Annotated in this window: 46 protein-coding genes and 3 tRNA genes; 27 read left to right on the top strand and 22 right to left on the bottom strand. The window is 66.1% G+C overall.

Annotation, left to right across the window (positions count from 1 at the left end):
• The 6 genes from Mlute_RS02575 to Mlute_RS02550 all read right to left on the bottom strand — a co-directional run.
• The coding region (locus Mlute_RS02575) for a sensor histidine kinase (protein ID WP_147371022.1) at positions 1-1030 on the bottom strand (1030 nt) is incomplete at its 3' end.
• Between the two features lie 9 nt (positions 1031-1039).
• Positions 1040-2077: a porphobilinogen synthase gene (gene hemB, locus Mlute_RS02570; RefSeq protein WP_119359188.1), complete on the bottom strand. Its 1038-nt coding sequence runs from the start codon at positions 2075-2077 to the stop codon at positions 1040-1042.
• Entirely contained in the window at positions 2065-2745 is a 681-nt protein-coding gene (locus Mlute_RS02565) for a uroporphyrinogen-III synthase (RefSeq protein WP_119359187.1), read from the bottom strand. The genes hemB and Mlute_RS02565 overlap by 13 nt, the downstream gene beginning before the upstream one ends.
• On the bottom strand, positions 2730-3632 hold the full coding sequence (gene hemC / locus Mlute_RS02560; protein ID WP_119359186.1) for a hydroxymethylbilane synthase: 903 nt from the start codon (positions 3630-3632) through the stop codon (positions 2730-2732). The genes Mlute_RS02565 and hemC overlap by 16 nt, the downstream gene beginning before the upstream one ends.
• Complete coding sequence (locus Mlute_RS02555) at positions 3625-4794, bottom strand: glutamyl-tRNA reductase (protein WP_119359185.1); 1170 nt, start codon at positions 4792-4794, stop codon at positions 3625-3627. The genes hemC and Mlute_RS02555 overlap by 8 nt, the downstream gene beginning before the upstream one ends.
• Positions 4795-4974: 180 nt before the next feature.
• Positions 4975-5050, bottom strand: a tRNA-Gly gene (locus Mlute_RS02550).
• Between the two features lie 82 nt (positions 5051-5132).
• On the opposite strand from Mlute_RS02550, the gene Mlute_RS02545 reads away from it, so the two are divergent.
• Positions 5133-6071 (top strand): tyrosine-type recombinase/integrase, encoded by a 939-nt coding sequence (locus tag Mlute_RS02545; RefSeq protein WP_119359184.1) that lies wholly within the window; start codon positions 5133-5135, stop codon positions 6069-6071.
• Between the two features lie 500 nt (positions 6072-6571).
• Here Mlute_RS02545 and Mlute_RS02540 read toward each other — a convergent pair whose 3' ends face one another.
• The gene (locus Mlute_RS02540; protein WP_119359183.1) at positions 6572-7135 is read right to left on the bottom strand and encodes a hypothetical protein; all 564 of its coding nucleotides are present in this window, start codon (positions 7133-7135) and stop codon (positions 6572-6574) included.
• Between the two features lie 215 nt (positions 7136-7350).
• Here Mlute_RS02540 and Mlute_RS02535 point away from each other — a divergent pair, with 215 nt between their 5' ends.
• The 5 genes from Mlute_RS02535 (at position 7351) to Mlute_RS15825 (ending at position 11384) form a co-directional block, all read left to right on the top strand.
• On the top strand, positions 7351-7983 hold the full coding sequence (locus Mlute_RS02535; RefSeq protein WP_119359182.1) for an AAA family ATPase: 633 nt from the start codon (positions 7351-7353) through the stop codon (positions 7981-7983).
• Positions 7984-8042: 59 nt separating this feature from the next.
• Positions 8043-8249, top strand: coding sequence for a hypothetical protein (locus Mlute_RS02530; protein WP_119359194.1), 207 nt, complete (start codon positions 8043-8045; stop codon positions 8247-8249).
• A gap of 260 nt (positions 8250-8509) precedes the next feature.
• The gene (locus tag Mlute_RS02525; RefSeq protein ID WP_245958820.1) at positions 8510-9262 is read left to right on the top strand and encodes a toprim domain-containing protein; all 753 of its coding nucleotides are present in this window, start codon (positions 8510-8512) and stop codon (positions 9260-9262) included.
• Between the two features lie 21 nt (positions 9263-9283).
• Positions 9284-10819, top strand: a complete 1536-nt coding sequence (locus tag Mlute_RS02520; protein WP_119359181.1) for a YfjI family protein — start codon at positions 9284-9286, stop codon at positions 10817-10819.
• 346 nt (positions 10820-11165) lie between these two features.
• Entirely contained in the window at positions 11166-11384 is a 219-nt protein-coding gene (locus Mlute_RS15825) for a hypothetical protein (RefSeq protein WP_147371021.1), read from the top strand.
• Positions 11385-11917: 533 nt separating this feature from the next.
• Here the strand turns inward: Mlute_RS15825 and Mlute_RS02505 are convergent.
• Positions 11918-11993 (bottom strand) — tRNA-Gly (locus Mlute_RS02505).
• Between the two features lie 12 nt (positions 11994-12005).
• A tRNA-Pro gene (locus Mlute_RS02500) sits at positions 12006-12082 on the bottom strand.
• Between the two features lie 204 nt (positions 12083-12286).
• Between Mlute_RS02500 and cysC the strand changes: the two genes are divergently transcribed.
• From cysC to Mlute_RS02400, 20 genes are all read left to right on the top strand, one after another.
• Positions 12287-12934, top strand: a complete 648-nt coding sequence (gene cysC / locus Mlute_RS02495; RefSeq protein WP_281270827.1) for an adenylyl-sulfate kinase — start codon at positions 12287-12289, stop codon at positions 12932-12934.
• Positions 12931-13593: a phosphoadenylyl-sulfate reductase gene (locus Mlute_RS02490; RefSeq protein WP_119359177.1), complete on the top strand. Its 663-nt coding sequence runs from the start codon at positions 12931-12933 to the stop codon at positions 13591-13593. Before cysC ends, Mlute_RS02490 begins: the two co-directional genes overlap by 4 nt.
• 42 nt (positions 13594-13635) lie before the next feature.
• Complete coding sequence (gene sat / locus Mlute_RS02485) at positions 13636-14814, top strand: sulfate adenylyltransferase (RefSeq protein WP_119359192.1); 1179 nt, start codon at positions 13636-13638, stop codon at positions 14812-14814.
• Complete coding sequence (locus Mlute_RS02480) at positions 14802-15539, top strand: sulfite exporter TauE/SafE family protein (RefSeq protein ID WP_119359176.1); 738 nt, start codon at positions 14802-14804, stop codon at positions 15537-15539. Before sat ends, Mlute_RS02480 begins: the two co-directional genes overlap by 13 nt.
• The gene (locus Mlute_RS02475; protein ID WP_245958818.1) at positions 15540-16223 is read left to right on the top strand and encodes a precorrin-2 dehydrogenase/sirohydrochlorin ferrochelatase family protein; all 684 of its coding nucleotides are present in this window, start codon (positions 15540-15542) and stop codon (positions 16221-16223) included.
• Complete coding sequence (cobA, locus tag Mlute_RS02470; protein WP_119359175.1) at positions 16220-17017, top strand: uroporphyrinogen-III C-methyltransferase; 798 nt, start codon at positions 16220-16222, stop codon at positions 17015-17017. The genes Mlute_RS02475 and cobA overlap by 4 nt, the downstream gene beginning before the upstream one ends.
• The gene (locus Mlute_RS02465; protein ID WP_119359174.1) at positions 16983-18659 is read left to right on the top strand and encodes an NADPH-dependent assimilatory sulfite reductase hemoprotein subunit; all 1677 of its coding nucleotides are present in this window, start codon (positions 16983-16985) and stop codon (positions 18657-18659) included. Before cobA ends, Mlute_RS02465 begins: the two co-directional genes overlap by 35 nt.
• Entirely contained in the window at positions 18643-18984 is a 342-nt protein-coding gene (locus Mlute_RS02460) for a hypothetical protein (protein ID WP_119359173.1), read from the top strand. The genes Mlute_RS02465 and Mlute_RS02460 overlap by 17 nt, the downstream gene beginning before the upstream one ends.
• 9 nt (positions 18985-18993) lie before the next feature.
• The gene (gene hemL, locus Mlute_RS02455; RefSeq protein ID WP_119359172.1) at positions 18994-20304 is read left to right on the top strand and encodes a glutamate-1-semialdehyde 2,1-aminomutase; all 1311 of its coding nucleotides are present in this window, start codon (positions 18994-18996) and stop codon (positions 20302-20304) included.
• A 293-nt stretch (positions 20305-20597) separates the two neighbouring features.
• A complete protein-coding gene (locus Mlute_RS02450) occupies positions 20598-21632 on the top strand; it encodes an ABC transporter substrate-binding protein (RefSeq protein WP_119359171.1) in 1035 nt (344 codons plus the stop codon).
• Between the two features lie 45 nt (positions 21633-21677).
• Positions 21678-22481 (top strand): ABC transporter ATP-binding protein, encoded by an 804-nt coding sequence (locus tag Mlute_RS02445; RefSeq protein WP_119359170.1) that lies wholly within the window; start codon positions 21678-21680, stop codon positions 22479-22481.
• A complete protein-coding gene (locus tag Mlute_RS02440; protein ID WP_119359169.1) occupies positions 22478-23242 on the top strand; it encodes an ABC transporter permease in 765 nt (254 codons plus the stop codon). The genes Mlute_RS02445 and Mlute_RS02440 overlap by 4 nt, the downstream gene beginning before the upstream one ends.
• A 2-nt stretch (positions 23243-23244) precedes the next feature.
• Complete coding sequence (uraD, locus tag Mlute_RS02435; protein WP_119359168.1) at positions 23245-23742, top strand: 2-oxo-4-hydroxy-4-carboxy-5-ureidoimidazoline decarboxylase; 498 nt, start codon at positions 23245-23247, stop codon at positions 23740-23742.
• Positions 23743-23757: 15 nt separating this feature from the next.
• A complete protein-coding gene (locus Mlute_RS02430; protein WP_119359167.1) occupies positions 23758-25071 on the top strand; it encodes a urate hydroxylase PuuD in 1314 nt (437 codons plus the stop codon).
• A gap of 9 nt (positions 25072-25080) precedes the next feature.
• Positions 25081-25437 carry a hydroxyisourate hydrolase gene (gene uraH, locus Mlute_RS02425; RefSeq protein WP_119359166.1) on the top strand — a complete coding sequence of 119 codons (357 nt, stop codon included), beginning with the start codon at positions 25081-25083 and terminating at the stop codon, positions 25435-25437.
• 5 nt (positions 25438-25442) lie between these two features.
• The gene (locus Mlute_RS02420) at positions 25443-26681 is read left to right on the top strand and encodes an allantoate amidohydrolase (protein ID WP_119359165.1); all 1239 of its coding nucleotides are present in this window, start codon (positions 25443-25445) and stop codon (positions 26679-26681) included.
• A complete protein-coding gene (locus Mlute_RS02415; protein WP_119359164.1) occupies positions 26674-28017 on the top strand; it encodes an allantoinase in 1344 nt (447 codons plus the stop codon). Before Mlute_RS02420 ends, Mlute_RS02415 begins: the two co-directional genes overlap by 8 nt.
• Positions 28014-28760, top strand: coding sequence for a (S)-ureidoglycine aminohydrolase (allE, locus tag Mlute_RS02410; protein WP_119359163.1), 747 nt, complete (start codon positions 28014-28016; stop codon positions 28758-28760). The genes Mlute_RS02415 and allE overlap by 4 nt, the downstream gene beginning before the upstream one ends.
• 2 nt (positions 28761-28762) lie before the next feature.
• Positions 28763-30070 (top strand): M20 family metallo-hydrolase, encoded by a 1308-nt coding sequence (locus Mlute_RS02405; protein ID WP_245958817.1) that lies wholly within the window; start codon positions 28763-28765, stop codon positions 30068-30070.
• Between the two features lie 25 nt (positions 30071-30095).
• Entirely contained in the window at positions 30096-31199 is a 1104-nt protein-coding gene (locus Mlute_RS02400; RefSeq protein WP_119359161.1) for a DUF815 domain-containing protein, read from the top strand.
• Here the strand turns inward: Mlute_RS02400 and fdhD are convergent.
• The 5 genes from fdhD to Mlute_RS02375 form a co-directional block, all read right to left on the bottom strand.
• A complete protein-coding gene (gene fdhD / locus Mlute_RS02395; RefSeq protein ID WP_119359160.1) occupies positions 31162-32007 on the bottom strand; it encodes a formate dehydrogenase accessory sulfurtransferase FdhD in 846 nt (281 codons plus the stop codon). The two genes, Mlute_RS02400 and fdhD, sit on opposite strands and share 38 nt — an antisense overlap.
• Positions 31919-34207: an FdhF/YdeP family oxidoreductase gene (locus tag Mlute_RS02390; protein ID WP_119359159.1), complete on the bottom strand. Its 2289-nt coding sequence runs from the start codon at positions 34205-34207 to the stop codon at positions 31919-31921. The genes fdhD and Mlute_RS02390 overlap by 89 nt, the downstream gene beginning before the upstream one ends.
• 7 nt (positions 34208-34214) lie before the next feature.
• Positions 34215-34808, bottom strand: coding sequence for a GNAT family N-acetyltransferase (locus Mlute_RS02385; protein ID WP_119359190.1), 594 nt, complete (start codon positions 34806-34808; stop codon positions 34215-34217).
• A gap of 100 nt (positions 34809-34908) precedes the next feature.
• Complete coding sequence (locus tag Mlute_RS02380) at positions 34909-35937, bottom strand: alpha/beta hydrolase (RefSeq protein ID WP_245958816.1); 1029 nt, start codon at positions 35935-35937, stop codon at positions 34909-34911.
• Positions 35938-36031: 94 nt separating this feature from the next.
• Positions 36032-36694: a fibronectin type III domain-containing protein gene (locus tag Mlute_RS02375; RefSeq protein ID WP_245958822.1), complete on the bottom strand. Its 663-nt coding sequence runs from the start codon at positions 36692-36694 to the stop codon at positions 36032-36034.
• 60 nt (positions 36695-36754) lie between these two features.
• Between Mlute_RS02375 and Mlute_RS02370 the strand changes: the two genes are divergently transcribed.
• A complete protein-coding gene (locus tag Mlute_RS02370) occupies positions 36755-37081 on the top strand; it encodes a DUF503 domain-containing protein (RefSeq protein WP_119359157.1) in 327 nt (108 codons plus the stop codon).
• Here Mlute_RS02370 and Mlute_RS02365 read toward each other — a convergent pair.
• The 8 genes from Mlute_RS02365 to Mlute_RS02330 form a co-directional block, all read right to left on the bottom strand.
• Positions 37078-38271 carry a thiolase family protein gene (locus tag Mlute_RS02365; RefSeq protein ID WP_119359156.1) on the bottom strand — a complete coding sequence of 398 codons (1194 nt, stop codon included), beginning with the start codon at positions 38269-38271 and terminating at the stop codon, positions 37078-37080. The two genes, Mlute_RS02370 and Mlute_RS02365, sit on opposite strands and share 4 nt — an antisense overlap.
• A gap of 34 nt (positions 38272-38305) precedes the next feature.
• Positions 38306-39649, bottom strand: a complete 1344-nt coding sequence (locus tag Mlute_RS16400; protein ID WP_119359155.1) for a 3-oxoacid CoA-transferase — start codon at positions 39647-39649, stop codon at positions 38306-38308.
• Positions 39646-40995: a 3-carboxy-cis,cis-muconate cycloisomerase gene (pcaB, locus tag Mlute_RS02355; protein ID WP_119359154.1), complete on the bottom strand. Its 1350-nt coding sequence runs from the start codon at positions 40993-40995 to the stop codon at positions 39646-39648. The genes Mlute_RS16400 and pcaB overlap by 4 nt, the downstream gene beginning before the upstream one ends.
• A 1-nt stretch (position 40996) precedes the next feature.
• On the bottom strand, positions 40997-41548 hold the full coding sequence (gene pcaG, locus Mlute_RS02350; protein ID WP_119359153.1) for a protocatechuate 3,4-dioxygenase subunit alpha: 552 nt from the start codon (positions 41546-41548) through the stop codon (positions 40997-40999).
• Positions 41548-42267 (bottom strand): protocatechuate 3,4-dioxygenase subunit beta, encoded by a 720-nt coding sequence (gene pcaH, locus Mlute_RS02345; RefSeq protein WP_119359152.1) that lies wholly within the window; start codon positions 42265-42267, stop codon positions 41548-41550. Before pcaH ends, pcaG begins: the two co-directional genes overlap by 1 nt.
• Positions 42264-42635, bottom strand: coding sequence for a 4-carboxymuconolactone decarboxylase (pcaC, locus tag Mlute_RS02340; RefSeq protein ID WP_119359151.1), 372 nt, complete (start codon positions 42633-42635; stop codon positions 42264-42266). The genes pcaH and pcaC overlap by 4 nt, the downstream gene beginning before the upstream one ends.
• A complete protein-coding gene (pcaD, locus tag Mlute_RS02335) occupies positions 42625-43413 on the bottom strand; it encodes a 3-oxoadipate enol-lactonase (protein WP_119359150.1) in 789 nt (262 codons plus the stop codon). Before pcaD ends, pcaC begins: the two co-directional genes overlap by 11 nt.
• Before the next feature lie 8 nt (positions 43414-43421).
• Positions 43422-43700: IclR family transcriptional regulator domain-containing protein (locus tag Mlute_RS02330; RefSeq protein WP_281270825.1), on the bottom strand; the 279-nt coding region annotated here is incomplete at its 5' end.

The following is a 43700-nucleotide window of genomic DNA, read 5'->3' as shown; positions in this document are numbered from 1 at the left end:
GCCCCCGGGTGCGGCGGGTCTCTTCGTCCCCCACCCGGTAGAAGGGCTCAAAAATGCTTTCCAGCTCGGCCTGGGGCAGGCCCACCCCGCGGTCTTCGACCTCGAGCAAAGCCCGCCCTCCTTCGGCCCGGAGCCGCACCCAGACCGGTTTTTCCTCGCCTGGGCTATACTTGACGGCGTTGTCCAGGAGGTTAGAGAGCACCAGGCCAAACGCCTCAGGGTCAATCTCCACGGGCAGCGGGCTGGGGAAGGGTTGGAAGTGGAGGCTGGCCCCCCGGGCCTTCAGGCTGGCCTGATGCCGGGCCAGACAGCGCCCGGCGGCCTGGTTCAGGTCCTGGGGTTCAGGCCTGACCTGCCCCAGCCCCTGGGCCAGCCTCGAGGTGGCCAGAAGGCGCTCGGTGAGGTCCTCCAGGCGGGCCACCTCCTGGGCCATATGTCCCAGGTAGGCGAGCTGCTTCTCCCGGGGCAGCTCGCGCAGCTCGAGGGTCTGGACCAAAAGGCGCAGGGTGCTCAAGGGGGTGCGGAATTCGTGGGTAGCGGCCATCAAAAAGTTCTGCTGGCGCCGCTTGAGTTCCTGTTCGCTCCTGAGGCTCCGGGCGATGATGTAAAGCCCCAGGAGCATCACCAGCAAGAAGACCGGCCCCTCGTAAGCGAACATCCGTAGGTAGCGCATCTGCTCGGCCCGGTAGGCCGCCAACCGCTCGGGGTTCACATAGACCCGCTCACCTTCCACCTCGAGGTGAGGAAAGGCCGCTCTTAGCTCAGCCCGCAAAGCGGCGCGTTTCTCGGGGGCGGTGGCGGCCCAGAGCTGCTGTACCAAGGCGGCCTCCTGTAGCCAGGCGGTCTCGGCGTACTCAATGTTCTGCTGGATGTAGTTGCGCTGAAAAACCAGCCACCAGCCCACCTGGGCGAGGAGAAAACCCACCACCAGGCCAAAGGCCAGCCAGACCCAGCGCCCCCGCTGGGGCCAAGGCCCCCAGCCACCCCGGTTCCGAAAGGAAGCCAGCCCGCTCAGAATTCGCCCAGGCATACCCCCCACCTAAAGCCATCCCTGCTCGAGGGCCTCCAAAGCGTGGTAGCTCACGATTAGGTCGGCCCCTGCTCGCTTGATGGCCCAAAGCGTCTCCCGCACCGCCCTGGCCTCGTCCAGCACCCCGGCTTGGGCAGCGGCCTTGAGCATGGCATACTCCCCGCTCACGTTGTAGGCCACCAGGGGCAGCGGGGTGCTGGGACGCAGGCGGGCCAAGATATCCAAGTAGGCCAAAGCCGGCTTGACCATGAGCATATCGGCTCCCTCGGCCTCGTCCAGAGCAGCCTCCCGCAAAGCCTCCCGGGCGTTGCGCACATCCATCTGGTAGCTGGCCCGGTCGCCAAAGCTAGGGGCGCTCTTGGCCGCCTCGCGGAAAGGGCCGTAGAAAGCGCTGGCGTACTTGACGGCGTAGGAGAGGACCCCCACCTCGATAAAGCCCGCCTCGTCCAAGACCCGGCGGATGTAGCCCACCCGGCCGTCCATCATGTCCGAAGGGGCCACAAAGTCGGCCCCAGCCTCGGCGTGGACAAGGGCCATCGCCGCAAGTTGGCGCAACGAGCGGTCGTTGTCTATACGCAGCCCACGGGGGGTCTCCTTCAGCACCCCGCAGTGGCCGTGGGAGGTGTGGGCGCAAAGGCAGACATCGGTGTAGATGACTGCTTCCTCGCCAAAAGCCCTGCGGGCCGCACGGACGGCCTGGGGCACCGGCCCCTCAGGGTCGGCGCTGCTTTGGCCCAGGGGGTCCTTGGCCTCCTCGGGCATCACCCCGAAGAGGAGCCAGGAGCGCACCCCTAGCCTCAAGGCCCGCTCTGCTTCCCGCAAAAACCCCTCCACGCTGTGGCGGTAAACCCCAGGCAGGGCCGGGATAGCCTCAGAAGGACCCCGTCCGGGCAGCACAAAGAAGGGCGCAATGAAATCGGTAGGCCGAAGGTGGGTTTCCGCAACGCTCTCCCGCAGAGCCGCCGTGGCCCGCAGCCGCCGGGGCCGCTGGGTCAGCCGAAAGGGGGCATCCAGCGGCAGGGTCTTGGGTTCTTTCAAGTCAAGCACAGTTCACCTCGGATATCCCGAATGGCCTGCAAAACGGCCTCCACACTGGGACTGGCCAGAAGGGTGTAGGACCAGCCCCGCTCCCCCAAAGCCGCCGCGGTGCTCGGGCCCAAGGCCAGGCTGTGAGCCCTTCCTCCCACCGCTTCGGGCAGGGCCTCCACCGCAGAGGGGCTGGCCAGCAAGAGCAGCTCGGGGGCCTCCAGACCCTGCGGCCAGGGGCGAACCAGGGTTTCGTAAACCGTCACCGCCTCCACGGTGTAGCCCGCCTCCCGCAAACACCGGGCCAGGTGGGGCTGAGCCCGGTTGCCCTGGGGCAGGCCCACAAAGCCGAAGGGGCGCCGGGCCAGAAAAGCCTTGGCCAGGCTCAGCGCGTTCCCCTCCGGGGCCACCAGCTCCACAACCCCCCCCGCCTCCTCCAAAGCCCGCTGGGTCGCAGGGCCCACCGCACCCAGCCTCCGCCCCTCGAGGCTGGCCCCCAAAGCCTGCACCGCCCGCACCGCCGCGACGCTGGTAAAAAGCCACCAACGACAGTCCTGGATGGGGGTCAGGTCAGCAGGCAGAAAGCGGGTCTGCACCAGGGGAACCCGCCAAACCTCGAGGCCCATAGCCTCCAAGGCCTCCTGCAAACCCGCCAAGCGGCCCTCAGACTGGGTCAGGGCGATTCGCATACCACCTCCGGGTACTCGCTGCAAATCTCCTTGAAAACCGCCTCCGCCACCGCCTCTGGGTCCGACCCTCGGGCCTGGTAGCTTCGGCCCCGGTACCAGGCCAGGAGCTGGAGTCCCTCCGGCGTCTCCTGGGCCAGCGCCCCCAAGGCAAGCTGGCAACCCCCGGCCAAGCGGGCCATAAGACCGCGCTCCGCCGCCACCGCACGCCGCGCCGAGGGGTCGTCCAAAGGCTCCAGCAAGGCCCTCAGACGCTTGTCGTCCTGGCGGCACTCCAGGGCCAACGCCCCTTGGGCCGGGGCTGGCACCAAAAGCGTAGGCGGAAGCACCTGCCAGTGGAAGGGACTTAAGTCCAGCCCTAGCCGTCGCACCCCCGCGTAGGCTAAAAGAACCGCGTCGTACTCGCCCTGCCGAAGCTTTTCCACCCGGGTGAGCACGTTGCCCCGCAGCTCCAAAAGGGAAAGGTCGGGGCGCAGGTGGGCGAGCTGGGCCTGCCGCCGGGCAGCGCTGCTCCCCACCCGGGCCCCAGCCCGCAGGGGCAGGCCAGGGGCTACCTGGTCCACCGCTTGCAGCCGTACCAAGAGGAGCTCACGGGGGTCCTCTCGAGGCGGCACCGCGGCAATCTCCAAACCCGCCGGACGGGCGCTCGGGAGGTCTTTGTAGGAGTGCACCGCAAAGTCGGCGCGTCCCTCCAGCACCGCTTCCTGAACTGCTTTGGTGAAAAAGCCCTGGCCCTGCATCTGCGCAAAGGGGCGCTTTTCGCGGTCGCCCTGGGTCTCCACCACCACCAGCTCCACCTCGGCCCCCTGCTGAACGAGCTGCTTGGCCACCCACTCGGCCTGCCACAAGGCCAGGCGGCTTCCACGGGTGGCCAGGCGCACCCTAGCCACGCCCCGCCTCCCACAACCCAGCCTCCTTCAGGAAGGTCTGGGCTACCTCGGCCCCATGCCACCGGGCCAGCCCCCTCAGGCCCTTAACCGGAAAGTGGGCGAAGCGGTGGGCCAGCCGCTCCACCATCTCCGGCCCCACCAGCTCACCCACCAGCTCATCCAAGGTGCGGCGGTAGACCTCGCGCATCCGGGCGATGGCCGGGGCCATTGAGCGCTCCGCCCACTCCATCACCACCTGCTCCACCTCCTCCAGCACAATCCGCTCGGCCCGGGCCAGATCAGCCTGCAAGCGCGCGCGGCGCTCCTCCCCAAGGCGCTGTAGGCGCTCCAGGTCAAAGAGCACCGCCCCACGCACCGCCTCGGGTACCACGTTCTTGGGCATCCCCAGGTCCACCACCGCCACCAGCCGGGGCTGTTTCTGGAAGAAAGCCGGCCCCAGAAGGCCCGCCACCGGCGTAGCCGCCACCACCGCGTCCAAGGCCGGGGGATTAGCCAAAAACTCCTCTAGTCCCAAAGCCTTAGCCCCCAGCCTCTCGGCCAGGGCACGGGCTCTATCCAGGCTGCGGTTGACCACCCACAGGTCCAAACCCTCCACAGCGGCCAGGCTACGGGCGGCCAGGCTTCCCATCTCCCCTGCGCCCACCACCGCCACCCGCGCAGGGCGGGGCAGCATGGCCTCCAAAGCCGGCCGCGCCAGGCTGAAAAGCGAGGTCTGGGCGGGGGCCAGCAGCACCTCCCGACGCACCCGCTTAGCGATGCGCAGGGCGTTTTGAAAGGCGAAGCTGGTGGTGGGGCCCACCGTGCCGGCAGCCGAAGCCGCCTCAAAGGCCGCCCTGACCTGTTGCATAATCTGGTCCTCTCCAGGGTTGACCGAGTCCAAGGAGGCCGCCACCCGGGCCAAATGCTCCAAGGCAGCCTCTCCGGCAAAGGCGTAGCCGCGGGGCAGGTGGGAAGGGATTAGGTGCTGGCGGAGCTGCTCGAGCTCCACCCCCTCCCCCAGGGCCAGCACCAGCTCGCTGCGGTTGCAGGTCAGAAGGGGCACCCACTCCTGCAGCAGCCCCGGCGGCGGCTCGAGCCGGACCTGCAACCACTCGTTCCAAGCCTGCAGGGCCGCGCTGCCCCCTCGCCGCTGGGAAACCCCAATGAGCGCCAGCCGCTCCATACAAAACTGATTATCAGTAGCAAAAGCCCCAAAAAAGTGTCACAAAACTGTCACACTCCAGAAAAACATAGCCAGCAGGGTATAAACATCAGGCCCAGAGCTCCGAGCGAGGGCCGAGGGCCAGCGTAAAAGGGGTTTCGCGGTGAGCAGAGGGGCGGTTTTTGCCTTCAGATTACTTTCTGGAGCGGGAGACGGGATTCGAACCCGCGACATTCAGCTTGGAAGGCTGACGCTCTGCCAACTGAGCTACTCCCGCATGTCCTGGACGCAAAAACCCGCATTGACCCCCCTCAAAACTGAGCGTTAGCGCGTGTGAGTTTTTGCCCAGGAGGTAGCCTATGCCAAAGCCCCTCAAACTGTCCAGACCCACCCCCAACCTTGACGCCCTGCTCGGGCAATATCTGCGGGAGCGGGAGGCTCACGGCAAAAGCCCCGCTACGGTGCACTGGCAGGAGACCGCCGCGCGGCTGTTGATGGAGGAGACGGGGGCGCGCGACTTGGCCGAGCTGACCCCGGCCATTTTGCTGGATTGGTTTGCCGCTAAGCGCTCGCAAGGCGGGCGGGGTCGGCGCATTTCCGTCTCCATCAGCACCCTCTCGCAGTACGAGCGGGCGTTGCGGCCCTTCCTCAAATGGCTCTATCAGCGCGGCTACACCCAGACCGACCTGTCGCTGGAGCTGCCCCACTACCGCCCCCCCAAACAGGTTGTCCAACCGTTCACCCCGGACGAGCTACGGGCTTTTTTCGCGGCGGCCTCAGAGCCCCCCAACGCCCGGCGCAAACTGGCCTTGTATCGGCTTCTGCTCGACACCGGCATCCGCCGGGGTGAGGCAGTCTCGCTCCAGCTTGATGCGATTTACTGGCGGGAGCGCACCATGCGGGTGGAGGGGAAGACCGGCGGGCGCATCGTCTATTTCTCCGAGCGCTCGCTCAGGGCCATCAACGAGTACCTCAACAACGAGCGCCGTCCCCGTAGGCCGGGTGAGGCCACGCTTTTCCTCGACCGCCACGGCGACCCTTTGCGGGCCGGGGAGATTACCCAGGAAACCATTCGCATCGCCCGTCGTGCAGGGATTATGCGCGACCACGTGGGGCCGCACACCTTCCGCCACACGTTTGCGGTGGAGTACCTGAAAGCTGGGGGCGACCTGCGGAGCCTACAGGTGTTGCTTGGACACTCCAAGCTGGAGACCACCTCTATCTATTTGCACATGGATTCGGCCACTTTGCGCGATGCCCATCGGCGTTTTAGCCCGCTGGAGCGGTTGCGGCTCTGACCAAAATAAACCGCCCGCGCCAGTAGGTAGGACAATCTGAGGGGTCGTCACGGGTAGGGGTAGTGGAGTTTTGAGTTTTCGCGGAAGGGTCTGCTAAAGTTGCTAAACTTGCTAAACCGGTTGGGTTATCCTCGTTCAGGACGCAAGTTTCAGCTTTAGCAGGTTCTGCTAAAGCGCTGCTAAAGTCTGCTAAAGTTGCTAAACCCCCAGGGGCCGGGTTCTCATCTTTAGCAGGTTTAGCAGGGTTTAGCAACGGATTAGCGGGGTCTGCTAAAGGGGTGGAATCCTGTCCTGGAGGGCAAAAGTCTTTGCCGTTTAGCAGATTAGCAACTTTAGCAAGGGGTAAGCCGGAAAACTCAAACTTGGGAAAGGGCATGGGGGGACACCTCCCAAACTTCGGAGCGTTTGACCCCTGCAAGCCCCTGCCTTTCCGTAGCGATACCATGACTAGGTTTTCTCCCGGCCTCTCACCTGGACAAAGTACAAGTGCTTGCGCACGGCTACCTCCACCAGCGCATGGCCGGGTTGTCCAGCTCAATCTCTCCACGGGCCAGGGCCATTAGGCGCTCCAGGGGCCAGCCCTGCTCGGCGTTGGCTTCGAGCACGCCGTCCAGGCTCTTCTGAGGGGGCATCTGGAAGCCGGGGATGCCCTTCACCGGGCGGATGGTGGCGATGAGCTTCTTCAGCTTGCCCTTCATCTCCTTCAGGTTGCCGGGCGCGCCTTCATCCTCGCTGTGCTCGCTATAGCCCCATTCGCCCGCACCGTTCACCCAAAGCACCCGCAAGGGGCCGAAGCCGATGTTGGCATAAGGGCCACGGGCAAAGGGGGAGGGCACCACCTGGGAGCTATAGACCGCCACCCAGTTGCCCGCCTTGAAGGGCACCCGGTAAGCGGGGTCTTCGTAGATGCCGTCCGTCTCATCCGCCCCATGAACCATTTGGTAAGCCGCTTCAAAATCCATCGCCGCAAAAATGGCTTCTTGGGCGATGGATACGTTGGTGAGGCCAATGCCGCAAACAAGGGTGAGGGGTTTGAGCATTTCCAGGTCGGGTTTATTCTCCATACTCCCCATTGTAGTCGCAAAGCTCCGGGGCAGCCTTGAAGGTTGTCTTGGACGAGTTTTGTAGCCAGCTCTTGGTCACCTCGGACAACTAAGCAAAGACTGGCCCCACCCTTCAGTAGACAGGCATGTGGCTATAGCCAATACCGCACTTATCAAACCGCTGTAAACTGCTACTATCCGCACGTGCGCGGAAATCCCCACAAGGAGCGTGAGATATGGAGAAGGACACCAGGAGTGCCCTGCAAGAGCTTGTTGTTCTGGAAACCACCCCACTACCGCCTCAACCCGACGAGTACGACGAGTACAAGGCCCTCAAAGGGAGGCTGAAGCCCCTTTTGGAGCGCAAGGCCGAACTCGAAGGGCGTCTGGCGGTTGCACAAAAGCGTTTGGACGCCGCCCACAGCGCCGAGGAGCAAGTAGCCGCGAACGTGGAGGTGGTTGCCGTTGAGCGACTACTTGCCCGCCTGGCTGAGGAGGCCAAGCCCATTGAGGCTCGGATTGCTGAAATCGAGGCCGCCCGCCAAAGGGAAAAGCTGGAGGCAGAGTACAGAATGCTTCTGGCGACCCACGACCAGCTTTTGGAGCAGGCCGCCTCATTGGTAGCCGGGCTTGAGGACTACTTTCGCAAGTTGGCGCAAGATTGGTGGGCGCTCAGCAAGCGCATAGCCGATTCGGAGGGGCAACGCGAAAAGGTCGCCCGCGAACTAGGGCTATTGGGCCCCTTCAAGCACGTGGGGCTCAAAACAGCGGGCCTCGACCACGCGGAGACGTTCGCGTTCGGCCAGAAGCTGCGCCTCATCCACGGCGGGCATGTGCTGCAAGAGATTCTCAGCAAATATCGCGAATAAACCAACCCTCAGCAGGCGACCCCCGAGCCACACTCGGGGGTTTTGTTTTGGAGGAAAACATGGAAAACGAGAAGCTACCCCCCCTACTGAACCTGTCCCAACTCCGCGAAGTGCTGGGCCCCCAACTGGTGGGCCGCGACGCGGCCTACAGGCTGATGCGCAAGTACGGCATCAGGCTGGGCCGTGGCTATGTGCTCCCCCGCACCGTGTTAGAGGCCCTGCTGAGTGGCGGCCTGGGCAACCGGCAAGAAAGCGATGCTTCCTGAGGGGAGCCGTCGCGTGCTGTCAAGGAGTTGTTAGAACGAAAAAAACCCTGGCCGGTGAACCGACCAGGAGCCTTTTGCAGGGGCTCCCTTTAGGTTACACCGGCCACGGGCGGAGGTAAACCGTGGCCGATACTTTTTCAAACCTCGACGACAGTCAACCGCACAACCGCCTGCTGGAGCGCCTCGCTCACGTCAAGCCCGCCGGGCCGGACAGGTGGACAGCTACCTGCCCTGCCCACGGGAGCGGGCGCAACAGAGCGTTGAGCATTCGCCTCGAAGGCGAGCGGGTGCTTCTGCATTGCTTTGCGGGCTGCCCTGCCGAGGCCGTGCTCCATGCGGTGGGCCTAAGCTGGCGGGAGCTTTACAGGGGTTCTGACCGGCCCTGGCTGGCCCCACGCCGCCGAGCGGAAGCCCCCACCCCCGAGGCCGGGGTGCGTGAACCCTGGGAGCGCTGGTGGAAATCGGCCAAGCCCGACCATCCCCTGCTCAGGGCCTACCTACGGGCCCGAGGGCTCAATATCGAGCCTCCCCCCTCGCTGAGGTTGGCCTTGTGGGGCGACCGGCCCGTGGTGCTGGCCCGCGTCGAGGATGTGCGCGGTGAGCTTCGAGGCCTGCACCTGACCTTCCTTGAGCCCGATGGTTCGGGCCGGAAGGAGAAGAAGCTGGCCGCCGGAAGCAAACCCCTGGGCGCTGCGATTCGTCTTTACCCTCTCGAAGCAGACAAACCCTTAGCCCTTACCGAAGGCATCGAGACCGCCCTGGCCGTCCGTGGGGTTACCGGCTGGCCGGTGTGGGCCTGTGTGAGCGCCGGAGGCCTGGAGCGGGTGGTGCTGCCCCCTGAGGCTCGCGAGGTGGTCATTGCCGCCGACCACGATAGGGCCGGGCTAGAGGCCGCCCGCAAGCTCGCAGGGCGGCTGCTCGCCGAGGGCCGCCGGGTGCGGCTGGCCGTGCCGCGTACCCCTGGCGCTGATTGGTTGGACGTGTTGGTTGCAAACAAAACCCCCGCCTGGTAGGGCGGGGCAAGGAGCGAATCTATGCTGGATTATAACCCCTTCACAGACCTGTTAGAAGCCCCTGAAGCCACAATCGAGGCCCTCTGGCCGGAGCCACTACCCCTATACCGCGACCCCGAGGCTCCCGAGCTCTTCCCCTTGGGGGCCCTCGGCCCCCTCGAAGCCGTCGCCCGTGAGACCCTGCGCGTGGTGCAAGCCCCTAATGCGCTGGTGGGAGCTTCCTTCCTGGCCGCCGCGTCCATGGCGACCCAAGGGCTGGCTAACGTTGTCCTTGATGGGCGCACCTATCCGCTGAACCTCTACCTGCTCACCATCGCCGAATCAGGCGAACGCAAAAGCGCGGTGGACGAGGTCGCTACTGCTCCCATTCGCGAACGCCAGAAAGCCCTGCACCTGGCCCAGCAAGAGGAGTACACCCGCTGGCAGGGCCAGATGGCCGTGTGGGAAGCCGAGCGCAAACGCCTTCTCGCAGACAAGCGCAAGGGCAGGGCTGAAAAAGACGCCGCCCTTGAGGAGCTCGGCCCCCCGCCGCCCGAGCCCTGGAGCGGCATCATGCTCACGGGTGAGCCCACACTCGAAGGGCTCGTCAAGCTGCTGGCTGTGGGTTGGCCTGCTGTGGGCCTCTTCTCCTCCGAGGGGGGCTCGTTCCTGGGCGGTTATGCGATGGCCCGAGACCACCGCCTCCGCACGATTGCAGGGTTGTCGGAACTCTGGGATGGCCGCCCCATTGACCGCGTAAGGGCGGGGGATGGGGCCACCCTCCTCTTCAACCGCAGGCTCGCTCTGCACCTAATGGCCCAGCCTGAGGTGGCCCGCACCCTTCTAAGTGACCCGCTGGCCCAGGGGCAGGGCATCCTGGCCCGGATGCTCACCGCCGCCCCTTTGAGCACCGCTGGGGGCCGGTATTACGTTGCCGAGGACATCGCCGAGACCCCGGCCTATCAGGCGTATGCCGCCCGGTTGGCCAACATCCTGGAGGCCCTCAAGCGCCGGGTGCTGGATGACCCGGAGAGCAAGAAGCGGGGCCTAGAGCTCCGACCGCTGCCCCTGCACTCCGAGGCGAAGCGTCTCTGGACAGCTTTTCATGACCATGTCGAGAGGAACATCCCCGGAGACCTGGCCCCCATCCGCGCCTTGGCTTCAAAGCTCCCTGAGCACGCCCTGCGGCTGGCCGGGGTGCTGGCCCTCTTCAGCAACCCCGAGGCTCCTCAGCTAAACCGAGAGGCCGTCGAGCGGGGTATCGTCCTGGCCCAGTTCTACGGGGCCGAGGCTTTGCGGTTGGTAGGCGGATACCGCATCCCCCGAGAGCTCCTTCTCGCCGGCGAGGTGCTGGCCTGGGTGGTGGAGCATTGCAAAGCCAAGGGCCGCCGGGTATTCCATTTGGCGGAGGTGTACCAGTTTGGCCCCGCTGGGGTGCGTAGCGCGGCCAAGGCCAGGGAGGTTCTACGGATTCTTGAGGCCCACCACTACATCGCCCCCCGAACAGGGTTCGAGGTCGAGGGCGCCAAACGCTCTGAAGTTTGGGAGGTGTCCCCCCATGCCCTTCCCCAAGTTTGAGTTTTCCGAGTTACCCCCTGCTAAAGTTGCTAATCTGCTAAACGGCAAAGACTTTTGCCCTCCAGGACAGGATTCCACCCCTTTAGCAGACCCCGCTAATCCGTTGCTAAACCCTGCTAAACCTGCTAAAGATGAGAACCCGGCCCCTGGGGGTTTAGCAACTTTAGCAGACTTTAGCAGCGCTTTAGCAGAACCTGCTAAAGCTGAAACTTGCGTCCTGAACGAGGATAACCCAACCGGTTTAGCAAGTTTAGCAACTTTAGCAGACCCTTCCGCGAAAACTCAAAACTCCACTACCCCTACCCGTGACCCCGACCCTTCGGGGTGCCCCACCCACTGGCACTCTGTGCCCGAGCTCCCACCGAAGGGCTCACGGGTGCGGGTGATAGACCCCAAGGGCTGTGGCTGCCTATACCGCTTCAAGATTGCTGGTAGGTGGTACTTGCTGAAGTTTCTACCGCCCTTCGAGGGCACCGTAAGCCTGAAGGAGTACAACGGCCCTACCCGCGTATTCGCCTCCCTCGAAGAGGCCGCCCGCTTCCTGAAAGGGGCGACCCCCGAATAAAGGAAATACCGCGTGACGCACTCAATCAGCGTGCGTCACGTGGTGCGGCAAGGCGGGGCCACTCGGCCTGCGCAAACGCTCGGGCGGGTGCGGCGCTTTCCGCACACGTTCTTTTCCTTCTGCCGCACCCCCTTACGCAGCAGGCCGATTACCGCTTATTCGCGCTAACAAAAGGAGCAACAGGTCAGTCCAACTGTGCTTCTGGAAAGCCTGAAGCTGGTAGGCCCAGCCCATGGCGGCATCTACAACGACCACGCCTACCAGGTTCCCTTCAAGGCAGCCGGTTGCGCCTTGGCGGTCTTGGCCCTGGCCAACTGTCCGCTAGAGGCCGACATCAGGCTCGTGGAAACCGTAGCCGAGAGACGGTGCGGCGGGCCACCGAGAGCCTCGGCCAATAAGGGGCCGCCGGTCGGGTTGCAAACGGCGGTCAGGGCGGGGTAGACTGCCTCTGCCGTTGACGCTTAGTAGGGGATAATAAAAATGCAAGTTTTGTACCAAGTCAAAAGTGCGGGTTATTGCGTGCTGGACGCGGTTGGAGCGGGAGACGGGATTCGAACCCGCGACATTCAGCTTGGAAGGCTGACGCTCTGCCAACTGAGCTACTCCCGCACGGGTGCGGTTTGGTCGGGGAGACTGGATTCGAACCAGCGACCCTCTGCTCCCAAAGCAGATGCGCTACCAGACTGCGCTACTCCCCGACGCCGCGCAGCGCAGGTTCAAAAATACCACGGCGGAGCCGGGATGGTCAAAGGGGATTAGTTTACAAAACTTGTCATCTATGCTAACCTACCTGCCATCTGGGCCCAGGGCCCAGAGGGGGTAAGGCCCCACTTACCTAGAACAGCCGAGGGAACAGACGCCGCGGCAACCCACCTGGGGGCTCCCTGAGCCCGCCGGGCTTGGTGCCAGGTGCGACCTGGGTTCTAAAGCGGCCAAAGACAAGGGAGGACACCGATGCAACGCACGAGCCTGGCCTTTCCAAAAGTCAAAGGGGGATGGAGATGGGGCTGAAGCCTCAAGGGTTGGTGGTCTGGTTCACCGGCCTCTCGGGAGCGGGGAAAACCACCCTGGCCCAGGCCCTGCAAGCCCGGCTCGAGGCGGCTGGCTACGCCACCGAGCTTCTGGACGGGGACGCGGTACGGGAACACCTCTCCAAGGGCCTGGGCTTTAGCCGGGAAGACCGCGACACCAACGTACGGCGCATCGGCTATGTGGCCAACCTACTGGCCAAGCACGGGGTAATCGTGCTGGTAAGCGCTATCAGCCCTTACCGGGCCACCCGCGAGGAGGTGCTGGCCCAGGCTCCGCGGAAGCTCGAGGTCTTCGTAGACGCTCCCCTGGAGGTGGTGGCCCGAAGGGACGTAAAGGGCCTCTATGCCCGGGCCCTGCGGGGCGAGATTCCCCAGTTCACAGGGGTCAGCGACCCCTATGAGCCCCCCCTCCACCCCGACCTGCACCTCCGCACCGACCAAGAAACCCTACCCGAATGCCTAAAGCGCCTGGAAGAGGCGCTAGAGCCTTTTGGCATCCGACTGGAGGTGCCCGCATGAACCCCGCTTGGACCGAGGAAACCGACCCGTTGGAGGTCATCGGCTGGGCCCTAGAGACCTACCCTGACCTCATCCTACCCAGCGCCTTCAACCTAAACGGAACGGTGCTGATAGACCTGGCCTACAAAGCTGGCTACCGAGGGGAGGTGGTTTTTGTGGACACCGGCTACCACTTCCCGGAAACCCTGCAAACCCGCGACCGGCTGGCCGAGCGCTATCCGGACCTCCAATTCGTGACCCTAACCGCCGGCCTAGAGCCTGAGCCATGGGGCCAGGAGCGCTACCGCACCGACCCCGACGCTTGCTGCGCCGCGCGCAAAGTAGCCCCGCTTAGGGCCTACCTGGAACGGAAGAAGCCCCGGGCGCTGCTCAACGCCCGCAGCCGCGACCAAGCCTCCACCCGGGCCCACCTTGGCTTTGTGGAGCCGGGCGAGCGGGTACGCATCAATCCGCTGGCCTACTGGACGCGTGAGCGGCTGGAGGCCTACGCCAAAGCCCACGAGCTGCCCGTCAACCCCCTTTACTGGGCTGGGTTCTTGAGCATCGGCTGTTGGCCCTGCACCCGCGCGGTGCGGCCTGGGGAGCCGGCTCGAGCCGGCCGCTGGGCTGGACGGGGCAAGACCGAGTGCGGGCTTTGGGTAGGGAAAGAAGCGCTTTAGGGACGGGCTTAGCCCAAGGGCCTTATGGGAGGTCTTTTTGCCATGGAAAAGATTACAAATATTGTAAGCAAACCCACCCTGCCCCCACCCCATGGGGGGCGGCTGGTCAACCGGCTGCTCGAGGAGGAGCCAGAAGCTTACGCCCACCTACCCGCAGTGCAGCTTTCGGAGCGAAGCTACGCCGACCTCGAGCTCATCGCCACCGGGGTCTACTCCCCTCTGGAAGGGTTCATGGGCCAGGCCGACTACCAAAGCGTCCTGGAGTACCTGCGCCTGGCCAACGGTCTGCCCTGGAGCATCCCCATCACCCTGGGGGTGGACCCAAAGACCGCCCGCGGCCTGCGGAGGGCACGCCTGGTCTACCGGGGTGAAACGGTGGGGCTTCTGGAGGTAGAGGAGCAGTACCGCCCGGACAAAGAAGCCGAAGCGAAAAAGGTCTACCGCACCTGCGACCAAGCCCACCCTGGGGTAGCAGCCCTGCTGGCCTCAGGGGAGGTTTACCTAGCCGGTCCCGTCTGGCTCTTCCGCCTCTCCCGGGGGGACTTCCCCGAGCACCACTACACCCCTGCGGAGACCCGGGCCCTCTTCGCGCAAAAAGGCTGGAAGACCGTGGTGGCCTTCCAGACCCGCAACCCCATCCACCGGGCCCACGAGTACCTGCACAAAGTCGCCCTCGAGCTGGTGGATGGCCTGTTTCTCAACCCCCTGGTGGGGCAGACCAAAAGCGACGATGTGCCTGCCACGGTGCGGATGCAGGCATACCAGGTGTTGTTGGAGCGCTACTATCCTAAGGAGCGGGTGCTGCTGGGGGTCTACCCAGCGGCCATGCGCTATGCCGGGCCGCGCGAGGCCATTCTGCACGCCATCAGCCGCAAGAACTACGGCTGCACCCACTTCATCGTGGGGCGCGACCATGCCGGAGTGGGCTCCTACTACGGCCCCTACGAGGCCCAGGAGATTTTTGAGCTGTTCGCCCCTGGGGAGATTGGCATAGAAATCCTGAAGTTTGAGCACACCTTCCACTGCCGAAGCTGTGGAACCATCGTGAGCCGCCGCACCTGCCCCCACGGCCCTGAGCATCATCTGCTGCTCTCAGGAACCCGGGTGCGGGAACTGCTTCGGGCCGGGGAAGCCCTGCCGCTGGAGTTCACCCGCCCCGAGGTGGCCGAGGTGCTGCGCAAAGCCTACCAAGCCCAAGGAGGGGTGGGATGGAAATCCTGATTGGCTTCCTTATTGCGGTGGCCATCGGCCTCTCTGGGGTAGGCGGGGGCACTCTAACCGCACCCGTGCTGCTCCTCTTTTTGGATGTTCCGGTGGAAGTGGCGGTGGGCACCGCTCTGCTCTACGCCTTCTTCGCCAAGATACCGGCTGGGCTGGTCTACCTCCGGCAAGGCCAGGTGGACCGGCGTACCCTAGGCCTCCTGCTGCTGGGGGGCATCCCGGCCGCCGCGGTGGGCAGCCTGGCCCTGGGCGCGCTCAAGTCCCAGCGCGAGCTGGTCCTGGTGGTCATTGGGGCCACGGTGCTCCTATGCGCCCTAGCCAACCTTTACCTGACCTTCCGCAAGGACTTCCGCCCCAAGGTGCTGCGGCCAGTCTGGTTGGTGCTGGGCGCGGCTTTTATCGGGCTGGAGATGGGCTTCTCTTCCGCCGGAGCGGGCGCGTTGGGCACCCTCCTCCTGCTCAGCGGCACCCGCCTCGGCCCCAAAGCCGTGGTGGGCACCGACATCTGGTTTGGCCTGGGGCTAGGTCTGGTGGGTGGCGGCCTGCACGCCGCGCTGGGCCAGGTGGACCCAACTCTTCTCCTCAAGCTCGGCCTGGGTGGGCTTCTGGGCTCCCTCACCGGGGCTCTGCTGGCCCAGCACGTGGCCCAGCGGCCCTTCCGGGTAGGCCTTTTGTTCTGGCTCATCTTCGTGGGCTCGCACCTGGTGCTCAAGGGGGTACGGTAGATGTTCTTCCCGGTGATGCTGGACCTGCGGGGCAAGCGGGTGCTCTTCGTAGGGGGAGGGGCCGAAACCGCAGCCAAGGTGCGGCGCCTCGCGCAAGCGGGGGCCCAGGTGGTGCTGGTCTCCCCCTTTTCCCACCCCGAGCTGGAAGACCTGGTAGAACAAGGAGCCATCGTCTGGCACCACCGAGGGTTCCTGCCAAGCGACCTGGAAGGGGTCTGGCTGTGCGTGGCCCATCCTGCGGGGCGCTGGATTAACGCCCTAGTGGCCCAGGCCGCTCGAGCTCGACGGGTCTGGCTCAACGCAGTGGACGACCCCGCCTACTGCGACTTCATCCTGCCTGCGGTACACCGCCAGGGGGACCTCATCCTGGCTGTTTCTACCAGCGGAGCAGCCCCCGCCCTGGGGGTGCGCATCAAAGAGCGGTTGGCAGCCGAGTATGGCCCAGCCTACGCCATCTACCTCGAGCTCCTGCGCTCCTTCCGCCCGCTGGTTCAGCAGGCCTACCCCCACGACTTTGAGGCCCGTAAGGCGGCCTGGTACCGCATGGTGGACAGCGCGGCTTTGGACCTAGTGGTGCTGGGAGAAGTGGAGCGGGCTCGAGGGGTCCTCTGGCAGGCCCTCTACGCCGAAACCCCAAACCCCACCTCTATCTCCTTCCCGGAAACCCACCTGGAGGCGGTGTGAGGGGAAAGGTTTACCTGGTGGGGGCCGGCCCTGGCGACCCTGAGCTACTGACCCTGCGGGCCTACCGGGTCTTGCAGGAAGCCCAGGTGGTGCTCTACGACCGGCTGGTCTCCCCCGCCGTACTCGAGCTGGTCAATCCCACGGCCCAGCGCATCTACGTGGGCAAAACCCGGGGAACCCAAGCCCAGGTGCAGGAGGAAATCCAAAGCCTCCTGCTGGCCCATGCCCAAAGCGGCCAGCGGGTGGTGCGGCTCAAGGGGGGCGACCCTATGGTGTACGGGCGCGGAGCGGAGGAGTGGGCCTTTTTGGCCGAGCACCAAATTGAGGTGGAGGTGGTACCGGGAATAAGTTCGGCCCTGGCCGCGCCCACCCTGGCCGGCATCCCCCTCACCCTGCGGGGGGTGGCCCACAGCTTCGCGGTGATAAGCGGCCAAGCCGCAGGCGGCCTCCCCCCCGCGCTGGAGCGGGTGGCCCAGGCCGAAACCCTGGTGGTCCTGATGGGAGTGGAGCGGCGGGTGGAGCTGGCCCAAGCCCTCATCAGGCTGGGCCGCGGCCCCAAGGAGCCCGTGGCCTTCATAGAGAAAAGCACCACCCCCCACGAGCGGGTCGTCGTCTCAACCCTGGCTGAGGTGGCAGCGGGGCAGTTAGCGGTGGAAGCCCCGGCAGTCTGGGTGCTGGGCGCGGTGGTGGCCCATCGGCTGCCAACGGGCCCAAAAGGACGCCAGGAGCCTCAGCCGCTTGTTTTTCTTGGGAGGAAGCATGTCGGAGAAGCTATCCAAGGTAGAGCAGATTAAACTCCAAAGCCAAAGGCTGCGCGGACCGGTTGACCGGGAGCTAGAGAACGGACTGGATCACTTCAGCGAGGAGGGCTACCAGATTCTCAAGTTCCACGGCATCTACCAGCAGGACGATAGGGACCTCCGCAAAGCCCGAAAGGCCCAGGGGCTGGGCCCAGCCTACAGCTTCATGATTCGGGTGGCCATCCCCGGTGGGGCCCTTACCCCTCAGCAGTACCTGGCCCTGGACGACCTGGCCGACCGGCTGGGCAACGCCACCCTGCGCATCACCACCCGCCAGGCCATCCAGTACCATGGGGTACACAAAGGCGGGCTCAAGCCCCTCATCCAAACCCTGCACCGCCACCTGCTCACCACCCTCTCGGCCTGCGGCGATGTGGTGCGCAACGTGGTGGCCTGCCCGGCCCCCTTCGCCGATGGGGTGCGCGCCGAGGTGCTGGCCTACGCCCAGGCCCTCTCCCAAAGGCTCAAGCCCCGCACCCGGGCCTACTATGAAATCTGGCTGGACGGAGAAAAGGCCGTCAGCGCCGAGGAGAGCGAGCCCCTTTACGGCGACACCTACCTGCCGCGCAAATTCAAAATCGCCTTCGCCGCGCCGGGGGACAATTGCGTGGACGTCTACACCCAGGACATCGGCATCGTGCCGGTGGTGGGGCAGGGTCTAGAAGGCTTTACATTGCTGGTAGGGGGCGGTCTGGGCCAAAGCCACGGGCTAAAGGAGACCCGGCCCATTCTGGCCAAACCCCTCACCACCATTCCCAAGGCGCAGCTCTTTGAGGTGGTGGAGGCAATTGTGCGGGTTCAGCGCGACCACGGTCGGCGCGACGAGCGCAAGTACAGCCGCATGAAGTACCTGGTGGAGACCTGGGGCCTGGAGCGCTTCAAGGCCACGGTGGAGGCCTACTTGGGGACCCCGCTCCCTCCAGCCGAACCCCTCCACTGGGCCTCGGGCGACGACCACCTGGGCTGGCACGAGCAGGGCGATGGGCGCCTTTTCCTGGGGCTATTCGTGGAGAACGGCCGGGTCAGGGACGAGCTGCGCCGGGGGATACGAGCAGCGGTGGAGCAGCTCGGCCTCGAGGTGCGCCTCACCCCACAGCAAAACCTGCTCTTCATCAACGTTCCACCGGAGCAAAAGGCCCAGCTCGAGGCGCTCTTGCAGGCCCACGGCGTACCCATCCCCTTCCAAGGGCAAATCCCCTTGGTGGTGCAGCAGGCCATGGCCTGCCCAGCCCTGCCCACCTGCGGCCTGGCCATCACCGAGGCCGAGCGGGCCATGCCCAAGGTGATTCGCGAGGTGGACGCGCTGCTCACCCAGCTCGGACTGCAGGAGGGCCCCATTCCTCATATCCGCATGACCGGCTGTCCCAACGGCTGCGCCCGGCCCTACAGCGCCGAGGTGGGCCTGGTGGGGCGCAGCCTCAACAGCTACACCCTGTACCTGGGAGGAAGCCCGCTGGGTACCCGGCTGGGAGAGCCCTTTTTGGACAACCTGAAGCGCGAGGACATCGCCCCCGTGCTGAGGCCCCTGCTGGCCTACTACAAAGAGGCCCGGCTCGAGGGGGAGGCCTTTGGCGACTTCTGCCAGCGGGTGGGGCTGGAAGCCCTCCGGGAGCGGCTCCATGCAGCCCAGACCTAGGACGACCCCCGTTCCTCAAGCCCCCGCCGAGCTAGAAGCCCTGCTCTTTGAGGCGCTTCGCGGCGATGTCCAGGTGATCCTGTTCAATCAGGCCAAAGACGCCTCAGCCCTGTTTGAGGTGGCCCGTAAACGGGGCATAGAGGCGCTGCTGCTGGAGGCGCTGAACTGCCACGTGGTGGCCCTGGCCCCAGAAGCCTCCACCCAAGCCCAGCTTGCCCAGGAAGGCCTCAGGCGCATAGCCAGGAACCAGGCAGAGGCTTTTAGGCTCCTGGAGGAACGCTTCAAAAGAGCCTCCCCCGTTGCCCTAAACCCCTCAGGGTGCTAAGTTCGGGGCATGAAGACCCAACGTTCGGCTGAGCTTTTTGCCCAGGCCCAGCAGCTCATTCCCGGAGGGGTCAACTCCCCGGTGCGGGCCTTCAAAGCCGTAGGGGGCACCCCCCGCTTCATCGCCCGGGCCCAGGGGGCCTACCTGTGGGACGCCGATGGGAACCGGCTTTTAGACTACGTGGGCTCCTGGGGGCCCATGATTCTGGGCCACAACCACCCGGCCGTAGTGGAGGCCATCCGGGCCGCGCTGGAGGAAGGCCTGAGCTATGGGGCCCCCACCGAACGGGAGGTGCGCCTGGCCGAGCTGGTGCGGGAGGCCTATCCGATGGTTGAGCTGGTGCGCTTTGTGAGCAGCGGGACCGAGGCCACCATGAGCGCCCTGCGGCTGGCCCGGGGCTACACCGGGCGCGAGCTTATCGTGAAGTTCCGCGGCAACTACCACGGCCACGGCGACAGCCTCCTGGTGCAGGCTGGCTCGGGGCTGCTCACAGGGGGTGGGGGCACGGCCAAAAGCGCCCCCTCGAGCGCCGGGGTACCCCAGGCCTTTGCCGAGCTGACCCTGGTAGCCGACTACAACGACCCCGAGGGGCTAAAAGCCCTATTTGCCCAGCAGGGCGAACAGATTGCCGCAGTGATTTTTGAGCCGGTGGTGGGCAACGCGGGGGTGATTATCCCCACCGAGGAATTCCTCGAGGCCCTGCACCGCCTCACCCAGGAATACGGCGCCCTGCTGATAGCCGACGAGGTGATGACCGGTTTCCGCCTGGCCAAAGGAGGCGCGGTGGAGCTCTTGGGGCTCAAACCCGACCTGGTGTGCCTAGGGAAAATTCTGGGGGGTGGGCTGCCGGTAGGGGCCTATGGGGGCCGGGCCGAGGTTATGCGCCAGGTGGCCCCCTTGGGCCCGGTCTACCAGGCCGGCACCCTGAGCGGCAACCCCCTGGCCATGGCCGCGGGCATCGCCACCCTAAAAACCCTCTTCCAGGACCCACCCTATAGAAGGCTAGAAGCCTACGGAAAGGCGCTGCAGGAGGGCTTGGAAGACATCCTAACCTATGCCGGCCTGCCCGCTACCGTCAACCGGGTGGGCTCCATGATCACGGTCTTCTTCCGCGAAGGACCGGTGCGCACCTACGCCGAGGCGGTGGCCTCGGACACCGAGCGCTTCAAAGCCTTCTTCCATGGCCTTCTGGAGGAGGGCGTCTACTGGCCTCCCAGCCAGTTTGAAGCGGCGTTCTTCTCCACCGCCCACGGCGAGGCCGAATTGGAGCAGACCCTACGAGCGGCCCAAGCGGCGCTAACCCGGATGCCCGCCAGCTAAAAGCCGATCGCGGTGTAGGCCCGCACCCCGGCCCAGCACCGGGGGGCGTGCGGAATTGGCCAACACCTGGCCGCTTTTGGGCGGCTCCTGCAACCTTGGCCCCATGCTTTCGGCAAAACGTCACAAAATAATTAACAAAATGCAATTTATTCTTTCACGCTTAGCAGAAAAGTCTGGACATCTGACCAAACCGTCGGGCTAAGCTCCCCAGAACACCCCAAAGAAGATTGACACCACACCACCCGCCTCCCTATACTCGGCCCAGGTGTCTTGGCACCATAAGGAGGTTTGCCATGTGGACTCGAGGTCTGCTCCTTGCCCTTTTTCTCCTGACCAGCCTGGGCCTAGCCCAGCCCCGCAACCTGCGGTTCACCCTTGACTTCGCCTTCCAGGGGCCCACCGCGCCTTTCCTGCTGGCCCAGGACAAGGGCTACTACAGCGCCGAGGGCCTGAATGTCAGCATTGACCGGGGGTTTGGCTCGGCCGATGCCATCAGCAAGATTGCCGCGGGGAACTACGACATGGGCTTTGCCGACTTCAACTCGCTCATTGAGTTCAACACCCGCATTGAGTTCAACACCCGCAACCCCAACAACCAGCTCCTGGCGGTCTTCATGGTCTACAACACCACCCCTGCCGCGGTCTTCTCCCTCAAAGGCAAGGGGATCACCCGGCCCACCGACCTGGTGGGCAAGACCCTGGCCGCCCCCACCGGGGACGCAGGCCGCCGGCTCTTCCCAGTCTTCGCCGAGGCGGTGGGCATTGACCCCGCCCGGGTCAACTTCATCAACGTGGACGTGCCCCTGCGCGAGCCCACCCTGGCCCGTGGCCAGGCCGACGGCATCACCGGTTTCTACTTCACCTCCTTCCTCAACCTGCGCAACATTGGGGTCAAGCCCGAGGACATGGTGATTTTCAAGTACGGCGACTACACCCAGGATCTCTACGGCAACGCGGTGGTGGTGCGACGCGACTTCGCCCAGGCCAACCCCCAGGCGGTCGCAGCCTTCCTCCGGGCGCTGGTCAAGGGCTTCAAGGACGTCATCGCCAACCCCGACGAGGGCATCGCCGCAGTCAAGCGGAGGGACGGGCTCATCAACGAGGCCCTGGAGCGGGAGCGCTTGCTTCTGGCCCTCAACACCCACGTGCTCACCGCGGACAGCCGGGCTTTTGGCCTGGGCTCGGTGCGGCGGGAGCGGGTAGAGCGGAACATCCGGGCGGTGGCTAAGGCTTTTGAGCTACCCTCCACGCTTCGGGTGGAGCAGGTCTGGACAGACCGCTTCCTGCCGCCCATCGCCGAACGCCGGGTTACCGGCACAGCCCGCTGAGCTTTGACTCAAGCCAGCCTGGGGCGCTAGACTCGGGGTACAACCATGCCTTTCATTGAGCTGCGCGATGTCAGCCTGCGCTACGACAACGGCTACCTGGCGGTGGAGGGGGTCAACCTATCCATAGAGGAGGGGGAGTTCGTGGCCCTGGTGGGCCCCTCGGGCTGCGGCAAGTCCACTCTACTGCGGGTCATCTCCGGCCTACGCCCCCCCAGCGCGGGCCAGGCCACCGTTCGCGGCCAGCCAGTGGGCAGTACCCCGGTCAACATCGGGATGGCCTTCCAGAACCCCACCCTGATGCCCTGGCGCACCGTGCTGCAGAACATCCTGCTCCCCCTCGAGGTCTCTCCCAAACACAAACAGCGCTACCGCCAAAACCCCAAGCCCTACGTTGAGGCAGCCCGTGAGCTGATGGCCTCGGTGGGGCTTTCCGGTTTTGAAAACGCCCACGTCTGGGAGCTTTCGGGGGGAATGCAGCAGCGGGCCAGCCTGTGCCGGGCGCTCATCCACCAGCCCGAAATCCTGATGTTGGATGAGCCTTTTTCGGCACTGGACGCCTTCACCCGTGAGGAGCTCTGGCAGGCTATGCAGGTACTCTACCTAAACCGCAGGCCTACTGTAATCCTGGTCACCCACGACCTGCGCGAGGCGGTGTACTTGTCCGATACCATCTACACCATGAGTTCCCGCCCTGGCAGAATCGCCCATGTTCGCCGGGTAGAGTTCCCCCGACCCAGGGCCCTCGAGCTCACCTACCAAGACGATTTCGCCCACATCGTGCGGGAGCTTCGCAAGCAAATAGGGGGCATGCGCAGCCAGATCACCGGTCTCAAGGGGGTAGGGGCATGAACCCGCGCCAGAAGGACGTCCTGGTCGCGGCCCTGGCCGCGGTGGGGCTGTTTGTGCTTTGGGAAATCGCGGTACGGCTTTTCAAGATTCCCCCCTTTGTGCTGCCCTCCCCTTCCCAAGCCATCCAGTCGCTGCTCCCGGTCTGGGGGGTGGTAATGGGCCACGCCTGGCAGACCCTCTGGACCACCCTGGCGGGGTTCGGGCTGGCGGTGGTGACGGGGGTGCTCCTGGGGGCCGCAGTGGGAACCTCCCGGCCCCTCAACCTGGCCCTCTATCCCATCCTGGTGGGCTTCAACAGCGTGCCCAAAGCTGCGCTGGTGCCGGTGCTGGTCATCTGGTTCGGCATCGGCACCATTCCGGCCATCCTGACCGCCTTCCTGATCTCGTTTTTCCCCATTGTGGTCAACGTGGCCACCGGGCTCGCGGCGGTGCCCCCGGAGCTGCGGGAGGTGCTGAAGGTGCTGGGCTCGAGCCGCCTGGAGGCCTTCACCCGGGTCTCCATTCCCTTCTCCATGCCCTACTTCTTCGCCTCGCTCAAGGTGGCCATCACCCTGGCCTTCGTGGGGGCGGTCATCTCCGAAATTGCCGCCTCGCAGAAGGGTATCGGCTACATGATGACCTCAGCCAGTTCGCAGTTCAACGTCCCTTTGGTCTTCGGTGGGCTTTTGGTCATCGCGGTCATGGGCATCCTGCTCTACGCCGTTTTCGCCTTGCTCGAGCGCCGCTTGGTGGGCTGGGCCTACCGCAGCCAGAACGCCTAAATATGACCCTAGACGAGCTCAACCGGCTTTCCCTCGAGGAATTCGTGGAAAAAGTGGGCTGGGTCTTTGAGGACTCCCCGTGGATTGCCCGGGCGGCCTGGGAAAGCCGCCCCTGGAAAAGCCTGGAGGCCCTCCACCAAAGCCTGGTCGGGGTCGTACAAAAAGCCCCTCGGGAGGCCCAGCTCGCCCTCATCCGAGCCCACCCCGACCTAGGGAGCCGCGCCCGCATGGCCGAGGCCTCCCGGGCCGAGCAGAGGGGCGCCGGGCTGGACACCCTCACCCCTGCGGAGTACGAGCGTATTCAGGCCCTCAACCGGGCCTACACCGAGAGGTTCGGCTTTCCCTTCATCCTAGCGGTGCGCGGGAAGGGCAAGGCCGAGGTCTTCCAGGCCATGGAGGCCAGGCTCGAGAACGATCTAGAGGCCGAGTTCCAGACCGCCCTCTCGGAAATCTACAAAATCGCCTACTTTCGCCTTGCCGACCTGCTTGGGCGGGCTTAGACTGCCTACAGAACTATGGACCCCCTCAACCAAGACCGCCTGCGCCTGATTAAGTGGCCCTGGCTGCTGGCCCTCCTGGCCCTCCTGGCCCTAGGGGTGGCCCTGACCCTGGCCAACGGCTGGCAGGCCCACGCCCGGGAGTGGCTCAACCTAGTGGTGCGCTGGCTGCACATCATCTACGGCATCGCCTGGATTGGGGCCAGCTTCTACTTCATCTTCCTGGAAAACGCTCTAGAACGGCACGGGGTGCGGGCTGAGCTCTCAGGCAACCTCTGGGCCATCCACGGGGGCGGCATCTACTACCTCGAGAAGTACAAGACCGCCCCAGCCCAGCTCCCCAAGCACCTACACTGGTTCAAGTGGGACGCCTACCTCACCTGGGTCACGGGGTTCTTGCTGCTGGTCATCGTCTACTACGCCGACCCTAGGGCCATTCTGCTGCCCCCCCAAAGCCCCCTCCCCGGCTGGGCGGCGGTGGCCATCGCGGTGGCCAGCCTCCCGGCCGCCTGGCTGGTCTACGTGGCCCTTTCCAGCACCAAACTTCTCTACCGCCCGGCCCTCTTCTTGCTGGTGGGCGGGATGCTGGTGGCCCTGGCCGCGTACCTGCTCGGGCAAGTATTCAGCGGGCGGGGCGTCTTCATGCACATCGGGGCCATGCTGGGCACCATCATGGCCGCCAACGTTTTCTTCGTGATTATCCCCTCTCAGAAAAAGCTGGTGCGGGCTGCCCAGAAGGGCGAGGCCCTAGACCCAGAGTTTGTGGCCTGGGTGCAGCTTCGCTCCCGTCACAACAACTACCTCACCCTACCCGTGCTCTTCACCATGATCGCCCACCACTTCCCCTTTACCTACAACCACGGGGCGAACTGGCTCATCCTGATTCTGCTCTTCGTGGCCGGGGTGGCGGTGCGGCACTTCATTAACGTGACCGAGAAGGAGCACAAAAGGACCCTCGTGGAGGGGGGGGCTATGCCCTACCTGCTGGTGGGGGCCGCGGCTTTGGTCCTGGTGGCCTTCTACCTCACTGCCCCGCGCACCTCAACCGCCCAGGCGGACTCCCCGGTCCCTTTCGCCGAGGTGGAGGGGATAATCCGGCAGCACTGCCACATGTGCCACGCCGCAAGGCCCACCCAGCCCGGCTTCGCCTCGGCCCCCGCCGGGGTGATGTTTGACACCCCGGAGCAGATCGTGGCCCAGGCGGGTAAAATCAAGCAGACTGCGGTGGACACCACCTACATGCCCCTCCTGCTGCCCGGGGTGCCCCCGCTGACCCAGGAGCAGCGGGCCAGGCTTGGGGCCTGGGTGGCCCAAGGGGCCCGGGGGCCCTAGGAGGTTGGCATGGCCCGGCTATCTACCCACGTTCTGGACACCACCCACGGCCGCCCTGCGGCGGGGATGCGGCTCGAGCTCTACCGCCTCGAGGAAAGCGGCGCCCGTACCCTGGTCGCTTCTGCCATCACCAACGCCGACGGCCGGACCGATACCCCCCTCCTCTCTGGGGAAGCCCTGCCCATCGGGGTCTATGAGCTGGTCTTTCATGTGGCGGACTACTTCGCCGCCCAGGGGGTGCGCCTGCCCAGCCCGCCCTTCTTGGACGCGGTGCCCATCCGCTTCGGCATCGCCGAAGCCCAGGGCCACTACCACGTTCCCCTGCTGGTCTCCCCCTTCGGCTACAGCACCTACCGCGGGAGCTAGGCCCCATGGAGGCAGACCTGCAGACCCTCGCCCAAAAGGTCGTTGAGCGGTGTGGGGCCCTAGCGCGCCTCTCCGAGGAGGAGGGCCGCCTGACCCGCACCTTCCTCTGCCCCGCCATGCGGGAGGCGCACCGGATGCTCGCGGGCTGGATGGAGGCCCTGGGCATGGAGGTCCGAATAGACGCAGTGGGCAACCTGATCGGCCGCTACCCAGGCCAAAAGCCCGATGCCCCCCTGTTCCTGCTCGGCTCCCATGTGGACACCGTACGGGACGCCGGGCCCTACGACGGGGTGCTGGGGGTGGTGCTGGCCTTGGCCCTGGTGGAGGCCCTAGGGGGTGAGCGGCTCCCTTGGGCCCTGGAGGTCATCGCCTTTTCCGAGGAGGAAGGGGTACGCTTTGGGGTCCCCTTCCTGGGCAGCAAGGCGGCAGCAGGGCGCTTTGAGGCCGGGCTCCTGGAACGCAAGGACGCCCAGGGGCTAAGCCTGGCCGAGGCCATCAGGGCCTTTGGGCTTGACCCCGGCCAGATTCCCCAGGCCGCCTACCAGCCCCACCGGGTTCGGGGCTACCTGGAGTTCCACATTGAGCAGGGGCCGGTCCTGGAAAGCCTGGGGTACCCGCTGGGGGTGGTGGAGGCGATTGTGGGGCAGAGTCGGCTCGAGCTCAGCTTCCTCGGCCAGGCCGGCCACGCCGGAACCACCCCCATGCCCCTACGGCGCGATGCCTTGGCCGGGGCAGCCGAGTGGATTACCTGGGTGGAGCGGGAGGCCCGGGAAACGCCGGGGCTGGTGGCCACGGTGGGCAGAATTGCGGCTCTGCCCGGGGTGGCCAACGTGATTCCAGGTGAGGTGCGGCTTAGCCTGGACGTTCGGCACGCCGACGACCAGGTGAGGGCCCACGCGGTGGCCCATCTGGTCGGCCGGGCCCAGCAAGTCGCACTGCGGCGGGGGCTGGAGCTGGCTTACCAAACCCTGCACGAGCAGCCTGCGGTGCCCTGCGACCCCCAACTGCGTGAAGCGCTAGCCCAGGCGGTGGAGGCCCAGGGCTACCCCCCGTACCGGATGGTCTCCGGCGCCGGCCACGACGCTATGGTCATGGCCTCCTTATGCCCCGTGGCCATGCTCTTCCTGCGCAGCCCAAGGGGGCTTTCGCACCATCCCGAGGAGTCGGTCTGGCCCCAGGACGTCGCGGCCGCGTTGCGGGTGGGGCTCCACTTCCTGCGGCGGTTGGGAGGCGAGTATGCTTGATCTCATCGTGCGCGGCGGAACCCTGGTCACCCCCGAGGGCCTGCAGCAAGCCGACCTAGGGGTAGAGGGTGGACGAATAGCGGTCATCGCTCCGGAAATTACCGAGTCGGCCCGGCAGGAAGTATCTGCCCAGGGGCTTCACGTCTTTCCCGGGCTGATAGACGTCCACGTCCACTTCAACGAGCCCGGCCAGGCCCACTGGGAGGGCATCGCTACCGGCAGCGCGGCCTTGGCCGCAGGGGGAGGTACGGCCTTTTTTGACATGCCCCTCAACTCGCTGCCCTGCACCCTAGACGGCCCTTCCTTTGACCTCAAGCTCTCCGCCATGCGGTCCCAATCGCACACCGACTTCGCGCTGTGGGGCGGCCTGACCCCGCAGAACCTCGAGCGCTTGCCCGAGCTGGCCGAGCGGGGGGCCATCGGCTTCAAGGCCTTCATGTGCAACTCGGGCCTCCCGGAATTCCCTGTTTGCGACGACGCCACCCTCTACGAAGGGATGCGCATCGCGGCCCAGCTTGGGCTGCCGGTAGCGGTGCACGCCGAGTCGGAGGCCCTCACCGCCCACCTCACCCGAAAGGCCCGGGCCCTGGGCACCTCCTGGCGGGAGTACCTGGCCTCGAGGCCGGTATTCACCGAGCTTGAAGCCATCGGACGGGCTCTCCTGCTGGCCCAGGAAACCGGCTGCAAGCTGCACATCGTGCACATCAGCTCAGGAGCAGGGGTGGCCTTGGCCGCCGAGGCCCGGGCCAGGGGGGTGGACGTGAGCCTGGAGACCTGTCCCCACTACCTAACCTTCACCGAGGACGACCTGGAACGGCTAGGGGCGGTGGGCAAGTGCGCCCCCCCTTTGCGGGCCAGGGCTGAGCAGGAAAGGCTTTGGGCCCAGGTTCTGGAGGGCGCGATAGACCTCATCGGCTCCGACCACTCCCCAAGCCCGCCGGAGATGAAGCAGGGGGAGGACTTCTTCGCCCTTTGGGGGGGCATCGCCGGGGTGCAGTCCACCCTGGCGGCGCTGCTGACCGAGGGCTGGCAGAGGCGGGGCCTTTCCCTAGAGCGGCTTGCGGCCCTCCTGGCCGAAGGGCCCGCCCGGCGGTTTGGTCTGGCCCGAAAGGGCCGGCTCGAGCCAGGCTACGACGCCGACTTCGCCCTGGTTGACCTGGAGCAAAGCCACACCCTGACCCCCCAGGACCTCCACTACCGCCACGCCCTCTCCCCCTACCTACACCGAAGCTTCCGGGGCGTGGTGGAGAGCACCTGGCTGCGGGGCGAGGCCATCTACGCTCAGGGTAAGATAAGAAGGCCCAGCAGCGTACGCCTGCTCACGAGGGAACCATGAGCCTGACAGGATTTACCCGCACCCACGTGGCCCCCGACCACGCCCTGCTGACCCCCGACACCTTCATCCGGGCCCCCCTGCCAGGCTGGACAAACACCCTCTGCATCGTACACATCTCGCCGGAGCTGGGGGCCCGCTTCAAGATGTACACGGTGGAGATGCAACCCGGGGGCAGCGGGGAGATGACCCTGCTGGACGTCCAGCGGTTCGCCTACGTCCTCTCAGGGCGGGTGGGGCTCGAGGTGGCTGGGGCCCAGCACACCCTAGAGGCCCACCACTACGCCTACCTCCCGGCCAACACCCCCCACCGCTTCACCGCCCATACCGAAAGCCGGATGGTGGTCTTTGAAAAGCCCTACCAGGCCCTGGCCGGTGCTGAGCCACCCGGCTTGGTGCTGGGCTTTGAGCCAGAGGTGGCCGCCAACCCTCTGATGGGAGACGAGGCCCTACAGGTGCGCCTGCTGCTGCCCGACCACCCCTCCTTTGACCTGGCGGTCAACACCATGACCTTTGAACCGGGGGCCCACCTGCCCATGGTGGAGACCCACGTGATGGAGCACGGCCTGCTCTTCCTGCAAGGGGGTGGGGTCTATCGCCTGGGCGAGCGGTGGTACCCCGTGCAGACCGGGGATATCATCTGGATGGCCTCCTACTGCCCGCAGTGGTTTGGCGCTCTAGGCAAGGGCCCGAGCAAATATCTCATTTACAAGGACGTCAACCGACACTCGCTGGAGCTGCTCTGAAATTGGACGGAATCATTATGGCCCTAAAACTCCAGGTCAACACCGAACGCCTTGTGCGGGAGCTCGAGCATCTGGCCAGCTACTCCGACACCCCTCCCCCGGCCATCACCCGCATCCTCTTCACCAAGCCCGACCTCGAGGCCCGCGCCTACTTAAAAGAGCTCTTCCAGGAGGCCGGCCTAAAGGTGCGGGAGGACCCCTTGGGCAACCTCTTCGCCCGCTGGGAGGGCCACGCCCCTGAGCTCCCGGCGGTGGGCACCGGCTCCCACATTGACGCCATCCCCTACGCCGGCATGTACGACGGAACAGTGGGGGTGCTGGGGGGGCTGGAGGCCATCCGGGCGCTGCAGCAAGCCGGCTTCAAACCGCACCGCTCAATTGAGCTCCTGGTCTTCACCGCCGAGGAGCCCACCCGCTTTGGCATCGGCTGCCTGGGCAGCCGGGCGCTGAGCGGCGCACTGAGCCCGGAAGCCTTGCGGGCGCTCAAAGACAGCGAGGGCAACAGCCTAGAGGAGGTGCGCCAAAAAGCGGGCTACACAGGGCCGCTGGAAGAGGTTCGACTGCCTGAGAACCACTACGCCGCCTTTGTAGAACTGCACATTGAGCAAGGACCGGTGCTGGAGCAGGAGGGGGTGCCGCTCGGCGTGGTCACCGCCATCGCCGCCCCGGCCTCGTTGCGGGTCGTCCTGGAGGGCGAAGGGGGCCACGCCGGCACGGTCCTAATGCCCGACCGAAAGGACGCCCTTTGCGCGGCTGCGGAAATCATCTTAGGGGTGGAGGCTTTTGCTCGAGGCAGCGGCAGCATCAACACCGTGGCCACCACCGGGTTCTGTGAGGTCCACCCCAACGCCATCAACAGCGTGCCCAGCCGGGTCCGTCTGGAGATTGACGTGCGCGATGTGGAGCAAAGCCGGCGCGACCAGGTGGTTCGGAACATCCTGCAAGGCGTGGAACAGGTCTGTACCCGGCGGAACATCCGTTACAGCGTGGAGATCATCAACATGGATCCCCCTGCCAAGTCGGCCTCTGAGGTCCTAAGGGCGCTGGTGGAGGCCTGTGGGGAAGCCTCGGTGCGCTTCAAGCTGATGGTGAGCCGGGCCTACCACGACGCTTTGTTCATGGCCCGCATCGCCCCCACCGCCATGCTCTTCATCCCCTGCCGGGGAGGGATAAGCCACCGTCCGGACGAGTACGCTAGCCCAGAGGACATCGCTCGAGGGGTACAGGTGCTGGCCCTCACCCTGGCCAAGCTCTCCCAGGCTGAAGAGAAAGGCCCCCCCAAGGACGAACCCCTCACCCTGAACGACTAGGTCCATGAGGGTAGAATAGCCCCCGATGCGGCTTTTTCCGCCCCTTCACGAAAGCCCTCTCGCCGAGCTCTTCCACGCCCACCCCCCCCGGGGGGAACCCTGGGCCTGGGTCCTCTGCCAACGCCTCTGGTACGCCGAGGACCTGGCCCGAAGGCTGCTCACCGAGCCCCTCACGCCAGGGCTTGGCGACTGGATTGAGCAGGAGCTCTCCCTGCTGCGGCACGAACTCGCCCAGCTTAAGCAGCGCTACCCCTTTGCCGACTTCGGTTTGCGCGAGGCCAGCCCCGCCGAACAGGCGGCCCTCAGGGTGCTCCAAGGAGGCTCAGCCAGCGAACTACAAGCGCTTTACCGGGCCCACGGGTACGGAATATACGCGCAGCACACCGCCTTCCTCTACGACCGGAAGATGGAACCGGTTCCCCACCCCGACCCGGCCCGCTTCAGCGACCTGGTGGGCTACGCTCGGCAGCTCCAGGCCCTGCGGCAACACGTGGAGGGGTTTTTAGAAGGAAAAGAGGCGGTCCCGGTCCTTCTGTACGGGGCTCGAGGCTCGGGCAAATCCACCGCAGTCAAGGCCCTGCGCACCGAGTACAGCCCGAGGGGGCTGCGGCTGGTGGAGGTGCTGCCCGACAGCCTCGAGCAACTCCCCGCGCTCCTGGCCCTCCTGGCCCCCCTCCCCTACCGCTTCGTGCTCTACCTAGACGACCTTGCCTTTAGCAGCGACGACGAACGCTTCCACAAGCTCAAAGCCCTGTTGGAAGGGGCAGTCTACGAACGGCCCCCCAACGTGCTGGTGGTGGCCACCTCCAACCGGCGCAACCTGGTGCGGGAGCAGTGGAGCGACCGGCCCGACCCCAACGCCCCCGAGCCCGCCTCCTGGGACACCCTTCAGGACAAGCTGGCCCTGGCCGACCGCTTTGGCCTGGTCCTCACCTTCCCTCCCTTTGACCAGCCGCTCTACCTAGAGGCGGTGGCCCACATCCTAGGACGGCCCCTAGACGAGGCCACCCGCCAGGCCGCACTGCGTTTTGCCCTAGAGGGCCGGGGCTTTTCGGGCCGAACAGCCCGTCAATTCGCCACCATTCAAGGTGTCAAACCCGGATCCGCTCTGGGGCAGCGTAGAGGTTGAAGCCCGACCGCAAAAAGCCCGCCAGCGTGAGGTTGAAGGCCCGGGCCAGGTCCACCGCCAGGCTGCTGGGGGCCGAGAGGGCCACCAGAATGGGTACCTCCGCGGCCAGGGCCTTCTGCACCAGTTCAAAACTGGCCCGCCCGCTGACCAGCAGCAAGCACTCGGACAAGGGTAGCCGGCCCTCCAACAAGGCCCAGCCCAGGAGCTTGTCCACGGCGTTGTGCCGGCCCACGTCCTCCCGCAAGGCCAGCAGGCCGCCTTCAGGGTCAAAAAGGGCCGCTGCATGGAGCCCGCCGGTAGCCCCGAAGAGGGTCTGATGGGACAGCAGCCTCTGCGGCAGGGCAAGCAGCAGACGGGCCGGCACCGTCGGGCCGTCTTGCAGAGGGCGGTAGCGGCGGTAGAGGTTCTCCAGGCTGGCCCGGCCGCAGACCCCACAGGCCGAGTGGGTGAAGAAGTGGCGCTCAAAGGAGGTCAGCTCGGGTAGGTGGGGGGCGTTTATGGCCACGCTCACCACGTTGTACTGTTGAGGCTCACCCCGCGGTGCGCAGTAGCTAATGCGACGTATCTCCTCCCTGCGGGAAACGATCCCCTCGGCAAACAAGAAACCCGCGGCGAGCTCAAAGTCGTGGCCCGGGGTGCGCATCGTAACCGCCAGGGTGCGCCCCTCCCCCCCCTGCGCCACCAAGCGAATCTCCAGCGGCTCCTCGGTGGCCAGGTAGTCAGACCTCGGGTAGACCCGCTCCCCCTCCACCCGCAGCAAGGTGGTCGGGGTCTTGGCTTTGGGGCGGTTCTTGGTGAACGTAGACATACGCCTCTTTGTAGGCCGGAATCTTGGCCTTGGAAGAGCGTTCTTTGGGGCTTAGCAGCACATTTCCCTCCGGCCAGTGCACCTGCAGGCTACCCGGGCGCACCGGAGCCTCAAAGACCCGGCCCGCAAAGGTGCCAAAGCGGTTGTGCAGCCAGATCCGCTGGCCGGGCTTCAGGCCCAGCTTTTCCCGATCGGACGGGCTCATCAGCACCGCATCGCGAGGCGCGCCGTTGACCGGATCGGTGGGCTCGTGAACCATGCTGTTGAACTGTTTTCCCCTCCTTGTGACCAGACGGAAGGCCCCCTCGGGCGGGCCCTCCTGCGAGAAGTCTACCGGCCGGAAGCGGGCCTTCCCGTCTGGGGTAGGGCAGACCCCATCCTTGCAGAGGTGGGGGCCACCATATTGGAAGGCCTCCCCCTTGGCCTTGAGGCGCTGGATGCCCTCGTAAAGCGGAACTACCCGGGCAATCTCCTCCCGCACGGCCTGGGTTCCCTCAAAGCGGACCTTCTCAGCCCGTTCGGGCGGACACATCCGGCCCACCAAGTCCTGAAAAACCTGCCCCTCCCAGCGAGCCTCGGGGATGCGGGGGCCGGGGATTTCCGGGCTGAAGATGACCCGCCGCTCGGTGCTGGTCTCGGTGCAGCCCCCGGGAATCTCGTAGCGGGTGGTGGCCGGGAGGACAAAGACCTCCTCGGCTGGTTCTATCAACATCTGGGAGGAAAGGACGATGTCCTGGTGCACCCGCAGGGGGATGCGGGCTAGGCAAGCCTCGGCCTGGGCCGGGCTGGGCAGGGTTTCCAAGAAATTCCCCCCGATGCTCCAAAGAACCTCCAGGCCGGCCTCGAGCATCTCCGTGGCGGTGAGGCCGGGGTGGTCCGGCACCGAGAAGCCCCAAAGGCTGGAAAGGGCCTGGGCACTTTGCGGCCCAATGGGCACACCCCCAGGAAAAACCGTGGCGTAGGCCCCCATCTCGGCCCCACCCTGCACGCCAGAGTGGCCCCGGATGGGCATCAGGCCGCAGCCCTCCCGCCCCAGGTAGCCCCGGCTGAGGGCCAGGTTGATGACGGCCTGCACAGCCTCCTCCCCCCGGGTGTGCTGGGTGAGGCCCATGCTCCAGACCAGCACCGCCCGCTTTGCCTTGGCCAGCAGCAGGGCGAACTCGAGCATCTCCTGGCGGCTCGCCCCCGAAAGCCGCTCGAGCTCCGCCCACCCGGCCCCCAAAGCCTGGGCCCGCACCGCCTCAAACCCCGTGGTGTGGGCCTCAATGAAGGGCTCGTTCAGCCAGCCCTGCTCAATGAGGTGCCGCAAGACCCCCACCAAAAAGGCCGCGTCCCCCCCTGGGACCACTAGGAAGAACCGGTCGGCAATCTTGGTCCCAAAGAAGGCGCTCTCAGGGTCGGAGGGAACCCAGTAGCGCTCCATAGCCGGCTCGCGGTAGGGGTTCACGCAGACCACCTGGGTGCCGGCCTTCTTGGCGTAGTACAGGTACTTCATCATCACCGGCTGGTTGACCGCCGGGTTGGAGCCCAAGAACACCACCAGGTCGGTGCCGATCAGGTCGCGGTAGCTGCAGGTGGTGGCCGCCACCCCAAGCGACTCCTTGAGGGCCACCGTACTCGGGCTGTGGCAGATGCGAGCCGCGTTGTCTATGTTGTTGCAGCCCAAGGCCCGCACCGCCTTCTGCACCACATAGTAGGTCTCGTTGGGCAGGCCCCGGCTGGTCAGGTAGAAGCCCATCTTCTCCGGAGGAGTCTTGCACATCCGAAGGGCGATGCGGTCCAGCGCCTCATCCCAGCTTATGCGGGTAAAGCCCGGCTCCCCCTTGCGGCGGTAGAGGGGATAGGGCAGGCGGCCCAAGGCCCGCAGCTCGGCAGAACTCTTGGACCTAAGCGCCGACACATCGGCCAGCAGGCTTCCATCCAGGGGCCCCATGGTGTTCAGCCGGAGAAGCCGAAGCCGGATGTTGCAAAGGTGGAGGCCCGAGATCGTCCAGTCCCGCAGGCCGCTCGTCCCAAGGGCGCAACCGTCGCAGACCCCCTGGCTCAGGATGCGCCAGGCGTAGGCCAGGTTGTCGCGGTTTTCAGCGATGGCCCGGAAGACCTCGGCGAAGTTGTTGGGTTTTTGCAACCCCAGGCCAAAGGGCCTGAGGCTAGCCCAGGTCTCTGGGCTCAGACCCTTTTTAACCGGTTTGAGCGCCACAGACCCATTATAGGCCCTCCGGGGTATAGGGGCACCAGCGTCTCCAGTCGTAGCCCTCGAGGCCCAAAAAGCGCTTCTTGTAGTCGTAAAAGGAGGGCTCGAGGTAGGCGTAGCCCAGATAGTAGTAGCGCTTGCCCCACTCCAGCGAGCGAAGGATGGACAGCAAGATCAAGAAGATGCCCAGGCTGCGGTCTGCGTATTCCGGTTCAAAGCACTGGTAGACGCTCGAGGTGGCCTCCCGGCCCTCGTCCAAATAGCTAATTCCCACCAGCTTTTCCCGGTGGTACAGGACAAGGCTGTAGGCCCTACAGGGAACCCAGGCGGGATTTGGAGAGAGAAAGCTGTGGATGCTCCTCGGAGGGTTTTCCCGGAAACGGGCCTTGTGGCGCTCAAAGAGCCGCTCCACCTCCTCGTTCACAAAGGCCGAACGCCACTCCACCCGCAGGTCTTGGTTTTTCCGCAGGACCCGCCTTTGGCTCCGGCGCATACGGAAGGCCGAGAGCCGGACCCGCAGGGGCAACACCCGGTAGGCCCCCAGGCGGCTGTAGCGGAAGAAGAAGGTCCCAAAATGCCGCCAACCCTGGGCCCAAAGGGCATCCATCGCCTCCGGAGGTTCCCAGGACGAAAAAAAGCCCTCTTCCAGAAAAGGCCAGTCCTCGCCCACAGCCTAAGCTTCCTCACCCAAAGCGCTCCAGAGGCACCTAGCCCACCCGCTGCAAATGGGTGTGCAACAGCCGGCCAAACCACGCTGGCCGCTCTATATGGGGGGAGTGGCCGGTATCGGGAAAAACCTCCTCCTGGTAAAACCCCCCGGCCGCAGAATAGCGCTCCAGCACATAGCGGGTCTGCCCCACCATGGGCTGAGGCGGGTAGACCTCGGCGCCAGGCCAGCCCGGCACCACCCCCAGCCGGCCTAGGTTGCCCGGCTCAAAAAGGCTGGCGTCGGAGACAATCTCATCATCCGCGCCCCGCACCCAAAGCACAGGAGGCTTGGAAGGGCTCCGGAGCATCCTCTCCACGGTGTCCCCCACGTACTTAGGGGAGAGCGCATTGGCCGGTCCCCACCGGCCAGGGGCCACCCCCGGCCAGTAGGGCGAGGGCAAGGCGTCCCCGGGGTACTTATTGGGCCCAACCTTTTCCGAAAGAACCCCCGAAAGCAGGGCCTCCTCGCGGGGGTGTCGGAAGGGCGGCTTCCAGTAGAAGCGGTTCATAACCACCCGCGGAGCGGCCGGGTGGTCTTCCCCTCGGTAGCCTTCGGCCATAAGCCGGGCAAACTCCGGGTTCACGAGGCCCGCCCCTGAACCGGCAAAGTCCGAGGCGCAGGGCCTGCCCTGCAGGTCTTTGGTACCGCCGAAGCCAAAAGGGGAGCCAGGGGCCACCACCGTTGCGGTGAGCACCCGCTCAGGGGCCACGGCCAGCAAGGCCCAGACCACGCTGCCCCCCAACGAGTGGCCCACCAGGTGAAAGCGGGAATGGCCCAAGACGTCCATCAAGGCCAGCAGGTCGTCCACCCAATCCCGGCAGCCCCGGCTGGCGTCTACTGGCTGGTCCTCGGTATCGCCGTAGCCCCGCAGGTCCGGGGCTATGGCCTGGTAGCCCCCGGGCAGGGCCAGCATGGTCTCCTCCCAAAAGGTGCTGCTGCTGGCGTTGCCGTGAACAAAAAGCACCGGCACACCCTCAGGCGGGCCCTTCAGCAAAACATGCTGCCGCAGCCGAGGGGTCTCGACCATCCTCGAAGCTATGCCGGGAAGAGGGGGAATAGAACCCATAGCGCCCACCTCCAAAAGGACGGCCCTATCCTACCCTCCCCTTGTTACAAACCCGTTACGGACCTACGTTGAAGGTGGTCTGCCCCAGGGCCAGGTTGAACTGAGAAGGCACCAAGGGCGGCTCAAAGGCGAGGTTGCCGCTGGCCGCATAGACCTCTACCCGGTAGGAACCGCCGGGGCTCAGGCTTAGGTTGCTAAACGTGACGCCCAGGGAGGAAACCATGCTGCGGGCCACCACAGCGTTGGTATTCTGATCCACCAGGCGCACCAAATAGGCCTGGGCCCCAGCCACCCCGGTCCAGGAAACCGCGACGCCCTGCGTGCTGGGGTTCGTCGCTGTCACACTAGGAGGAGTTAGGAAAAGGCTGGCGTCCACATCAACCTCCACCTGCTCGGTCTTCCCGTCAAGCGTAGTGGTGAAGGTGTAGCGTCCGCTCTGCAAGGAGCGGGCCCCATCCCACCCAACCTGCCACCAGACCCCTGAGGTAGAGCGGGACTGCGCGCTCTGGAGGACCAGGGTCTCGCTGTAGCCGCCGGGGCCGCTCACCTCCACGGTGATGCTCTCGGGCTGTTGCTGAGGCCTGAGGACCAGCAGGTAGGCCCGGCCCACCACACCTGCCCCCGCGTTGTAGGTGCCGATGGAAGCCTGGAACTTAGGCTGGGGGGCGCTCGAGCATCCCACCAAAAGCCCGAGCACAGCAATACCAAAAAGACCCATTCGCTTCACGAAACCAAGCCTAACCCGAAAAGATGAGAAGTTATCCCGTAGAATCAAGGCATGAAAGCCTACCTGGGGGTCTATACCGCGCGCTTGGAAATGCCCTGGGTGAGGAGCCTCAAGGAGAAGCGGGCCCTTATAAAGCCGGCCATCGAGAAGCTCAGGGCCCGCTTTCCGGTGTCCGCAGCGCGGCTCGCTGGCCAGGACGACCACGCCTGGGAAGTGGTGGGGTTCAGCCTCATCGGTTATGACGGGGTCTGGGTAGAAACCGTGCTGCGCCAGGCCGCCGAGTTCATCGCGGCCCAGGGCGAGTACCGGGTGGTTCAGGCCCAGTGGAGCGTTGAGGAGGTGAGCCTAGAGGAGCTGGTGCCGAGCTGGACCGTCTAGGCCACCGCTTCCACCGCCAGGGCCGCCGAGCCCCCCGTACCGTGGCAGATGGCCGCCAGCCCGCGCAGCTTGTTGTGGGTGCGCAGCGCGTGAACCAGCGTAACCAGGATGCGGGCCCCCGAAGCCCCTATGGGGTGCCCCAAGGCGATGGCCCCGCCATGCACATTCAGGCGCTCCATAGGCACTCCCAGAAGGCGGTGAAAGAGGATGTTGTTGAGGGCAAAAGCCTCGTTGTTCTCAAAGAGGTCAAAGTCGGCGATAGAAAGCCGGAGCTTTTCCAGGAGTTTTTTCACCGCTGGTACTGGAGCCTCGGGGAAGCGCCAGGGCTCGCCCGCCGCCCAGCTACCCCCCAATACCCGGGCCAGCGGCCTTAAGCCGTAGCGCTCCACCGCCTCAGGGCTGGCCAGCAAAAGGGCCGCAGCCCCATCGGAAATCTGCGAGGCATTGCCCGCGGTAAGCACGCCGTCCTTGCGGAAAGCCGGCCGAAGGGCCGCGAGGGCCTCCAAGGTGGTGTCGGGCCGTACCCCCTCGTCCCGGTCCAGCCGCTCTACCCCCTTGCGGGTCTTGAGCTCGAGGGGCCGAATCTCCCGGCTAAACCAGCAGGACTCCTGGGCCTGGGCGGCCCGCCGGTGGGACTCCAGGGCCACCTCGTCCAGCTCGGTCCGGCCTACCCCAAAATCGGCGGCCAGGCGCTCGGCCTGCTCGCCCATGGCCTCGCCGCTGAAAGGGTCGGAAAGGCCGTCGCGCTGGAGGATGTCCTGAAGCTGCTCGGGTGCCCCGGCCAGGTACTTGTAGCCCCAGCGGGCCCGGCTGGAGAGGTAGAAGCCCGCCTGGGACATGGACTCCATCCCCCCCACCAGCACCAGCTCGGCATCGCCCCCCCGGATGGCCAGGGCCCCGCTGGCCACCGCCTGCAGGCCCGAGGCGCAGACCATGTCCACCGCGTAGCCGTCCACAGTGTTGGGTATCCCGGCCAAAAGCGCAGCCTGTCGGGGGGGAAGTTGACCATGCCCAGCCCGCAGAACCTGGCCGAAGATGTACAGGTCTAGCTCGGCCCCCGACAGCCCAGCCTGCTCGAGGGCCCCCTTCATCGCCTGGGCCCCTAGCTCCACGGGAGAAAAATCCCTGAGCGCTCCCCCGAAGCGACCGATAGGGGTGCGCACTGCTGCCACCACGAACACCTCGCGCATAGCCGCCTCCAGCCGACATCTTAGCACCGACGGCTCAGCCCAGCGCCTCCACAAACCGGGCCGCGGTCTTGGCCCGCACCTCCTCCAGGGTGGCTCCGGGCATCAGCTCCAAAAGGGTGAGCCGCCCCTCGGGGTAGCCGAAGACCGCCAGCTCGGTGATGACCAAATCAACGGCACCTACTGCGGTAAGGGGCAGGTCGCAGCGGGGCACAATTTTGGAGGAGCCGTCGGGGTTGGTGTGGGTCATGGTGATGATAAGCCGCTTGGCCCCCGAGGCCAGGTCCATCGCACCCCCCACCCCCAGCAGGGGCTTGCCGGGCACCGCCCAGTTGGCCAGGTTGGCCTCCTCGTCCACCTGCAGGCCGCCCATGATGGCCACGTCCACGTGCCCCCCGCGGATCATGGCGAAGGAGTCGGCACTGTCGAAGTAGCTGGCCCCAGGCAAGGCGGTGACGGGAATCTTGCCGGCGTTGACGGGGTAGTCCATGGCCCCCCCCTCCTCCGGGGCCGGGCCCACCCCCAGCATCCCGTTCTCGGTATGCAGGATGATGCCCATCTCGGGGGTAATCAGGTCGGCGACCAGGGTGGGGATGCCGATGCCCAGGTTGACCACATCGCCGGGCTTGAGCTCCTGCAGGGCCCGGCGGGCCATGGCCAGGCGCTTGGGGTCGGCCTTTTTGCTCCCCTCTACCGAGGCCGAGGAGCCCAGCAGTTCCGGGGTCATCTTGGCCTCCACCAGGTAGTCCACATAGCAGCCGGGGGTGTGGATGTGGTTGGGGTCTAGCTCACCCACCGGCACAATCTGCTCCACCTCGGCAATCACCAGGTCGGCGGCGGTGGCCATGGCCTTGTTGAAGTTCTGCTCGGTCATGCGGTAGACCAGGTTCCCCGCGGTGTCGGCCTTCCAGGCCCGGATAAAGGCCACGTTGCCCCGGATGGGCTCCACGAAAACGTACTCCTTACCTCCGATAATCCGGGTCTCGCGGCCCTTGGCCAGCAGGGTGCCGGCAGCGGTGGGGGTATAGAAGCCGCCCAGCCCGGCCCCCCCGGCCCGCAGGGCCTCGGCCAGGGAACCCTGAGGTATGAGCTCGACCTCGAGCTCCCCCCGCAAGGCGGCCTGCACCGCCTCGGGGTTGGAGGTGAAGTAGGAGCCGATGGCTTTTTTAATCTGCCCGTTGCGCAAAAGCCGCCCCCCGCCCAGCCCGGCCTCGCCCACGTTGTTGGCCACGTAGACGAGGTTCTTCACCGGGCGCTCGGCCAGGGCGTGCAGCAGGTGCACCGGGTTGCCGGTCATGCCAAAGCCGCCCACCAGGAGCACATCGCCGTCCTTGACCATGGCGGCGGCCTCTTCGGGGGTAATCTGGGGTACCTTCCTCAAGCTTCCTCCCTAAGCAAATCCCGGGCCCAGGCCAGCACCCGCGCGGCGAAGTGCGGCCCGGCGCCCAGGTAGGCTTCTTCCCGGAATGAGTCCCAAGGGAGGGGCACCTCGGCCCGCTCCCGCACCACCTCCACCAGGTGCCGCCCCTCGGCCCGGGCCACCCGCACCGCCTCGCGCAAGAGGGCCTTGGCTGGCTCCATCCCCAGGTGGGGGGCCAGGGCGAACTGCAAGGCCTCGGCCAGCAAAAGCCCCTGGGAGGCGGCCAGGTTGGCCCGCATCCGCGCCTCGTCCACCACCAGGTTTTGGCAGAGCTCGAGGGCCTGCTTCAACGCGGCGGCGGTGTGGGCGAACATGGAGGGCAGGGTGAGCCACTCGAGCTGCCAGGCGTGGGTGGCCCGCTCGTGCTCGGCGATCTGGGCCTGGTGCAGCGCCGCCAAAAGCGCCGCGTTGGCCCGGGCCGCGGCCACCACCACCTCGCTTTGCACCGGGTTGCTCTTCTGCGGCAGGGTGGAGGAGCCGCCCCGCCCCTCCTGGGCGCTCTCGCGCACCTCGCCCACCTCGCTTTGGGCCAGGAGCAGGATGTCCTGGGCCATCTTGCCCAGGCTGCCGCTGAGCAAGGAGAGCCAGCCCGCCAGCTCGGCTAGGTTGTCGCGGGCGGTGTGCCAGGGGATGGGGGGCAGGCCCAGCCCCAGCCGCCGGGCCAGGGCCTCCTGCACCCGGGGGCCGTCCTCGCCCAAAGCCGCCAGGGTGCCCACCGCCCCCCCAAGCTGCACCACCAAAAGCCGCTCCCTGAGCTCCCCCAGCCGCTCCAGGTGCCTCAGGAGCGGGGCCATCCAGCCTGCCACCTTGAAGCCGAAGGGGATGGGCAGGGCCTGCTGGGCGTGGGTGCGCCCGGCCATGGGGGTCTGGAGGTGGCGCTGGGCCAGCTTTAGCAGGTGGCGGAGCACCCCGCGCAAGCGGCCCTCCAAAAGGGCCAGGGCCTCCCGCAGCCGCAACACCAAGGCGGTGTCCAGGATGTCCTGGGTGGTGGCCCCGTAGTGCAGGTAGCGCTCGTAGGGGGCCCCCACCGCCCGGCGCAGCGCCGAGACCAGCCCGGCCACCGGCACCCCGTCGCGCTCGGTGGCCCGGGCCAGGGCCTCCCAGTCGGGGGTAAAGCCCGCGATGGCCTGCTCAATCGCTTGGGCGGCCTCCGGGGGAATCAGGCCCAGCTCGGCCTGGGCCTGGGCCAAGGCCCTTTCAACCTCGAGCATCGCCCCAAGCCCCCGCTCGTCCGAGAACAGCGCGGCCATCTCCGCATCGCCGAAGACCCGACCAAAGAGCCTGCTTTCCTGGGGTAGGTAGGCCATACTAGAGGTCAAAGAAAACCGTCTCGCGCGGCCCTTGCAGCCGGATGTCCCAGTGGTAGACCACCCCAGCAGGGGTGAGCTGGCGCTCGGCCACCAGGGTTCCCCGGCGCTCTGGGTCCAGGCTGGCGAACAGGGGGTCTTGGAGGTTGTCGTGGTCGGAGAAGTAGATGCGGCTCACCGCGTGGATGAGCATCCCCCGGGCGAAGACCCGGACCGCAATGCAGGGCACCGGGCTGGGGGGCACCGGGCCGGGCTTGATGGTGCGGAACCAGAAACCACCCGAGGCGGTGCCTGAGCGGCCAAAGCCACGGAAGTGGGGGTCGGCCAGGGCGTAGTTGGGGTCGGCGGGGTGGCGGAAGCGGCCCTGGGCGTCGGCCTGCCATATCTCTACCAAGGCGTCGTCCACCGGCTGAGCGTCCCCGTCGAGCACCTGCCCGCGCAGGAGGATGTGCTCGCCCTGGGTCTTTTCGTTCACCAAAACATTGCCCCCCTCGCGCACCAGGGCGAAGGCGAAGAAGGGGCCCACGGTCTGGCTGGGCGACTGGGGGCGCATCAGTGGTCCTCCTCGAAGTAGGTGCGGTCGTAGCCGGCCAGCACGATGTCAAAGCGGTAGCCCAGGGCCCACTCGGGGCGGGTGGTCTCGAGGTCGAAGCTCGAGATGAGCCGCTCGCGGGCCTTGATGTTGGGGATGCCCTGGTAGATGGGGTCGTACTTGAGCAAGGGGTCGCCGGGGAAGTACATCTGGGTCACCAACCGCTCGCTGAAGTTGCGCCCAATCAGGGAAAAGTGGATGTGGGCGGGCCGCCAAGCGTTGTGGTGGTTGCGCCAGGGGTAGGCCCCCGGCTTGATGGTGATGAAGCGGTAGTAGCCCTGGTCGTCGGTCAGGGTGCGCCCGGCCCCCACGAAGTTGGGGTCGAGGGGGGCGTCGTGCTGGTCGTTCTTGTGGATGTAGCGCCCGGCGGCGTTGGCCTGCCAGATCTCCACCAAAACCCCCGGCACCCCCCGGCCGCTCTCGTCCAGCACCCGGCCGGTCACGATGATCCGCTCCCCTAAAGGCTCGCCGTTCTTGGCCGCGTTCTTGGTCAGGTCGTGGTCCAAAGGCCCGATATCCCCCTCGCCGTAGACCGGGCCGGTGCGCTCCAGGAGCGAGGCCGGCAGGGGTACGAGGGGGTGGTGCGGGGCCCGGCGCACGGTAGCCACGTAGGGGCTGTAGAGGTAGGGGGGCTGGACGCTCCAGTCCAGCACACGGCTTGGGCTCTCGTGGTGGCTCATAGCTCCTCCTTCAAGACCTCCTTGGCAATCGCAAAGGCCCGGTTGGCCGCCGGAAGGCCGGCGTAGACCGCGACCTGCATGAACACCTCGCGCACCTCCTCGGGGCTAACCCCGGTGTGGGCGGTAGCCCGAAGGTGCATCTCCAGCTCGTGCTCATGCCCCAAAGCCGCCAGCAGGGCCAGGGTGAGGAGGTGGCGGGTTTTGCGCGAAAGCCCCTCCCGCCCCCAGACCTCGCCCCAGGCGTACTCGGTGATGAAGCGCTGGAAGTCGGCGTCAAAAGGGGTGGTGCGGGCCTGGGCCTGGGCTACGTACGCCGCCCCCAGCACCGCCCGGCGGTTCTTTAGGCCGCGTTCATACCTATCGTCCACCGTAGACCTCCAAAAACGCACGAATCTCGCTCAGGGTGGCCTCAGGCTGCTCAATGCAGGGCAGGTGGGCGGCTCCCTCGAGGAGCCGTAGGGGGGCCCTGAGCTCCTGGGCCAGGGCCTCCGAGAGGGAAGGAGGGGTGGAGGGATCCTGGGCCCCGCAGAGCACCAGGGCCGGGGCCCGCACCGCCCCTAACCCCCCGCGCAGGTCGGCGTCGCGCAGGGCCGCGCAGGTGCCGATGTAGCCCTCCACCGGGGTGCGCGCGAGCATCTGGTAGTAGCCCTGGGCCGTGGCGGGCTGCTCCCGGAAGAAAGCCGGGGTGAACCAGCGGGCGATGACCCCCTTGGCCACCTCGGCCAGCGAGGTCTCCCCGATGGCCCGGATGCGCTCGTTCCAGCTCTCCACGCTCCCGATGCGGGCCCCGGTGTCCATCAAGACCAGGGCGCGGGTGCGCTCGGGGTAGGTGCGGGCGAAGTCGAGGGCAATCAGCCCCCCCACCGAGATGCCCACCAGGCTGACCTGCTCCAGCGCCAGGTGGTCCAGCAGGGCCTTCAAATCCTGGGTGTGGTCGGCCAGGGTGTAGGGCGGGGGCGGGGCCTCGGAGAGGCCGTGGCCGCGCTTGTCGTAGCGCAGCACCTGGAAGTAGGGGGTCAGCCCCTGGGCCTGGGCGTCCCAGATGCGCAGGTCGCTGCCCAGCGAGTTGATGAAGACCACCGGGGGCCCGGCCCCCTCGAGCCGGTAGTGCAGAACCAGACCGTTCACCCTAGCAAAGCGCGTCATAGCCACCTCTAGACCCCCAAAAGCGGCACCAGCGAGTCCGCGGCCCGGCGCAGCACCGGCAGCACCCGCTCCATAAGCTCCTCTCGGCTCACCCGCCCGGCCTGCACCCCCACGTTCATGGCCGCCAGCACCCGGCCCCGGGCGCTTTTCACCGGCACCGCCACCGACCTGAGGCCGAGCTCGAGCTCCTGGTCCACCAAGGCATATCCCTGCCGCCGCACCCGCTCGAGCTCCTGGCGGAGCCGAACCGGGTCGGTGAGGGTGTGGGGGGTGAGGGGGCGCAAGGG

This window comes from Meiothermus luteus (assembly GCF_003574085.1).
Classification (GTDB): Bacteria; Deinococcota; Deinococci; order Deinococcales; family Thermaceae; genus Meiothermus; species Meiothermus luteus.
This window is presented reverse-complemented; position numbering and strand designations above follow the sequence as displayed.

Bases quoted from the DNA above. Each gene is read 5' to 3' on its own strand.
- Mlute_RS02565 (WP_119359187.1), bottom strand. From the start codon at position 2,745: ATGCGAATCGCCCTGACCCAGTCTGAGGGCCGCTTGGCGGGTTTGCAG.
- Mlute_RS02555 (WP_119359185.1), bottom strand. From the start codon at position 4,794: ATGGAGCGGCTGGCGCTCATTGGGGTTTCCCAGCGGCGAGGGGGCAGC.
- Mlute_RS02545 (WP_119359184.1), top strand. From the start codon at position 5,133: ATGCCAAAGCCCCTCAAACTGTCCAGACCCACCCCCAACCTTGACGCC.
- Mlute_RS02540 (WP_119359183.1), bottom strand. From the start codon at position 7,135: ATGGAGAATAAACCCGACCTGGAAATGCTCAAACCCCTCACCCTTGTT.
- Mlute_RS02535 (WP_119359182.1), top strand. From the start codon at position 7,351: ATGGAGAAGGACACCAGGAGTGCCCTGCAAGAGCTTGTTGTTCTGGAA.
- Mlute_RS02530 (WP_119359194.1), top strand. From the start codon at position 8,043: ATGGAAAACGAGAAGCTACCCCCCCTACTGAACCTGTCCCAACTCCGC.
- Mlute_RS02520 (WP_119359181.1), top strand. From the start codon at position 9,284: ATGCTGGATTATAACCCCTTCACAGACCTGTTAGAAGCCCCTGAAGCC.
- Mlute_RS02490 (WP_119359177.1), top strand. From the start codon at position 12,931: ATGAACCCCGCTTGGACCGAGGAAACCGACCCGTTGGAGGTCATCGGC.
- sat (WP_119359192.1), top strand. From the start codon at position 13,636: ATGGAAAAGATTACAAATATTGTAAGCAAACCCACCCTGCCCCCACCC.
- Mlute_RS02480 (WP_119359176.1), top strand. From the start codon at position 14,802: ATGGAAATCCTGATTGGCTTCCTTATTGCGGTGGCCATCGGCCTCTCT.
- Mlute_RS02475 (WP_245958818.1), top strand. From the start codon at position 15,540: ATGTTCTTCCCGGTGATGCTGGACCTGCGGGGCAAGCGGGTGCTCTTC.
- Mlute_RS02465 (WP_119359174.1), top strand. From the start codon at position 16,983: ATGTCGGAGAAGCTATCCAAGGTAGAGCAGATTAAACTCCAAAGCCAA.
- Mlute_RS02460 (WP_119359173.1), top strand. From the start codon at position 18,643: ATGCAGCCCAGACCTAGGACGACCCCCGTTCCTCAAGCCCCCGCCGAG.
- hemL (WP_119359172.1), top strand. From the start codon at position 18,994: ATGAAGACCCAACGTTCGGCTGAGCTTTTTGCCCAGGCCCAGCAGCTC.
- Mlute_RS02450 (WP_119359171.1), top strand. From the start codon at position 20,598: ATGTGGACTCGAGGTCTGCTCCTTGCCCTTTTTCTCCTGACCAGCCTG.
- Mlute_RS02445 (WP_119359170.1), top strand. From the start codon at position 21,678: ATGCCTTTCATTGAGCTGCGCGATGTCAGCCTGCGCTACGACAACGGC.
- Mlute_RS02440 (WP_119359169.1), top strand. From the start codon at position 22,478: ATGAACCCGCGCCAGAAGGACGTCCTGGTCGCGGCCCTGGCCGCGGTG.
- uraD (WP_119359168.1), top strand. From the start codon at position 23,245: ATGACCCTAGACGAGCTCAACCGGCTTTCCCTCGAGGAATTCGTGGAA.
- Mlute_RS02430 (WP_119359167.1), top strand. From the start codon at position 23,758: ATGGACCCCCTCAACCAAGACCGCCTGCGCCTGATTAAGTGGCCCTGG.
- uraH (WP_119359166.1), top strand. From the start codon at position 25,081: ATGGCCCGGCTATCTACCCACGTTCTGGACACCACCCACGGCCGCCCT.
- Mlute_RS02420 (WP_119359165.1), top strand. From the start codon at position 25,443: ATGGAGGCAGACCTGCAGACCCTCGCCCAAAAGGTCGTTGAGCGGTGT.
- Mlute_RS02415 (WP_119359164.1), top strand. From the start codon at position 26,674: ATGCTTGATCTCATCGTGCGCGGCGGAACCCTGGTCACCCCCGAGGGC.
- allE (WP_119359163.1), top strand. From the start codon at position 28,014: ATGAGCCTGACAGGATTTACCCGCACCCACGTGGCCCCCGACCACGCC.
- Mlute_RS02400 (WP_119359161.1), top strand. From the start codon at position 30,096: ATGCGGCTTTTTCCGCCCCTTCACGAAAGCCCTCTCGCCGAGCTCTTC.
- fdhD (WP_119359160.1), bottom strand. From the start codon at position 32,007: ATGTCTACGTTCACCAAGAACCGCCCCAAAGCCAAGACCCCGACCACC.
- Mlute_RS02385 (WP_119359190.1), bottom strand. From the start codon at position 34,808: ATGGATGCCCTTTGGGCCCAGGGTTGGCGGCATTTTGGGACCTTCTTC.
- Mlute_RS02380 (WP_245958816.1), bottom strand. From the start codon at position 35,937: ATGGTCGAGACCCCTCGGCTGCGGCAGCATGTTTTGCTGAAGGGCCCG.
- Mlute_RS02375 (WP_245958822.1), bottom strand. From the start codon at position 36,694: ATGGGTCTTTTTGGTATTGCTGTGCTCGGGCTTTTGGTGGGATGCTCG.
- Mlute_RS02370 (WP_119359157.1), top strand. From the start codon at position 36,755: ATGAAAGCCTACCTGGGGGTCTATACCGCGCGCTTGGAAATGCCCTGG.
- Mlute_RS02365 (WP_119359156.1), bottom strand. From the start codon at position 38,271: ATGCGCGAGGTGTTCGTGGTGGCAGCAGTGCGCACCCCTATCGGTCGC.
- pcaB (WP_119359154.1), bottom strand. From the start codon at position 40,995: ATGGCCTACCTACCCCAGGAAAGCAGGCTCTTTGGTCGGGTCTTCGGC.
- pcaG (WP_119359153.1), bottom strand. From the start codon at position 41,548: ATGCGCCCCCAGTCGCCCAGCCAGACCGTGGGCCCCTTCTTCGCCTTC.
- pcaH (WP_119359152.1), bottom strand. From the start codon at position 42,267: ATGAGCCACCACGAGAGCCCAAGCCGTGTGCTGGACTGGAGCGTCCAG.
- pcaD (WP_119359150.1), bottom strand. From the start codon at position 43,413: ATGACGCGCTTTGCTAGGGTGAACGGTCTGGTTCTGCACTACCGGCTC.